Raw genomic sequence first — 57,671 nt, 5'->3', positions numbered from 1 at the left:
TTGACCAGAAGCTAAAATTGCAAGAGCGCCTTTTGGTCCAATGCCAGATACACCTAACAACTTTGTAAATAATAAACGCTCTTCACGTGTTTTAAACCCGTAAAGTGCCATAATATCTTCTCTCACATAATGATATGTAAAGACACGGATTTCTTGCTTACTTCTTTGAAATACATACGGATTCGGTGTAAAAATTTGATACCCAATTCCATTATGGTCAATTACGACATATTCCGGTCCTACATAGTCCACGTAACCTGTAACATATTCAAACAAAATACGATCTCTCCCTCTTAAATCATGTATTCCATTTTAACATATTTAATGATAGAAAAGCGAGACTACCCCAACAAATGTTCTCTATTAGAAACTTCTGTTATTTTCCATTGACAGAAAGCGCGAAGCACCTTAATATACAGAAGTCGATAATGATTATCAATATTAATTAAAGGGGTTACATCAGGATGAAACAGAAGTTATTTATTTTATTTACTATTATGCTAGTGGTTCTTTCTATCGTTGGCTGCTCTTCTCAAAAAGAAGAAGCAAAAACGAAAGAACAACCGAAAACAAAAGTTGTAAAACATGCTAAAGGGGAAGCTACAATTCCAGTAAATCCAAAGAGAATTGTTGATTTATCTGGATCAACAGAAGAATTATTACTTCTTGGACACAAACCTGTTGGTACAGCAAATACATATAAAGATAAAATACAAAATCATTTAACAGAGAAATTAGATGGCGTAAAAGCAGTAGGTTGGTACTGGGCACCTAAAGTTGATTTAGAAGCTGTTACTGCTTTAAAACCAGATTTAATTATTTTAAATAATCGTCAATTGAAGATTTATGACCAATTAGAAAAGGTTGCACCGACAGTTGTTTTAGAAACAAACTTAGAAGACTGGCGCGGTAAGTTTAAAGAAGTAGGTAAACTATTTGACGAAGAAAAGAAAGCAGACAAATGGATTGCAGACTACGATAAAAAAGCAGACTCTTTATCTAAAAAAATTAAAGAAAAAACAAAAGATGAGAACTTTATGTTCGTCGCAGTTACACCACAAAACTTCCGTGTATACGGTAGCTTCGGATACGGTGACATCATCTTTAACGACTTAAAACTTCCAGCAACAAAAGGTACAGATTTAAAACAAACGATGGCACAAGTATCGCTAGAAGGTCTTGTTGCATTCCAACCTGATCAAATGTTCATTGTAAACTTTGGCGGCGAAGCTGATAAAGTTTACGAAGACTACAAAAACAGTGCCGTTTGGAAAGACAACAAAGCAGTTAAAAATAATCACGTATACGAAGTATCGAATGAAGTCTTCAATACGAAAGCATTCAATCCAATCGGAAAAGACATGCTAATTGATGAAATCGCAAAACAAATTTTGGCGAAAAATAAATAAGAAAAAAAGCAGCTCACCATGAGCTGCTTTTTTTCTTGTTTTGCACTGCGTATTGCTTCATTTTTTCAATCGTCTTCACAAAACCTTCTTTTGATTTAATCCGAATACCACGCTTCAATTTCGCACGCTCATAACTCTCCAGCTTTTTCATATCAATTTGAAAGAAGGAATGAATCGCATTATCACTTTTCGGTACACCTTTGAAAATTTGTAATATCCCTTCCTCTGACACACCAAAATAACCGCTCGTCTTTAATAACGGAGAAATATCATCAACTTTCTTTTGTAATACGATCTGTACATCATCACGATCAACGAGCTGCCATTCTTTATACTGCTGTAAAAACTTTTCTAAATCCGCCACTTTTTCTGTAAAGATTTCCTCACTTACTTCTCCATCAACATACATTCGCTCTAATAAAATTGTAACTTCAGGCTCTTTTTCTGTTACTTCTGGTACTGGCCCTTCCGCCCTCGCACTCGTTTCATAAGCTAAGCAAAACATCATAACGAAAGCTTGCATCGCAATCAGTATCCATCTCATTTCCGTTCACCTCTTTTAGGCAAGATCAAACTTTCATTAGTAGTTTTTCCGGAAATGGAGGTTTTATCCCTAATTCATAGATTACTCTCATTAAGACTTATAGAGTGCAATGATTTCTACCTATTTCGAAACGTATTGATTACGTGAAAACTTTTTTATACCTTTATTTGATTGTACCGTTGCTATATAAACCCCAATTAATACGATTATCATCCCAACTATTTGTTGCCACGTAACAGCTGCTCCATACAATATAACTGATATACCAGTAGCCACAATAGGAGTTAGATTTAAATACATACTAGCTTTGCTTGCACCTAGTTCTTCTACCCCTTTATTAAACACGATATATCCAACTAACGTCCCGCATACGACCATATACAACATTTCTATCCATCCCTGTAAAGAAAACGTTGCAACCTTTCCCCACCCATCTTCATATAGAGAAAGGCCTGCTAAAAACACAGTACCCAATACCGTCATACTCATTGTTGTTAACAAAGGGGAGACACCACTCATAACTTTTTTTCCTGTTAAGCTATATAAAACCCCACAGGTTAAAGCAGCTATAAATAAAAGATCTCCCTTATTAAATGACAAAGACATAAGTATACGCATTGAACCACCCGTAATAACCACTATTACACCGACAAGGGAAAAAATTAAACTTATTCCGACTTTTATACTCCAAGACTCTTTAAAAAACAATATTGCTCCCAATGTTACAAAAACGGGCATTGTAGCAATAATAAGCGATCCATTCAGAGTGGAAGTATAGTTAAGTCCCATGAAGAAAAAAACATTGTAGCCAAAAATACCTGTTAACGATACAAATAACAGCCCTTTCCAATTCTTTAATAACAAACTCGTATTCCACTCAGACTTCATAAACACGATGCCTATTAAAATACAACCTGCTAAACCAAAACGAATTGTTGCCGCAGTAATCGGTGGAATTTCAGTAATAACATGCTCTGCTGTTGCAAAAGATCCACCCCAAAATAACGGAACAAGCAACATAATGATATACATACGATTTATTCTGTTCATTTTTATTCCCCCTTTCACGTAAACAGGTTTAAAAGTTTAAACTTGTTTACGTGTTAGTTAAAAAAAATTAATAATTTGATTCTATTGCTTGAAGTAAATCCTTCACCTGTTTTAAAAATTCCCCGGCTATTATAGAATAAAAAATTTCTTTTCCATTTCGATCCGCTACAATTAGTTCTGCCTGTCTTAAAATTTTCAAATGATGCGAAACAGCCGGTCTAGAAATCCCCATTTTATCTGTTATTTGCGTTACATTCATCTGTTTATTTTCTAATAACAGCATAATAATTTGCTGACGATTCTCATCTCCCAACGCCTGAAATATAGGGGTTACGACCTGAAATTTCTCTAATACAACTTCTGTATTTCTACATTCAAAGTTCTCCATATCCTATTCATCCCAACCTTTTATATCTAAAAAACATGTAATATATTACCGTTAAATAGTAACTCTTTCATATACACTTGTAAATAACTTTATTTTCCGACTTTTATTCCAATAAAAAAGGGAAGCTTGGATTTCTCCATTCTTCCCATTACATTCATATAAAATGAAAGACGCCTGCAAAGCAGGCGTCTTGATGCGTTTACGGCGAGAGACCAGGCGACCACATTCGCGTGTTTAGCACTTAAGCATATCTCTCGTCTTACGTAAATTAGCTCATCGCTTTGCTAATATAACATTAATAGCGTATAAGTGCAACATGTTTATAAAAATATTTTATTTCCTCTTTCATCCAAATGAATTGAATGTAAATTATAAATTGATAAATGTAATATATATGTTACAATTGATGTAACAGCGAAATTATAATAAACAGGAGATAGATATTATGAAAAAAATTAAGGATGAACGTCTTATTCTGCAAACATTAAAAAACGTACGCATCGCTTTTCTTTTTCAATCACTCGGTATAATTGGCATTTTAGGCTATATCGGATTAACTGAAGGAATGGATCAAATTACAAAATCTCCATTATGGCTATTATTTATACTTACGAGTATTGTGCTTTCTTATTTACAGTTAAGCGTTTCTATCGATGTAGAAGAAAGCGAAAAGGAAATAAAATTAACTCCTTATTACAAAATTGTTTTACGTTCTCTTATTGTAGGAATCGTTATGGCTATTATTTATATTATTTTCAGTCCAGAAAGACCTCTCTTTGAAGCTATTTTAACAGGTGGTATTCTCTTCATATGCTTTTTAGGTTCTTATTCCGTTAGTTATTTTATAAAAAAACGTCGTTTACAAGACGACGATGAATAAAGAGGAAGGGCTAGCCCTTCCTCTTTTGTTTTGTTATCGCATAGTACCTGTTAAACCGTAACGAATGTCTCGGAACATATTTGTTATGTCACGATTGAAATCGTTTGTAACTGTACCGTTACGCAGTCGTGTACTCATTGCATCGACACGAGTAAACATGTCATTTCTTACAGAAACATATACGTTTCTGTTTCCAACTTCATTTGCAACAGCTTGACGAACTTCATTTGCAAGCGCTGTTTCATTCGATACTGGATTACGTGGTTTCACTGCAATCGCTACATCGTTTCCATATACAACTGTAGACACACGGTCTACGTTATTCATACGTTTCACACGATTTGTTATTCTTTCTGCTGTTTTACCATCATTGTTAATGTATGAATTGTTCATTGTAATATTACGTGTTGGATGTGGATTAGCAATTTGACCGTTGTAATTTACATCGCGGTAATAATTGTTATATCCTGTATCGTTACGACCATTTCTATATGTTACATAATCTGTATAACGATCATTACGCGTTACATTATCACGATACTGGTGTGTATCATTATAAGATGTACGCTCGTAATTGTAGTTACGTCCATCCATTGCATTGTTATCTTTTGGTGTACCACATGCAGCTAATGCACTGGTAACTAACAAAGAAGCAGCAATCACTTTTACTTTCGTATTCAATACAAAAACCCCCTCTGTTAGAATAAGCTTCTCTTCCGAAAAGCTCCCTCTTATGATGAGTAACAGAGAAGGTTTTTACACTGTTAATATTTCACTGGGAATTTTCTAACATCTGGTGTAAATCTTCCTGTTTCAGAACGGCTCTACATACAAAAAAGGTGGGAATAATCCCACCTTTTTTAAACTTCTTCTTCATCCTCTTCTTCTAAAACTGGCTCCCCAAATACATTTGGTGGATCTGGTTGATAATACATCGTTCCTGGCTGTGGTGCATATGCCGATTGAGTTGGTTGATAATATAAAGGGTTCGCGTATTGTGGTCCTCCAGGTTGCGGACTATATAGCCTACTCTCACCTCCGCACCCACAATCTTCCTCTCCTTGCACGAGCGGTGGCATATTATTATCCATTGGCATCATATTTGGATTTGGCATAGACGTATATTGCGGTCCAAACGGTGCTCCTTGCTGATACGGCATCTGATATGGATTTGGTGGTTGATAATACGGATTCGGCGGCATCATAGGCTGTTGGTATGGTATTTGATATGGCATCATATTCGGTGGTTGATTATTATCCATGATTGGCATCATATTTGGCATTTGATTATTATCCATTATCGGCATCATATTTGGCATTTGATTATTATCCATTATCGGCATCATGTTTGGCATTTGATTGTTATCCATTATCGGCATCATATTTGGCATTTGGTTGTTATCCATTATCGGCATCATGTTTGGTATTGGGTTATTATCCATAATTGGCATGATGTTTGGTGGTTGATTGTTATCCATAATTGGCATGATATTTGGTGGTTGATTGTTATCCATGATTGGCATAATATTCGGTGGTTGATTGTTATCCATGATTGGCATCATATTCGGTGGTTGGATATTGTCCATGATTGGCATGATGTTTGGTATTTGAATATTTGGCGGTATAACTTGTGGAATCACTACATTTTCTTTCGATACATTTGGTGACACAATATTTCCTACATTTTCTTTCTTTACTTGTGGTGACACAATATTTCCTACATTCTCTTTCTTTATTTGCGGTGACACGATATTTCCTATATTTTCTTTCTTCACTTGTGGTGACACGATATTTCCTACGTTTTCTTTCTTTATTTCTTTACTTGATATGACATGATATTATCTTTTTTTGTTTGCGGAGAAATGATGTTATTAGGTTTCATTTTAGTAATTTGAGGAGCAATTAACTCGCTTCCTTTTTTAATTACATCTGAAATTTTATATTCTTTTTTTGCTTTTATTGGTGGTTGCGGTGGCTGTGGTAATACATTTACCGAGAACTTTGTGTTTTCTTTTTCTGCTGGTTTTTGTTTTTCTATAACCGGTGGTTTTTGAATAACAGACGGTTTTTCAACTGGTTTTTCAACTGGTTTTTCTATTTGAATTGGCTTTTCTTTTTGCACTTCTTTTTGTGGCTTTACCTGTACCTCTTTTTGCGGTTTCACTTGCATTTCCTTCTGTGGTTTTACCTGTACTTCTTTTTGTGGTTTTACTTGCACTTCTTTTTGTGTTTGTTGCATAGCAGGTTGCTGTGTAATTGGCGCTGATTGATACGTAACGTCTTCCTCATCTTCTATTCCAAGCGGAGTTGGCGTTGATGCAAACTCTTTTTGTTGCACTTCTTTTACGTATTGTTTTGGAGGTGCTGAACCTGCTCCAGCATGTTGTTTTACGTGAACGCTGTTTGATGGTACTTTAATTTTCATACCTGGCATGATTAAATCTGGATTACTAAGTTGTGTATTTGTATTTTTCAACGTATCAAAATCCACTCCGTACTTTTTCGCAATTTTCCAAAGGGTATCCCCTTTTTGCACGATATGAATTTTCAAATTTTCCCCCTCCTGTATAACTTATCTATAAGTAACAAATCTCATGAAGTAACATCTTCTAAATAACGTTAACTTCTTTTCACTTTTAACACTTCTTCTATTTTCAATATAGTTCGAAGTGGAATAAGTATAAAAAAATCGCAATGATTTCTTCACAACAATGTATGCCCATTTCATTCTCGTTATGATTATATGTACGAAAAAAAGCAACGGAAATCCCGCTGCTTTACACACGCTCTAACATACGATTTAATGCAAGAACCGCTTCTTCGGTCACTTGTTTATCTACGCTAATAACGTTAATTTCTTCTCCTTTTTCTACTGTTTCAAGCACCCATAATAAGTGCGGCAGATCAATTCGGTTCATCGTTAAACACGGACACATAAATGGATTAAGTGAAACAATTTCTTTATCTGGATGTTGCTGAATAATTCGGTTCACTAAATTCATCTCTGTACCAATTGCCCATTTACTTCCAAGGGGCGCTGCTTCAATCATATCAATAATATATTTCGTTGATCCTGCGTAATCCGAAGCCTCAACAACCTCATAACAACATTCTGGATGTACGATAATATTCATATCCGGATGATTTTTCCGTACATTCTCAATATTTTTCACTGTAAAGTTTTGATGAACCGAACAATGCCCTTTCCATAAAATCACTTGAATTTCTTCTATATCTCCATCGTACTCTAATGAATCTGTATGCGGGTCCCATACTGCCATTTTATCTAACGGGATACCTAAATCGTACGCTGTATTTCTTCCTAAATGTTGATCCGGTAAAAAGACAAGACGCTCTTTTTGTGTAAACGCCCAAGATACCATTTGTTTTGCATTAGAAGAAGTTACTGTTGCTCCGCCATTACGACCACAAAACGCTTTAATTGCAGCTGTAGAGTTAACATAAGTTAACGGAATCATCGTATCTCCAAATAATTTTGTGAGCTCTTTCCACGCTCTTTCTGTTTGTTCGATATCTGCCATATCTGCCATCGAACAGCCTGCACGCATATCTGGCAAAATAACGATTTGATCGTCTGTCGTTAACATATCTGCTGTTTCTGCCATAAAGTGCACACCACAAAATACAATATATTTTGCTTCTTTATTGCTCGCTGCAACTTGTGCAAGCTGAAGTGAATCTCCTGCTGCATCAGAAAATTGTACCACTTCATCTTTTTGGTAATGATGTCCTGGAATAAATAATGTTTTCCCCATTTTTTCTTTAATTTCACGAACACGCTTTTCCATATCTTCTGTTGTCATCGTGTAATAACGCTCTGGTAACATCGTTTCAATCGGTTGTACGTTTTCTAAAATACTCATATTCCTTTCTCCCCCTCTAAGCCACTTTCCTTACGCCTCAATATTGAAACTAATATCAAGTGCTTTCACTGAATGTGTTAACGCTCCAAGTGAAATATAATCGACACCTGTTTTTCCATATTCCGATAAATCTTCAATTATAATGCCTCCTGATGCTTCCGTAACGATGGCACTTGGTACAATCTTTGAAAACTCCTGAATCTCATCTGGCGTACGATTATCAAACATAATGATATCCGCACCAGCAGCTACAGCTTCTCTCACTTGTTCCTCTGTTTCTGTTTCCACTTCTACTTTCACCATATGTCCTAATTTTTCTTTCACCGATGTAACAGCTTTCGTAATAGAACCAGCAAAAGCAATATGATTGTCTTTAATCATGACACCGTCATATAAACCGAAACGGTGATTAAATCCGCCTCCGCACACGACTGCATACTTATCAAACATACGTAGCCCCGGCATTGTTTTTCGTGTATCACAAATACGTGTATGGCCGCTATCTAAAGCAAGCACAGCTTTATGTGTCATTGTAGCTATCCCGCTCATACGCTGGATAACGTTTAATATAACGCGCTCTGCCGTTAATAACGACGCAATTGGTCCTTGCGCAGTTGCTATTATTTCGCCCTTTTCTACAAGATCTCCATCTTTTTTATGAAGCTCCACTTCAATTCTTTCATCAATTAATTTAAATCCCTCTTCAATTACTAAACGCCCCGCAAAGACCCCTGTATCCTTCGCAAGAAACGTTCCTTTTGAAAGTAAATTGTCTGGAAAAATAAGCTGAGATGTTACATCTCGTTCTCCTATATCTTCTAGAAAAAATCGATTTAATGCTTCTTTCACTTTTATCGTGTTCATAAAGCCCCTCTTCCCTTCATCACACAAGTTGTAGTTTTCTTTTCACTCGAACGATCTCTTTTTTTACTCTATTTCTATCCGGATAATCACTTCGATAATGACCACCAATGCTTTCTTCTCTTTGCAAAGCTGATACAACTATAAGCTCACAGACTGTTAACATATTAATGAGCGTTATCTCTTCATTTGTAAGAGCATCATGTTGTAAGATCATATTTCGAACACCGTACTTACTAAGCCATCTCTTTGCGGAAGATAAACTTTGCTCTGTTCGCACAATCCCAACGTATTTCATCATGCATTCTTGTATTTCTTCCTTCGCCGGCAAATGATTCAAAACGATAAACTTCTTTTCCTTCTCAGCTAGGATGTTCAATCTGTCTTTTGCCGCTTTCGTTAAAATATGTTGTCCTATTCTTTTTCCAAACACAAGACCTTCTAATAATGAATTACTTGCTAACCTATTTGCACCGTGAACGCCATTACAAGCTACTTCACCGACCGCATATAAATTTGGAATGGACGTCTCTCCATCACAGTTCGTTTTCACGCCACCCATATGAAAATGAGCACCAGGTACGACCGGAATGTGTTTTTCATTTATATCGACACCATTCTTTTTACACAATGATGATACCGTCGGAAAACGTTCTTCGAAATTTTGGATAGACTCGATATTTACATACACTTTTTCACCCGCCAAAAGCTGCTCATGAATCGCTCTTGCTACTACATCGCGCGGCGCGAGATCGTGATTCGGGTGTATATCCATCATAAAACGCTGCCCTTTTCCATTTATAAGGACAGCTCCTTCACCACGGACAGCTTCAGAGACGAGGCCGCAGCATCTCCCGTTTACATATAACATTGTTGGATGAAATTGTACAAACTCTAAATCCACGAGCTCCCCGCCTGCGCGGTATACCATCGCAAGTCCATCACCCGTAATTGTCTTATCGTTAGAAGTAAAGGCGTATAAACCGCCAATCCCACCTGTTGCTAACACCGTATAATCTGCAACGTAACGCTTCAACTTCCCTTCACTAGTTCTCGTTAAAACTCCAACACATTTATCATTTTCTATAATAAAATCGAGCACCATTTCCTGTTCCACTACCGTAACGTGCGGAGATACTTCTTGAATGAAATGCTCTAATAAATTCTTTCCTGTTGCATCGCCACCTGCATGTAAAATACGACGCTTTCGATGTGCGCCTTCTTTTCCAAGATGAGGACCCGTTTCATCTCCATCAAATTTCATTCCATTTTCAATGAGATTATTCATTTCTTTCGGCCCTTCTTCGACTAAATAACGGACCACATCTTCATTGTTATAATGACATCCTGCTACTAACGTATCTTCAAAATGATCATTTGGATTGTCATATGTAGCAACTGCTGCTGCAATTCCACCTTGCGCTAAATATGTATTATTATTACGATTCGTTTCCTTTGTGATAATAATCACATTCTTTTCGTGACAAATCTCTTTCGCAACACGAAGTGCCGCAACGCCACTTCCAATAATTAAGACATCTGCACTTGGCATAATCGTTGCCTCCTACTTTACACTTTTCAACTGTCTTGACACCTATATTTACATAGTTTTAAAATAATGACAAGAGTTTTTTTATAATTCTTATTTTCACTACCATTTAAAAAATACAAGAAATGTAACTCTTACTAGGGAGAGGAACTTACATGATGATATATCTTGACTATGCAGCTACTACACCTATGAGTGAAGAGGCGTTACAAACATATATGAAAGCAGCATCGCAATACTTCGGAAATGAACAAAGTTTACATGATATTGGAGGAACAGCTTCTTCTTTACTACAAGTTTGCAGAAAAACATTTGCTGACATGATTGGTGGAAAGGAACAAGGGGTATTCTTCACGAGCGGCGGCTCGGAATCCAACTACCTTGCGATTCAATCCCTTTTAAAGGCTAGAAGCGAGAAACATATTATTACGACACCTATGGAGCATGCATCCATTCGAAGTTATTTTCAATCCTTACAATCAGAAGGGTATACAATTACTGAAATTCCTGTTGATGAAGGCGGGCTCATTCATTTAGATGATTTAGAAACAGCTATTACAGAAAATACCGTTCTAGCAAGCATACAGCACGGAAACTCTGAAATTGGAACCGTTCAAAACATCGCAGAAATCGGGGCACTTTTAAAGAAATATAACGTTTTATTTCATTCAGATTGTGTGCAAACATTTGGTAAACTTCCTATCAATGTTTTTGAGATGGGAATTGATAGTCTTTCTGTTTCAGCACATAAAATATACGGACCAAAGGGTGTCGGTGCTTGCTATATAAATCCACAAGTTCGCTGGGCACAAATATTTCCGGGAACTTCTCACGAAAAAGGGTTTCGCCCAGGTACAGTAAACGTTCCTGGCATCGCATCTTTTTTAACAGCTGCTGAGAATATATTAAAAAATCAACAGGAAGAAAGCTTACGTTTTAAAGAGTTACGATCCTACTTTTTAGAGCGATTACAAACACTTCCTCTAGAAATTCAAGTAGAAGGTCATTCTACTTCTTGTTTACCACATATTATTGGGGTTACAATAAAAGGAATAGAAGGTCAATATACAATGCTAGAATGTAATCGTCATGGTATTGCCATTTCCACCGGAAGTGCTTGCCAAGTCGGTAAACAAGAACCTTCGAAAACAATGCTTACAATTGGAAAAACGTATGAAGAGGCGAAACAATATGTCCGCTTCTCTTTCGGACAACAAACAACGAAAGATCAAATTGATACTACTATTCATGCACTACACACAATTGGAAATCAATTTTATAGAGGTGTTAAATCATAATGAAACAAAATGAACAAAAAAAGATTTTAGGCGAAGAAAGACGACAGCTTATCCTTCAGTGGCTTCTTGCTGCAAATGAACCGTTATCTGGGAATGAATTATCGAAAAAGACAAACGTAAGTCGACAAGTGATCGTGCAAGATATTTCCTTACTTAAAGCACGAAACGAACCGATTATTGCAACCGCTCAAGGATATTTATATTTAAAACCACAAGAGAAACAACAAGCTTTCGAACGCGTAATCGTATGCCAACATAAACCAGCGGAAGTACGTCAGGAACTTACAATGCTTGTTGACCACGGCATTACGATTAAAGATGTAAAAGTTGAGCATCCTGTATACGGTGACTTAACAGCATCCATCATGGTAAGTAATCGCTTTGATGTAGAGCAATATTTACAAAAAATCGAAAACACAAATGCTTCCTATCTTTCGCAACTAACAGATGGTATTCACTTACATACAATTGAGGCAGATTCAAAAGAAAAGTTAGACGCTGCTTGTGAGGCACTAGATAAAGCAGGATTTCTTGTTTATTAATTCATGTAAAGCACAGAGTTTTTATCCTTCTCTGTGCTTTTTTAATGCTATAATATTGTAATCAATCGTAAAGGAGATCAAATATGGGAATTGAACTCGTTCACTTTAGCATTGGCAAACCGAAACAAATGAAATATAGCGAAGATAAAGAAATGATAACAGGTATATGTAAAGAACTTGCAGAAGAAGCTTTCCTCTCAAAAGATGGATTTCGTGGGGATGATGTAGCGGATTTAAAACATCACGGGGGACCTGATCGCGCTGTTTGTGTATACCCACATGAGCATTACGCACTATGGGAAGAGGAATTTCAAACAACACTTCCAGCTTCCACATTTGGCGAAAACATTACCGTAACAAATATGTTAGAACGTGATGTTTGCATCGGAGATACATATCAACTAGGTGAAGCAATCATTCAAGTGACGCAAGCCCGCGTACCTTGTAGCACAATTTCAAAACGTCTTGGCATCCCTGGCATACTGCCGCGCATTGTAGCAACTGGATTTACTGGCTACTTATGCCGTGTTCTTCAAGAAGGTACTGTACGTAAAGATTCAAAAATCACATTACTAGAACGTCAACCGAGCAACGTTTCTGTTTTGTTCTCTAACGAAATTTATTTTCATAATAGAAAAGATAAAGATGGCATTAAAAAGATTCTTGCTGTTCCAGAACTAGCCGATATTTGGCGTGGTCAGTTAGAGGATCGTCTTGCGAAATTAAAATAAAGAATCCCACCATTTATAGGTGGGATTTTATTTATCTATCGCACATTATACTAGCGACTGAAATGATATCGACTTAACTACAAATACTCCCCTTTACAACCAATAAGAAGAATAACTCCCCAGCACAGTAACAGAAAAGCCGAGTGCTTCAAGTTCCATCGTTACGCCTGGCAATAATACATCATCGTATGCTTTATCGACATCGATTAAGAAAAAATAATTACCAAGACCTGTTTTCATCGGGCGAGATTCGATTTTTGATAGATTTAATTTTCTCCATGCGAAAGCTGATAACACTTGGTATAGTGCCCCTGCATAATCAGCAGGTAACGTTATCATAAGCGTCGTTTTCTCTCCGCGGTTTTCTCCATTATTTGAGAGTATTGCTTTCTTTTTCTTATGGAGCACTAGGAAACGTGTATGATTATTTTTATGTGTATGAATACTTCGTCTTACGATCGTTAATCCATATTTCTCTGCAGCTGCTTCATTCGCAATGGCAGCAATTTTTTCTTCAGGATGTTCTTTCACATATTGCGCAGCAGCACTTGTTGATGTCATATCTCGAGCAGTTATCCCTTTTAATTCTTCATTTAAAAACTTATGACATTGGGCAATAGCGTGTGGGTGAGAATGCACTGCATATACTTCTTCCCACACTTCTGCATACTGCGGATGTACAAGTAAATGTTGCTGAATGGGTACTGTAATTTCTCCTACAATAGAAAGCGGCTGCTCATGCACGAGATAATCGACTGTTATATTCACTGAACCTTCTATAGCGTTTTCTAGTGGTACCACTGCATAATCTACATTTCCATTTGCAGCTGCATCCATACAGTCTGGAATCGTTCGATACGGTACATGCTCTGCTTCCGGAAAAAAACGACTCACCGCCATATTTGTAAATGTTGCTTCTGGTCCTAAATATCCTACTCGAATCATCGTCTTTTCCCCTCTTTTTCGTTTTCTTACTGTTATACCATACTTTTTTATATTCTTCTATGTAAATTTCGAATATTTAAAAAAGACTAGCGTTCGCTAGTCTAAATGTTTCCTATATTCTCTTTGAGCGAAAAAGAAATACATGATGCATGCAGCGATATAATACAGAATAAACAAGCCTACTTTTCTTAATGAACCATCCATAAAGATCGTATTATGAAACGTATATAACGCAACCGCACTATGCATACTCCCCACTATAATTGGCGCAAAAAATAGCATACACAATTGCCAGCGAGAAATCTTCCATACTTCTTCCTTCGTCATTCCCAGTTTAGAGAGTGCCCCGTACTGCTTTCTATCCGATGAAATATTATGAAACCATTTAAAATATACGATACTACATGATGTAAGGAAAAATAATATACTAATGAATGAGCCTATAAATAGAGTAATATTGCCGAACTCTTTCATATTCACATATAACTCCATATTACTTCGAAATGCGTTATTATCATCTTGTTTCATATGTTTCCGTAAATCTTCATTTAATTTTTTCGTATTTTCGATATTTGGTAATGTGTATCCTCTATATATCATTTTTTCAGAATCCGGAACCTTATTTGCTATACTGTCAAAATCTTCATCATTCATGACGAAGAACAGACCATTAATGTACGAAAGGTGATAGTTAAATTGAACCCCTTCTTTCTGACCGTTAAATACGAATTGATATGGTTGGTTCATTACTTGCAATTGAATCTCTTTTTGATTATATACATTTGAATTATTGTATTTATTATAATACACGAGTGTCACTGTACCTTTTTTAGGACGATATGTTTTCTGTTTTTGTTTCCTCGCTTCTTGGTTATATTCACTTTCTTTTATAAGCGGTGCTATTGTTGTTTCTCCTTTATTAGACTGAAAGGATGCATACACTCCAACAAAACTCATAGATTGAAAATCATCATACCCATACTGATGTAGTAACTTTTCAACCGCATCCTCCTCAAAGACTTCATGGGTAGAAACACCTTTTTCTATATATGAAAATGAGTGCGCGCCCCCATCCCGCCACATATCTTGCATGCTAGAAAAATATAAGAACACCGTACCTGTTGCCGTAACTACAAACGTCGTTGCCATAGAAAGCATAAAGAAAAAGCGACCATTTTCTTTCATTCGATATGACAATTGATTCACTATAAATAAATACGGATATGTATACATAATCTTTTTATTTCGTTTAATCATTTCTAACAATTGGATTGTACCGTGTGTAAAAGAAAAGTACGTTCCGAAAAAGACAAGTATAGACACAGGGAAAAAATATAATCCTATCGTTTCCATCGTCACTCGTAGCGCTAACGCGTATCCTGTCCCTAAACAAACAAAGCCGCATGTACAAAGCCACATTGATGTTTTCTTCTCTTTTTTATCCGTTCGAAATTCTTTCAATAACCGAATGATTTTTATATTCCATATACGTAAAGCACTTATAAAAGATAACAAAATAAAAACAACCATATATGTAATGAACGTTACCCAAATCGCTCTCACGTCAAATATGACAGGGAGTTCTTTCGGAAGCCCCAGTAACATACTAAACACCATGAAGAAGAGCTTTAAAAAGATCATACCAAGCCCAATGCCGAAAATATTAGCAAATACCCCGATCAACATTTGCTCGGTCATAATCACTCCTATTACGTTAGATTTCGTTGCTCCCATTAACATATATAATCCTAATTCTTTCTTACGTGCCTCTATGAAAATAGAAGTAGAGTACAAAATAAATATGACGAAAAAAGAAATGATTATAACATTACATACGATAAGTCCCCAGCGTACGTTTTGATACCACATTGTCTCTTGCATATACGGATGTACAATGACAGACATGTATGCATAAGAAGCAAATATCGCAAAACAACTACTTAAGAAAAACACTTTATAATTACGCCAATTCCCTTTTATATTTTGCAGCGCTAGTTGCCGAATGTTCATCTATCGTCCTCCTGTAACTTACTACATAGGCAAAAAGCTAGAGATTCCCCTAGCTTTTTACGTGTTTTAAATATCCTCTTTGCGCAATCATAAAGTAAATGGCAGAAGCTAAAATATATGCTCCAATTACAATCGCACCTGATTTCCATAAATCGATATAAAGCATATTCCCTAACGTATAAAGAGCAAATCCACTATGAATTGCACCGATTATAATCGGGATAAAAAAGATAACGCCCATTTGTCGAATTGCAATTTTACGAATTTCTTTATCTGTCATACCGATTCTCTTTAACGATTTAAATTGAATACGATCTTGTTCTTTATCGTTAAACCACTTAAAGTATGTCATACTACAAGCGAAGAAGAAGAACAGTACAGCTACAAAGAAACCGATAAACATCGTAATTGCTCCTGATTCCCTTATATTTTTATAAGCGAGCACCGAGTTATTTAATTCCCCTTGCTTATCCGGCGCAACTTCCTTTTTCAAATCTAACACAAGGTCTTCCGTACTTTTCCAGTCTTCTATATAATAACCGTAATATTTCGTCTTTTCTTCATCTGGTACGAGCTTTGCGTATTTCTCAAAATCTTGATCATTCACAATAAGATATTCACTATCGTTAAAAACAGAATATGACGTTGTCTCATTTAATTGAACAGACTGCTTTTGTCCGTTAATTGTAAATTCATACGGTTTCGTACGATCTATTTTCATAAGTTCATTTGCTGCATCAACCATAACCATCGTCGCACTACCTGGTGCGTTATGAACCTCTGTAATTTGCTCTTTCTTTTGTTTACGCACTTCCGCGTTATATTCTTTTTCTGAAATAACCGCCATAGGTACTTCATGTTCACTGTTAAACAACATTATTTTCTTTGTTGCAGGTAGTTTTACGTAGGTTACTTTTCGTGCATCTTCAAACCCATGTTTTTTTACAATTTCTTGTTCTCTTTCTTCATTAATAAGGCTATGCGTATTTAATCCCTTTTCCTCATATGAAATAGCATGCGGCGTAAGCTCTACCGTTTTCGCACTCATATTTTCAAAATATACATAAAGCGTACCTACCGCTGAAGAAACAACCGCCGTAATGATAGAAATTACAAATAGAAAACGAGCATTATCTTTCATTTTATAAATAAGGTTGCTAAGTACAAACATATTTGGATATGTATAAAAAGATTTTTTTCGTTTTTGTAATGCCTTTAATACGACTGTACTACCTTGTGTAAATAGTAAATACGTTCCGCCAATGGTCAATCCTACAATCGGTAAGAAATACATAATAAAATTCATAATTGTTACTTGGAAGCAAAGGACATATGCACCAATGATACATCCTATACCGGCTACACATAACCATGTAAATGCAAAAGGCTCTACTTTTTGCTTTCTTGCTTCTCTTAATAAATCAATAATTTGCAAGCGCCCTACTGTCCAAACGCTAAACAATGATAGGAGTAAAAATAGAATAAAGTACACACCAGCTGTAATAAGAACTGCTTTGCTATTCCATACAAGCGGAAGTGTTTTATCAATTTTTAGTAATACACTCAGTGCTTGGAAAAACAATTTTGAACAAAGCATTCCAATTCCAATACCTGCTACAATGGCAATACTACCTAACATCAATTGTTCTAATATAATCATTCGGCCAAGTTGAGACTTCGTTCCGCCTATTAATGTTAATAGACCAAACTCTTTTTTCCTTGCTCGTAAAAATGTTGAATTTGCATATAAAATAAAGAGTGCTGAGAAGATGACTACAATATAATTCATCGATTCTAATCCTTTTGTAATCATCGTCTTCATACTAATATTACCGCTTACGACATCTGGATGATAAATAAAGGAAGCATACATGAAAAATACGACTATCGATAAGCAACTGCTTATAAGAAACGCTTTATAATTACGCCAATTTCCTTTTACGTTATTAAGCGCGAGCTGGCGAAAGTTCATGATATTCTCCTCCTAGCATCGCAAGTACGTCCAAAATTTCTTGGAAAAAGGCTTGTTTCGTTCTTCCTTTATGTATTTCTGAGAAAATTTCTCCGTCGCGAATGAATAGAATACGTTCGCAATAACTCGCAGCTACCGGATCATGCGTTACCATTGCAATTGTTACTTTCTTTTGTTCATGTAAGTCTTGCAACGCGCTCATTAATGATTTTGCTGACTTCGAATCTAAGTTTCCAGTTGGTTCATCCGCTAAAATTAACGTAGGCTCATGAATAATTGCTCTCGCTGCTGCTGCACGTTGTTGTTGTCCGCCTGATACTTCATATACTTTTTTATTTAAAATTTCTTCGATATTTAAAAACTTTGCAATCTCAAGCACTTTCGCATCGATTTCATTTACAGATTTCTTCGCCATGACAAGTGGTAAAATAATATTTTCTTTAATCGATAACGTGTCAAGCAAGTTAAAATCTTGGAAGATGAATCCTAAATGTGTACGGCGAAACTCCGCTAATTTTGCAGCACGCATTTGATTAATTTCTTCGCCATTTACAAGCACATGACCTGAAGTTTGCTTATCAATTGTTGCTAATAAATTTAAAAGCGTTGTTTTTCCGCTTCCTGAAGGACCCATAATCCCTACAAATTCGCCTTCTTCTATTTTAAAATTTATATCATTTAAAGCAGTCGTCGCTACTGAACCTTTTGATTGATACACCTTTGTTAATCCTTTTACTTCAAGAACACTCATTTCTAATCCCCCTATGTGTTTTCTTCTTACATTTACTATAAGAAAAATAAGAAAAAGAAACGAGTGATTTCCCTTACAAAACGTTTTGTTATCTTACAGTTTTGTCATTTTTCTCATTAATGTATGATATTCTTCATCTTTTGCAAATTGGAACGTGAATGTTGTCCCTTCCCCTTCAACCGATTGCACATAAATACCGTGATGTAAATTATCACAAATTTCCTTTGTAATATATAGACCCATCCCAGTCGCTTCTCTCGTTTTACGGCCATTTATTCCTGTAAAGAACGGATCAAATACTCGCTTTACATCTTGTTCTGGAATACCAATTCCATTGTCCTTAATATGTAGTAACACCTTTTGATCTTTCTCTTCAATTTGAAATTGAATTTCCTTTTTCTCTACTTCTGAAATTTTTGTATACTTAATTGCATTTACAACAATTTGCCCTATAGCAATACTGAGCCATTTTCTATCAGATGCAACCATACAAGTATCTTCATCAAACATTACTTTCGGAAATACAGACGATTGAATGAAAGACTTTCTATTTTCATTAATAATACCTCGAATAATATCTAGCACATTTACTACTTCTACTTTATAATCTTTCGCAAACTGCTCTAACCTTGCCATATGTAACGCTAAATCTAAACCATTTAGTATACGGTTATTTTCTTCACGAATACTTTCAACTGTTGCTCTTGCTTCACGATGGTCTTTACCAAACTTTTGTAATAGCAATTCTATAACCGATACTGGTGTTTTCATTTGATGAATCCACTGGTTCATAAATATCATTTGCTGTTGTTCTTTCGCATGTTGTTTATGAATTTCATTCATATATTGCTGCCTTAATAGCGTAAACGATTCAACGACCATCTCTTGCTCTGACGTATAAGAAGTATCAATAAGTAAAGAATCGTGTAATGTATTTCCGCTGGCAACATATTTTTCAATTCTTTTTAAAAACACACTTCGTTTTCGATAATCGTAAATGAGGTATACAGTAAATACAACTGTCCCTAATAAAAGCCCATATAACCACGTACTCCAATCAATGGATCGCTTTTCTAAAAGGCTTTGCAACTGCATTACAAGCCCAAATAAACAAAGGCTAACAATATAAGAAAGAAGTAAAGAAAAGCGATCCATGAGGTAATTTTTAACCTTCATGCCCTTCGCCCCACTCTGTAAGAAGCGCATAACCATATCCACGTTTCGTTACAATTGCATTTTGAATGCCTAGCTCCTCTAGTTTCTTCCTTACGCGTTTTACATTAACGGTTAATGTATTATCATCAACAAAAGCTACCTCATCCCACAGGGCTTCTAACAGTTCTTCGCGCGTTACATATTGATTTGCTTGTTTCATTAAACACTCTAATAAGTAAAATTCATTTTTTGTCAGCTCCGTTTGTTGTCCCTGCCACTCAACAACGTGTTGAGACGGGAATAACAACAGTCCATTTACACCTAAACAATCACTCTCAGCAACAGAGGCATACTCACCATAGCCACGGCGAAGTGCACTTTTCACCTTTGCCATTACGATATCTAAATGGAACGGCTTCGTAATGTAATCATCTCCGCCATTTTCAATTGCCATTACTTGATCCATTTCCCCTGTTCTTGCAGAAACAAAAATAATTGGTGCATTCGATACAGTACGTATTTGACGACACCAATAAAACCCATCAAAATATGGTAAATTAATATCCAGTAGTACGAGATGAGGATTTATTTTCACGAACTCATCTTTTATATGACGTAAATCACTTGCTCTAAATGATTGATAGCCATACCTTTCTAAATGCTCCTCTAATATTCCCGCTATTTTTTCATCGTCTTCTACAATTAATATTTTATACATATTCGTTTTCTCCCCATAAAAAATTCTTCCAACACCACTCCTTGTTCTATTATAAATTGAAAATTTAATTAGTGGGTATTTTTTCCTATACGAATCAGAAATTTACATAAAAAAAGACTGCCATATTTCGGCAGTCTTAGTCGATAAATTCAAATTCATATTCAAGAATTTTTACAATATCTCCATCTTTTGCACCACGTGCACGAAGCGCTTCATCAATACCCATTCCACGCATTTGGCGAGCGAAACGACGTATAGATTCATCACGTGAGAAGTCTGTCATTTTAAATGTCTTCTCAATATCGTAACCAGAAATAACAAATGTGCCGTCACTTTCACGTGTAATTTCAAATTTAAGACTTTCAGCATCAAATTTGTACATTACACTTGCTTCAGACTCTTCGACAACATCGTACATTGGGAATTCTGGTGTTGTTTCTAATAAGTTCGCTACTTCAAATAGTAAGTCACGAACACCTTGTTTTGTTACAGCTGAGATTGGGAAGATTTTTACTTCGTCTCCCACTTTCTCTTTAAATGCTTGTAAGTTTTCTTCTGCATCTGGCATATCCATTTTGTTTGCAACAACAACTTGTGGACGCTCTGTTAAACGCATATTGTATTCTTTTAATTCATTATTGATTGTTACATAATCTTCATATGGCTCACGGCCTTCTAAACCAGACATATCAATAACGTGTACGATTACACGTGTACGCTCAATATGACGTAAGAATTGGTGTCCAAGTCCGACGCCGGCATGTGCGCCTTCAATTAGTCCAGGAAGGTCAGCCATAACGAAGCTGCGGTTATCACCCGTTTCAACAACACCAAGATTTGGAACGATTGTTGTAAAGTGATACTCTGCAATTTTCGGACGCGCTGATGATACAACAGATAATAATGTAGATTTACCTACACTTGGGAATCCAACAAGTCCAACATCTGCTAGCACTTTAAGCTCTAGAATGACATCACGTTCTTGACCTGGTTCCCCGTTCTCAGCGATTTCTGGCGCTGGATTCGTTGCTGTTGCGAAACGTGAGTTACCACGGCCACCACGACCACCTCTTGCGATTACAGCTGTTTGCTCATGCGTTACTAAATCGGCAAGAATTTGTCCTGTTTTTTCATCTTTTACTATTGTTCCTGGTGGAACCTTTACGATTAAATCTTCAGATTTACGACCGTGCTGACCTTTACTCATTCCGTGCTGACCACGATCAGCTTTGAAATGACGTTGGTAGCGGAAGTCCATTAATGTACGTAAGCCTTCCTCAACAACAAAAACAACATCTGCACCTTTACCACCGTCGCCACCTGCTGGGCCACCTTTAGGTACATACTTCTCACGACGATACGCAACCATTCCGTTACCACCGTCGCCGCCTTTTACATATATCTTGACCTGATCTACAAACATTATTTCACCACACTTTTTTCGATTGGTTGTAATATAACTGAGACTTCTTCGTCTCGTACTGTATAAGAAATGGAATACCATTTATTGTTTTGGTTCGCAAGCCAATTCTGTAGTTCTTCTACACTCGTTAGCTTACCACGAAAATCAAAAAAGAAACGAGCATTCTCCGCGTCACATTCAATTGTGATACAAACATAATTTTCAACATATACGTCTAAACTATGCTGAAGCATTGAGAAAAATTGATTCGTCCATGTACATACAGTCTCATCTAAGTGAGATAAGTTATGTAATTTCCCTAATACTTCGTACTCCAATAAGCACGGCTGCTGTTTCCAATTATATGTTAAAATCCACTCTGAAAATAAAGGCATTGATAGCCCTATCAGATTGGATTCTTGTCTCGCTTCTTGGACAAAACGATCGATGAGACTATGAATTTCTTCCACTTTTCCAAGGGAAAGGTTTCCTTTCACCATCTGCATACGATTGAGCCAATCATGTCTTGAATGGCGCAATGCATCTATAATTGTCCATTTTTCATTCATTTAGATACCCCTTAATATAGAAAAACTCTAACCTGCACTCAGGTTAGAGTTTTCCGTGAGTTCTTATGCTTCTTGAGCAACAGGATATACGCTCACTTGTTTGCGGTCACGGCCAAGACGCTCAAAGCGTACTACGCCGTCAACTTTCGCGTATAAAGTGTCATCGCCACCACGACCAACGTTAACACCTGGATAAATTTTTGTACCGCGTTGACGGTAAAGAATTGAACCACCTGAAACCGTTTGACCATCTGCGCGTTTAGCACCAAGACGTTTTGACTGAGAGTCACGACCGTTCTTTGTACTACCTACACCTTTCTTAGATGCGAAAAACTGAAGATCTAATCTTAACATACGTTACACCTCCTGCACTTTTTCTATTAAACGGATATACTTTCCGTAATCAAGTTCGATCGTCTTAAGCGAAACAACCAATCCTTCTAAAAGTATCTGTGCTTTTTCTGCTGTATGAATGTCTAAATCATTAGGCAATTCATACGTTAAGAATCCACCATCACTTCCGAGTTCAATAGTTGCCTGCACATTACAAAGTTCTTCCACTGCATTTATAGAACCAAACACAACCGCTGTAGTTCCAGCACAGACAAGGTCTTGTCCATGTGGCGCATAATTGGCATGTCCAGTCATTTTAAATGATTGGATACTTCCTAATTTCGTGCGACTTATCGTAATTTTAATCATGTTAACCCGGATTAAGCGTTGATAGCTTCAACAACTAGCTTAGTGTAAGGTTGACGATGACCTTGTTTCTTACGATTGTTCTTTTTCGCTTTGTATTTGAAAACGATAATTTTCTTAGCGCGACCTTGTTTTTCAACTTTCGCAGTAACTGTTGCACCTTCTACAACTGGGCTACCAACTTTAACGTTTTCGCCACCAACGAAAAGAACTTTGTCAAAAGTAACAGTTTCACCAGCTTCAACATCTAATTTTTCAATGTAGATTGCTTGACCAGCTTCAACTTTAATTTGTTTTCCACCTGTTTCGATAATTGCGTACATACTTGCACCTCCTCTTAATTACTAAGACTCGCCAAAAACGAGGTAGACATAAATGTCTTTAGGGAACCTGTTTTGTGCGGTTGTAGCATATAGCCGTTTAGGTGCTATAAACTATAACATAAAGATGTTACCATAATTCATTGACTATTGTCAATGAAAGTTCTACTAACTATTTTTTCCGTTCTACAATTTCTTTTTTACTTCCAAAACGGATAATAGCGTACTTTTCGATCATATCATCTTTGAAATAAATTTCAAATGGAATATTTTTTTGTAATTCTTTTTGCAAAAATTGTTTTTGTAATTCTTTAGGTGCAGCAATTAATACTGCCTCATCCTCTATATCGCCATATGTAATTAGCTCTCTCTCTAACTCATACGCAATTGTTTCATATGACATTACATACCCCGTCGCTTTGCACGGTACACACTCTTCTAGTAATACGTCGCGTAAAGAATGTTTCTTACGTTTACGTGTCATCTCCAAAATCCCTAACTCTGTAAAACCGAGCACTCTTGTATATGTGCGATCATTTTTCATAGCAGCCAGGAGACATTCTCTTACCTTTTCTTTATCTTCTCTTCTTTTCATATTAATAAAATCAATTAATATCATACCACCGATATCACGTAGTCTTAATTGACGTGCAATCTCTTCAGCTGCCGCCTCATTTGTACGAAGGACTGTATCTTGTAAATTCTGTTTTCCAGTAAACTTGCCCGTATTCACATCAATTACAGTCATCGTCTCCATTTGTTCCACAATTAAATAAGCACCATTCGGGAGCCAAACAATTTTTTGAAGTGCTTTCTCAATCTCACGCTCTATTCCAAAATGGTTAAACATTGACGATTTTTCATTATAAAAAGCTACTTTTTCTTTTCCTACTTTTTCTTCTAATTCTTTCACTATACTTCTTGTATCTACAACTACTTTTTCAATCGTTTCAATTGGATTTTCTTGAAATACACGATCTAAAAAGGTGGCCGGTCGATGAAGTAGCAACGGTGCCTTTCCTTGACACTCTTTTCTTTTTAACTCTTCATATAACTGCTGTAACCTTTGCATTTCAGCTTGTATTTCTTCAATTTCTCCTTTTTCAGAAGCAGAACGGAAAATGTACCCTCCTGTTCCTTCTACCTCAATTTGGAGTAGCTGTTGCCTTCTTTTATTATTTTTTATTTTTCGAGAAACGGCACGCATTTCATCATATGGCATATAAACGACATATTTCCCGGTAAATTCTATGTTTGCTGTCAATTTCGGCCCTTTCGTATCAATTGCCTCTTTCACAACTTGTACAAGTACCGCTTGCCCTTCATGTATACGATATGAAGATGGTACATCATCATATGAAAGATACGCATGTTTTTCTAAACCGATGTTTACAAATGCTGCGTTCATTCCAGCTATTGTTCTTACGACACGTCCAACATAAATATGCCCCACAATCTCTTGTTCTTCATTTCGTTTCCATAAAAACTCAACAATTTTGTTCTTCTCTTCAATTGCAACGCGTTTTTCCGATCCTGCGTAGTTCATATATAACGTTTTCAAAATTCTTTCCTCACTTTATAATCTTCTTTGCTTTTACAATAATAAAAGGTTAGTGCTATCGTCAACACTAACCGATTAATTCTTCAACCGATGAAGTTGTTCGTTTTTCAGTAAAATACGCATAGAGTAATTCATTTTCATCCAATGTGTAATGTTCTTTATATTTTCCATGGACGATAATAGAGTGCTTATACCCTCTACGAAATTTTGTGAAGATCTTATATAAATGATCTTCTGATTGCACTTCAATAGGTGCAATCTTTTCAATTCCTCTTTTGTTCCCATAATAACGTTCTAATAAAAAACGCATAAAGGAATACTGTCTTTGTTTCCACTCTTGGTATAACGACACTGCTAAAAATATGAGTAGTACCCACATCATAATATTGTTACTATTCCAAAGTAACTGCCACACTAGTATTACACTAAAAAAAACACATGATAATTTCATCATCTTTTCATGTGCTTGTAAATAAGGAAAACGATATGATAATACGTTAAACAATACTTTCCCGCCATCAAGAGGCCAAATAGGTAGTAAATTAAACGCTAAAATAATTATATTATTCCATATAAAGAAATAATATAAGTCCGCACCTAGCCAACCAGCTTCAAACACTATATAACCTACCGCCATCATCCAAATATGTTGTATAGGTCCTGCAATTACGACAACGAGTTCCTCTTTCAATAACTTATTCCCATGTTCCTCAAGCTCAGCCACACCACCAAACGGTAAAAGTTGAATCTTTTTTATACGCCAATTGTAGTGTGCCGCCGCAAAGGCATGCCCAAGTTCATGGATAAGAACGATACAAAATAACAGTAGTAACTCTTTAAAACGTGCCGTAAAAATACCAATGACAATAATAACCCAAAACAACGGATGCACTGAAATCTTCGTTAAAACTTCTCTATATTTAATCAAATGAAATCACCTGAATCGGGTCAATAAATTTTTCATTCTTTTTTATCGCGAAATAAAACTTACCATTTTTATTATTTGCATCATTATTTACCGTTCCAATTTTTTGTTTCTTTGAAACGTAATCATATAATTTCACTGACATGTCATTTAAATTCGCATACCACGATTCCGTTCCATCTGCATGCTGAATTTGAACTGTATTACCAAGTTCCTCTTTCTTTCCTGCAAAAACAACTAACCCTTCATTCACTGACTCAACAGTCGCATTTGTAGCTGTTTGAACAAAGACACCTTGGCCATTTTTTTGAAACCCTTGCATTACCTTTCCTGAAGCAGGAATTGCATAATCTTTTTGCTGAGTGGTTCCTTCCTTTTTCTCAGTAGGTGAATAAAATACGAGCGGTTTTCCAAACTGCTTTTCGTACCATTTCGCTACAGTAGCAAACTGAAATTCTTCTTTCATTACTTTTTCTGTAACAGCTTTTGCACCGTCGAAAGAGGAGGGTGCATTCTTATATAAAATAGCGACAGAGAGAACTAATATTGCTGATAACAAAAATTTGAAGAAAAATACTTCTTTTCGAAATAAAGGATGAATTTCCTTTTCTCCATCTTCAATATATACTGTTTCACTATCGAAATTCCCTCCAGCAAAATACTGCTCTTCCTCCATCCTTTCTTGCTCTGCCTTCCTTTTCGCAATCCGTTTTTTAATTTCTTCTACACGTCTATTCTTCATACTGTCTCCTTTCTTTCGTTAAGCTAATTAAAATAGAAACAGTTGTATACAGTTTGTACATATGTATGAGTTAAGAAAGGAAGATATTCGTGTGGAAGAAAAAAGAAAGCACTTCGCATATGCGCGAAGTGCTTTTAACGGATTCCAAAGAAGTTTTTCATCTTTGTAAATACCGATACCTTTTCTTGTTCAAATGCTTGCAATGGTACATTCTCACCCAACAAGCGTCTTGCAATATTCCGATAAGCTAACGCTGCTTTCCCGCTCGGTTGCAACGCTACAGGTTCACCTGTATTTGTAGCACGAATAACTTCATCATCATCCTCGACAACACCAAGAAGCTCGATTGACAATGTACGTACGATTTCATCAACATCTAACATATCCTGCTCATGAAGCATATGACTACGCACACGATTAATAACAAGTTTCGGTGGTTCAATATCCTCTTTTTCTAAAAGCCCGATAATACGATCCGCATCGCGCATTGAGGATACTTCTGGCGTCGTAACAACGATTGCTTTATCCGCACCAGCTACCGCGTTTTTAAATCCCTGCTCAATCCCCGCAGGACAATCAATTAATATGTAATCATAATCTTGACGTAATACTTGTATTAATTCATCCATTTGTTCAGGTGTTACCGCTGATTTATCACTCGTTTGTGCTGCAGGTAATAAATAAAGATCATCAAAACGCTTATCTTTAATAAGCGCCTGAGGTAAACGGCAACGCCCTTCAACGACATCAACAAGATCAAATACAATACGATTTTCCAGCCCCATTACTACGTCTAAGTTTCGAAGACCGATATCTGTGTCAATTAAGCACACTTTCTTTCCAGATAACGCCAGGGCTGTACCAATGTTCGCAGACGTTGTAGTTTTACCTACTCCGCCTTTTCCAGATGTAATTACTATTGCCTCTCCCACAGCTATACAATTCCCCTTTCTAACTTTGTTAAATTAGGTCTAAGATGAGTGAGAAGTTGCAGTCGATCGACAACAATGTGATTGTTCTCATTAATATACGCACATTCTGCCGCCTCCGCTCCGTCTTCTTTCTCTTCCGGAGCCCGCATTGCCACATCACTAATTCGAAGTTGCATCGGGTTCATATCAGATGCAGCGATTACAGCATCCGAATCCCCATAATACCCAGCATGCGCAATTCCTCTTAATGATCCTACGACAAAAATATTCCCCCCAGCGATAACCGTTCCGCCTGGATTAACATCTCCAATTAACAATAAATTTCCTTTTACATGTAAAACTTGTCCAGAGCGAACAATTTTGGAAATAGGGACAATTTCTGTTTCTTCTTTCCAAGCTATTGCTTCTGCTTTAGTTATAACATCACTTTCAATTGAATCCACAACAAGATTCTTTTTATTACGAATTAACGTACGAATCTCTTCTTGTTGGACTTCTGTTAAATAACGATTTCCCACTTTCACATGCACTTCAATTAAAGAGCGCCCATCACCATCATAGTAATGTGTAGAAAGCTTTTCATCCAATTCCTCCAGTAATTCAGAGAATGAACAACAATCATCTAAATGAAGCGTTATACCGTCTTTTGTCCCTTTTATTGTTACATTTTGTTGCTTTTTTTCTTCCACTAAAGTTCACCCCACCGATTCAATTCGACATAAAATTAGAAAATCCTTTTTTCTTTTTCTTCCATCGCTTTTGAAAGACGCACTAAATATCGTCTCAGTGGGAAACAAACTATCAATAAGAAAATTGCATTTAGCAATAAAGTAGACAGGAGACGATCTGTGAAAAAGACATACGCTGACATATGAGTACGTCCTAACAAAGTTAAAAATCCATACACATAATACTCTAGTGCTACAATGCTAGCTAGTACGATAGAAGCAACAATAAATAAATTCAATTGTAGTATCTTCATCACACTATAAACTAAATAAGCTAAAATCGGATACGCAAAAATATATATACCGACAAGTTCTGTGTATACGGTATCAAATAAGAAACCAAATAATAGTCCGTAATAAATCCCTTGGACCGGACTATAGTACACAGTAATAAAACATAACGCAATTATAAAGAAATGAGGTGCTGCTATACTGTCTTTCCAAAAAACCTCTGTTGGAACAATAGTAGCAAACATATTTTCAAATAGAAAAACAAAAAGGAGCAAAAGAGGAAGAGCTGCTCTTTTTAGAATCTTCATCATCTCTTCTCTCCCTCCTATTCTAATGGCGCTGAAGGCATTGCACGTTTCGCAACCATAATATGCTCTACGTCATTTAAATCAGCGGCAGGTTTTACATAAGCTGTTTTTGTTAAACCGTATGGATCTGGCTGAACATCAACGATTGTTCCAATTACAAGACCTTTCGGGAAAATATCACCGAGTCCAGATGTTACTACTAGTTGGTCGGTTTTTACATCTGCATCAGAGCCAATCTTTGTGAAAAGAAGTAAGTGCTTTTCTTTGTCGTAACCTTCAATCAATCCAAAGATTTTTTCATCACCTTGTACGATAGCAGAAACACGATTCGTTCGGCTCATAGAGCTTAGCAATTCTACTGATGATGTAAACTGAGATACGCTTTTCACTCGTCCAACTAGACCTTGTGAAGTTACTACAGCCATATCTTTTTTAATTCCTTGCTGTGCCCCTTTATCAATTCCAACTAAATCGTACCATTTATCCGGGTTACGAGAAACGACAGTAGCTGGAATTTCAGTATAATCACTAGGCAACTCTTTTTTACCCGTTAACTCTTGTAACTTCTTTTTATCATCTTCTAATTGCTTTACGTCACCTGATAACTTTGCATAGTTATCTAATTTTGCTTTTAATTCTTTATTCTCTTCATACGTGCGCTTTACATCCTCTACATTTTCGAAGAATCCAGCTACGTATTTCGCTGGCTTTTGGAATACACGTTCTACAACACCGACAGTGTCTTTAACAAACTGCTCTGGCCATGTTAAACTGTTCCGTTCTTTCAATGAGATTCCAATCAATGCCACGAGAAGAATAATACTAACTAACAAAACAATTAATCTTTTGTTTAAGAAAAACTGTGGCACGTTCACACCCTCTTAATTTCATTGATTTTTATTTTGCAATATTATCGAGCAGCAGTTTTGAAAAGATCGATATTGTCTAATGCTTTCCCCGTTCCAATTGCTACGCAATCTAGTGGGTCTTCTGCAACAAGAACTGGCATATTTGTTTCTTCACTAATCACTTTATCTAAGTTACGTAGTAATGCTCCGCCACCTGTTAATACGATACCACGGTCCATAATGTCTGCCGCTAATTCAGGTGGAGTTTTCTCTAACGTATTTTTAACAGATTCTACAATTGCATCTACTGTATCTTTTAATGCATCTGCAATTTCTTCTGGCTGAATTAGTACTGTTTTTGGTAAACCACTTACTAAATCACGACCGCGAATTTCCATAGGTTCGATACCTTCTGGCTCGCCTGCAGAACCGATTTCTAATTTCAATGCTTCAGCTGTTCTTTCACCAATCATTAAGTTGTAGCTTTTCTTAATGTACTGAATGATTGAATCATCCATATCATCACCAGCAACACGAACTGATTGACTTGTTACAATACCACCTAAAGAAATGATTGCAACTTCTGTTGTACCACCACCGATATCAACAACCATGCTACCAGTTGGTTCCCAAACAGGTAAGTTTGCACCAATTGCTGCTGCAAATGGTTCTTCAATTGGATAAGCATCACGAGCACCCGCTTGACGAGTCGCATCGATTACTGCACGTCTTTCTACAGCTGTAATACCAGACGGTACACATACCATTACGTATGGTTTACGTGAGAAGAATCCATTTGATTTTTGAGCTTGTTGAATGTAGTATTTCATCATTGTTGCTGTCGTTTCGTAATCAGCAATTACACCGTCTTTCATCGGGCGAAGTGCCACAACGTTTCCTGGTGTACGACCAATCATTTGTTTTGCATCGCTACCTACAGCAACGATTTGTTTCGTATCAGTTTGTAACGCTACTACTGAAGGTTCACGTAAAACTACACCTTTTCCTTTTACATATACAAGCGTGTTCGCAGTTCCTAAATCTATTCCAAGATCGCGAGTAAAGCCACCAAATCCAAACATATTATTTATCTTCCTTTCTTGTTTTCACGGACTCATTTTTTCTTACTTTATATTATAAAAACAGTACGTTTTTTATATCTTTATCCTTCTTGTAGATAAATTTCTACAAAAAACTCATAAATCACATTATAAAACAAAATAAGTAAAAAGCATAGTCTTAAATATGACCTTTTTCCTTTAAACTCACGAATTTATGGTCACCTATTATAATATGATCAAGCACATATCCCAACAAAAAAGAGCGAGTTATAGAACCCTATCATTTCTTTAAAGAATCCCTTCTAGAGGCAATCTGTATAGTGGATTCTTTTTACGCCCCTTTTGTAAGAATTGTGCTAAAATTAATGCAACGTACTCTTAAAATTAAATCATCCTTAGAATAGGGGCAAATTCTTTTAAAACATTTAACTATATAATAGGATGTGGTGAACATATGGATTTATGGTCTAATGGAGACACAATAAAATTCGTTAAAAGGGAAGTGCCCATATACCGAAAGAAAGGCAATGAATACATTTCAGATAGTCGATATATAATTGGCCTTCTGATAGAAGAAGAGATTGTAGTCCCTCACCCAGTCACAGACTTCCTTGATAAAAAGTACTATAATGAATCAGGTTCAATAAACAGCGAAAAAGCCGTTGCAGATACCTTGGTACAATTTCTTAACTATATACTCCATCAAAAGAGGAGCGGTCATTCAATATTTAAAGAAATTAGAGGTATTGCTGATTTACAATTATGCCATATGGAATCTTTTCTCGAGTATTGTGGAGAAAAAGGAAATCTAAGAGATACTGTTAAACGAAAAGAACATTACCTTCTACATTTTTATTACTTTTTTGGAATCCAAAAAAAAGTTTTAAAGAATACACCTCCAATAAATAAACCAAACCATTCCAACAGTTTAAGTCATAACAAATCATACAGAAAAACAAGTACCTTCAATGTAAATCTCTATTATAAGAAACCCAAACAACAAGACTATGACCTTGAAGTAATTAAGAAAAAAGATTTCCTAACCCAAAAGTGGACAACACCACAAGAAAAACAAGCCATACGTTTAAAAATAATAAGAGAATTTTTAATGATAGCGAAAATAGAGTTTCCTCATATAGCATTTGCAGTTTGCTTACAGATATTCGGTGGTTTACGTGCAGCCGAATGTATGAACCTTGATATAAATTCTGTATTATCTCAAAATAACTCACAATATGGGGAGAAAGGATTAATTTTAAATATTAGAGATAGACAACCAAATCTATTTCCTTTATATTCTCCTCAAAGTAACAACCAAGTGAAACGTCCACGGGATCAAGCTGTTTTACTAGATCCACTTGTTCCTTACTTATACAAAAAACATTTAGATTGGTTGAATAAAAAGCATCATTCAATGAAAAGGAAAAGTAAGTTTAAAAGTAATTTAGCTTTATTTGTTAATAGCCGTGGGGAAGCAATGCAGACTCATACTTACCGAAATATATTCAATAATTTGAAACGTTTTTACTTAGGAATGTTAAAAAATACAAATGGGAGATATGAAGATTTTAAAGAGTTTCGTGAAACAAAATGGAGTACACACATCGGACGTGGTGCCTTTACTAACCTTTGCTTAGATGCTGGTTATAGTGCTGTACAAACTGCTATCTTAAGAGGAGATAGATCACCTCAAGCAATGTTAGACTACACCGATATTTTAACTGCAACAAGTAGCATTATACATGCAATTGATACTATATCTCCTAAATCTATTTATTCATCCTATGAATTTGAAGAAATCGAATTAAATAAAACATGGAAGGATGTCATGCACTTTGCTAATACAGATAACAGATACACAGGACTTACAGATTAAAGAAGCTTTAATTAGCAGTGAACAATTTGCAGAAAGAATTGGCTTAAACCCATCCGCACCTTTTTTTTCAAAATACCTGTATACACAAACACTAAGACATTTAGCCACTGCAAATATTCTAGATGTTTGGGAGACAAATGATACAAAACTTTTTCTGAATCAACATGAAGACTCTGCCTACCTAGCGAAACACATGTCTGGTAAACAAATAATGGATAACTGTAATATTTCTCCTCAAACATTAAGAAAACTATGTAAAACACATAATATTCCTCTACATAAATTCAACACAATATACAAAGATATTTTTATTCCACTAGAATTCATTGAAAAGTATATAACCGACGATAAATACATTACTGGATATGATTTATTAAGAATAAGCTCTATAGATAAAAAATCAAAAAAAAACTTTCCACGCCGGGCATTACTAAGTGTGATTAACAACATTCAAAAACACAATTTGAATAGCTTATTGGGTTACAAGGAACTTACAATACCTTTATATTTCAAAAATACACCTCAGCCTCAACACCATGTTTTTCTTCGTGAGAAAGTCATTAATTTTTTTGAGCAACATGTGAGTATCAACAAAGTATTAAATGAATTATCTATGAGGCGAAGCAACTTAGTCACCCTCTTGCCTAACATTAATATAGAAATATATACGCTTTATGGCAGTAGCCACGATGGCAAATTTATTTCAAAAAACGATTACCAATACTTACAGACATATAGAAAAGGAATTACCAGCGGAGGAAATGGCAGTTACGCTCAGCGCAATGACAAATATATTGAGTATAGGGAAAAGTATTATACAAAGAAGCAAGTAATGGATTACCTTTCACTCAGCGGTGATTACATAAATATTGTATTAGATAGCTATGACATTAAACCCGTAGAAATATTAGAATACAAATTCAATACAGATAAAATAAGTTTTATTTACTTCTTTTCAAAAGATGAAATCCATAACTTAATCGAAAAACAAACGCTTCTAAAACGTCAATATAAGCAAGAATATTACACAATCCAGGAGATTAAATTACTTATGGACAAAGATGGTTCTACTACAAATTTTTTGTATTCCTATATACCCAGAAACAATATTCAACCTACTGAATGTCCCTCTTTATTAATGGGTGTATTAAAAAGATACAATGGCAGTAAGAATTTATTTCGAAAAGAAGATGTTCACCAATATTTATTAGATCGTAAAAACTGCAAAAACCTAATTAGTATCGAAATGGACGACCCTTTTAAAGAGTTCATTTACAAAACAGAAACACTTTTACAAATTTCTTTTTCAAAAAAGTTAATACGAACTAAAGATCTGTGGCTTCAATATGTTCGAAAACAATTACACGCTACCAGAAGTTCAAATATTAGCATTTACATTAACCAACTCTCAAAAACAAGTTTCCATTTAGCAGATTTATTAACTAAAGAAATCTATAGTTATTCTGCGTCATCCTTAAACAAATTATTTTTTGAAGAAAACTCAAACATACCTCGTACTTACCAGCGCATCCTATATCATTTTTGCCGAGAAGTTTATGCTTCTATTTATGAGGTTACACAAAAACCACCTTACACACTGGACAAACTTACTAATCCTAACCATTTTTTAAATCAACGTGATGTAGATTTATCTAGATATACCTATGAGGAGTACAAAGATTTATATCGATTTGTCAATGACTTATCAATACACAAACTTACTGCAATTCAAAATGTCGAATCTTTTCTTAAGGGAAACAAATACTGTAATTATGACAGTTATTGGTTATACATATTAATACAACTTACAAATAATTGGCGCCATGCAACAGTCATAACTCAAATTCCAGAAGTAGACTTATCGAATACTTCGATTACAGACCTAGATTGGTTAAAACAAAATAACCCTTCAATAGATGATGCTAACTCTATAATCTTCCAGGTAGGTCGTTATGTAAAAAAGATCCACAAAACTGGCGCAGACAGCATTTTTCGGATTGCTGATCCTTTAAAAATCGCTTTTGCAACCGCCATAAGTATTTGTCAATTACGCGCAAATGCTTATCATATCGTTACTCCAAGTTCAAATCAAAAAAACACTGTACCTAAAGATGTAGGTGCTTTAATATGGCTTAAAACTCGTCATATAGTTCAACCAAGACATACAGCGCATAAAGTCTTTTTTAAACATTTCAAACATGAATTTAAATTTTCTAACCGAAAAATGAATCGTACGCTTACTACTTTGATTTGGTCAGTATTAAGATCTTTAAACGCCGCTAGGGTCTCAAGGTCTCACTTTAATGAAAATTCAACGATGCACTACATTAAATTAGATGAAAAGCAACTTACTCATTTAATAGAGCAAATCTTTGAAAGGAATTCCTTCGGCTATATAACTCAGCTATTAACCAACAAATTATTTGATGGATTAAATATTGAAAAAAATGTAGAAACACAAAAAATGCTAGAGTTAACAAAGAGGTTTGGTGATGTTCAAAAAATAGAGGTTTCTTCTGGTCTTATAGATCGTCTAGCAACTGAACAATGGGAAGTTATAGATTTAATAAACAGCTTAAAAAAAGAGGAAATTCAACATCTACTTTCTCAAGCAACGGCCAATACATTATATTCTAAACAAGAATATTACCAATGTGTCTTTTCCCGCTGTAAATATGACGATATAACCAGTAATAGAGACTGCACCTGTTGTCCATTTTCTATTGTTAATGTATATGCCTTATCAAATTTAATGGACACGTATCTAAAAGGAATTCATCATATAATTTCTCATTTTAATAGTGCTAAAGAAGGAGAAAAGAAAAAAATGGCCAATCATTTCTACTTACTCTGGCTACAAGTTCAATCAGCTAAACTACAGTTTGGTGATTTAATATATGATTTTGTTGAAGGTGGCAAAGAGAAATTCTCGCTCCTTTCTCAACAATTACCAAAGACTAAAGAATATTTGACAGACGGTGTCTATTAAATACAATTGCATAGCGGAGGAGGATTTGCTTGTTAAAAATTAATCATAAAGTTTTAGAAGACCTTTCAACCCTTGATAATGCATTTGATATTAATAAAAATATTATAGAGGCTCAACAATTATTTAACGAGTATTTCGATATAAAATCTTTTAACCAAACAAAAGATTTCGAAAGTAACATCTGGTCATTCGCTGAATTAGTCAATGGTCAAACTTATTATTTCAACTTTGAATCTTTTCAACCATTGCTTAAGTTCAATAGTAATTTAGTAATTAGTGAATGTATACTAGCTTTAAAATGTTGGATTATTTTACATTTAAATTCTAAGTCCCCCTCAGTAACATATAAACTTTTTAGCAATCTATATTCTATTTGTCGACTAACAAAAGGGTTTCAAACGAACTACGAAAAGTTAATCCAATTAATTAACTCTGGTAAAGTCTATAGTAGAAAAAACTCTAAAAGCAATGACTATGTAACCAAAACTGTCGCTCCAGAAACCATACTACGGTTTATAAATAGTTTTCTTAGCTTTTCAAAATTTTATACAGATCTCCCTATAGATCCGCATTACATTCAGATACTAGAAGATGAAAGAGCTAAAATAAAATCATCTAACAGCAATCGTGATTTGCCTCCACCAAAAGATATCTTAGTCTTTAAAGACTGTATAGAATATTTTTTTATAACCCACCAAGACAAGATAACAGACAAATTAAAATTCAATAAACTGACTAAATTCTTTCCAGTCATCCTATGGTGGGATATAACATCCATTATACCAATGCGCCCTAGTGAATTTTGTTTAATTAAGAGAGATTGTCTCTCTCTTACAGAGAATACCCTAACCTTCCCTCGTCTTAAACAAAAACGAAATATAAAAAACAGAACTGAACTAACATACGACACATTACCAATTCCAAAAGAATTACATGGTAAAATTATACAATATTTACAACTAACATCAGAATATGAATCTTCCGAATACCTAATATCTTTCGCAGCCTTTAAGGAATTAACATTAAAGAACATAAAGAGCTCTATAAACTATGAACAAAAAATATTTACTCGAGAATATTTACAAAAATTAATTGAATGTTTTTATATGGAGGTTATTAAAGAGGAATATAACTTAGAGATTAGCAATCAACTTAAACCCGGTGACTTAAGACATATAGCCATCATATCACTAATGATGCAAGGATATGACCGAGTCGAGATTGAGAGGCTGGCAGGCCACTTTGACCTTAACACACAATATTCTTATGGAAACCATATGAAATTTTGGATCGACACAGATATACAAAGATTAACAAACCAATTTATATTACAAAATACAGAAAACTTCGTGTCACCACAAGGTGTTCAAGAATATGAAAAACTACTCGATGAAATTGCTTATAGTGAATTTAACACCTACAGTCATGATGCATCTAGTAATTTTATCGAATTAAACCTGGGTTATTGTAAAGATACAACAATGCCCTGTCCCTCATTCAATTGGAACTTTACAGGGTGTTATTTCTGCAAACATTGGGGTATATCACTACATGATTTGCAAGAAAAACGAGAATTGATTATTAAAGAAATTAGTGTAATTTATAACAATCTCCAAAAAAAGATTAATTACTTAGTAGGACTATATAATTTACACCATTTAGATGAATTCGGAAAAATTAATCCTGAATTAAAAACTGAGCTAAGGACAACATTTGACAAAATAGAATACGACAAAACTTCTCTCGCAAGATTACAATACCTATTAGGAGTGGAGATTGATGAACTCAAATAAAGGACCTGGCAGACCAAAAAAATATGAAATCAATGAAAAGCTTAAGCAAGAGATATTATATTTACTTAGAATTTATAACCAAAACCACAATCCTTACCCTCAAATAAAATATAAACATATTTGGGAATATGCCACTAATCTTTATCAACAAGGGGAATTCTCTATCAAAACGAGCTATGACTTTTGGAAAAAGAAAGATCGTATCGGCCGTCAGCTAGTCGATACAGTTAATACTATACAGTCACAAAAAGTTTCTATTTCTCAATCGATAGAACTAGACTTAATTGATATTAAAGAATTAATTGATAAGTATGGTGGAAAAAACAAAGAGTTACTGTGGGAATATTTAGAGCCTTATGATAAACACCTGTACAATATTGCTTCAAAAATTAAACAATTGGAAGATAAAAATAATAAATTACAAAATAAATTAAATAAACAAGAATCGGTCATTCAGACTCTGAAACAAAAAAATTATAGAATTCAAAAATCATTATTAGCCATGTTTACTTATAGTAACAAAGAAAACGAACTCGTAAATATGCTAAATACAGGTAACTCTAAATCACAAATCATAAACTTAGCATTACAAGACACCTTTGAAAATCCAACATCATTTATACAAGAATTAGAAAAGCATTTAGATTATCAAGCTATAAAACATTTAAATCCTTCTAAAGTAATTCCTTTACATTCAAACAACAAAAATCCAGACAATCCCCCAGAGTATGATCTATGAAATAGATATAATAAATTTGTTATATCTCACTGTTTGTAGTTTTTAAAGATTATTTTATAAAAGTGATAAACACAAATAACACCACCGGCATTCACGAAAAGTGTTATTTGTGTTTATAGTCTTCTAATCAAACAACGCTATTGCCTCTGCAAATTAGACTCTTCTTTATGAATAATATAATCATTGTCCCAAACGTTTGCTTCCCCCTTGAGATTGCCCATATCTTAACCAATCATATAAATGAGAGCTTCATTTCAAAATAATGTCCATAAAATAAAAAAGTCCCAAAAACATATGTTTTTGAGACTTAGACAAATTATACATACAAACGTTTCAATACTTGCTTCATTTCTGGTTTGATATTAATGATTGAACGTATTTCTTTTGCTTTTTCTTCCGCTTCCTCTACGTTAGATGCATGCCCTAATTCTACTAATAATCCGGTTGCAACCGTACCTGTACGATTGCGTCCACCAGAGCAATGGAAAAATACTGTCTTATCTTGTTCAATAGCTTCTTTGACCGCTGCAATTGCATTTTTAACAGATTCATCTTCGCCTTCTACACCTTCTACAATTGGATAAGCATGTCGCTTAGCTTCAACTGGAAATCCTTCTGGTTCTTGTCCTCCAGAACGTAAGTCAAATACTTCTGTAACTCCATGCTTTTTTACTGCGTCTTGTATAGCGTCTACTCCACCAATATATACTTTTCCTTTTACTGTTTGATTAAAAAAATGTTTTAGACTCCATGCCATTGGTGTGATAGCTTTTTATTGCCTGAAATTCGTTAATCTACACAACAATAGTTGTAGACTAATCAAGGTGATACTCACCTTTATCTATAAAGAAAATAAAAGAAAGTATTAGACTAGCAATAAAATTCTTTTTCATTGCAAAATATTCCTTTAATAAATACCTTACAATAAAAAACAAGCACCTTAATAAGTGCTTGTTTTTTTATTAACTAACCAAAATTTAATTCTTTTAATACATAGTACTCCCGTAACTATATATTTATTTTAATTTTCCTCTCAGGATCTAATTCTTCAGCATATTCATATGAAATATAAGAATACATATCCGTATCCTTCCATGCTTTTTCTTCATGTGAAAATTCACTTATGTCCCTCGAGCGCACACCTCCAAATTTTTCATTTACAAAGTATAATGTATTAAATTCCTCAGATGTAAAATGAAAGGTTTCGTTAGTATCAATATATTTTAGAATTCTTCCTTTTTCAGAGAAAGGTGATTTCTCAATTTGTACATTCGGCACACTTTCAAATAATGTTTGATGTCGATCAGGGCAAGGACCATAATCCATACAAACATATTTAGCGCCACTTATAGATCGTCCAAACTTTTTGAAGTGATAAAAATCACTATAAAACATCAATTTACACATAGATGTAAAATGGGGAGATTGTTCTTTAGCAAAAAACGCAACCATTTGCTTGAATTTACTCCAATTGAATGATAAAAATCCATTTTCCTCATCTGGTTCTTGGCTAATCATTTCCATGATCGGCTCTATCAAATCTTCTTCTATTTCTTTTTCTAATTGTAGCCCTTTTAACAAGGCTTCTCTAGTACTTGAGTTAATAGAATTCCCATTAGTTTCAATGAATTTTTTCATTAATATTGGATTAGCAGCTTGTCTAATTAACAAACTATTTTCAGCACTAGGTAAAGTCCCGCGCTCATAGCGGGCAATAGTATTCTCTCCAATCCCTAATAATAATGAAAATTCATGTTGAGCTAGGCCATATTTTTCACGTGTCTCAATGATTTCATTAACAAATACTAGACAGTGTTTTTTTCGATACTCATCAAACGCCTTAGCTTGATTGGATTTTTCTAAATTAAAATGAAAGGTTTCATGGTTACATACAGCACATTTAGCTTGATGACCACTAATTACAAAACTTTCATTTTTCACATGATACTCCATATGCCCTTCTTCTACATAGTATTCACGACTTGTATTACAATTTTCACAGAATACTAAATTGTTCATATGGGTTCCTCCTATTCTAAATTCCTCACATCTTACATTGCATCTTTTATGTTGTACGATAAGGATAAGTAATTGGATACTGAGCTTCATGGAAAGACATACACATCATATTATCAACATGTAAGAGCTCCTTAATCTTTACATACACTTCCATCGATAAATCACAGAAATCTTCAGGAATTCCAAATTCCCAATAATCCCCCGGAGGGAAACGATTATCTTTCTCATCTGACGGTCCCCTGTAGTACTCTTCATAAGTTAATTGTTCAACATGCCATAAAGCATCCTCAATACTAATACCATTTGAATTAATAAAGTCCATATTTTTTTTTCGCGGTTCAAAATGTATTTTTTCTTCTTTAATATGATTGAAAGTTTTTTGTAATACACTTTCAATATCTTGTATACTTGCAACAGTTGACATTAAGGGGCCCCCTTCTATTTATATAAAAAAATCCCCTAATAATAAGTATCCGGGAAATGTTTAGAGACTTGTATCCAATTTTAATAAATGTAAACAATTAATAATTTATATTCACATTATATACCATAATATACCACCAGTAAACTAAGAAAACTCGACATTTTAATACTCTAATGCTTACTATCCTTAGTTTCAATCTTCTACTACCTTTTCCTTCTTTACTAACTACCCCCTCTAATTATGTATTACTTAAAAGGCGTAAGGAGAATAATCCCTTACGCCTTTTGTAATTCTTTATTGTATTGCTAAAATATTTGATACAAAACCGAGTGAAGTAAATATTCTTTCTCTTGCTTAAATACGTTTATATTATTTTCTAACTCATCACATAAAGTCATGAGTTGGTCTATCCTTTTTACAATACGTTTTTGTTCATTTAATGGTGGTAATGGAATTAATGTATTTTTTAACTTTGTACCATTAAAGTTAGCTTGACCATTTTGTTGAACAATTCCTGGCTCAATTTGAGATATTCGATACCAGTTTGAATTTATTACATAATTTATATAACCATTATCTACATATTTCTCCATTAATCGGAGCCTAATTAGATATGAAGCGAAAGTAAATTCATCATCTATTCCTTTAAAAACTCCTGTTTTACCAACTAATTCATAGCTATTTGTTCGATTAAATAACAAGTCCCCATACCGTAGATATAATCTAGGTAAATCTTTTGAATTTTTATCTAAATATTTTAGATTAGATAAAACTACTTTTCCATTTTTAATATTATTCATTCTTAGGACAGGTACACCAATATTTTCTGTGGAAGCTTTTACTGATGTCCCTAATTCAATCAATGTACATAATTCCCCTAATCGTACCCACTCCCATCCTTTCGGAAGCTTGTATGGTTTATTCTCTTCACTTATAGGCAAAAAAGCCTTTTCCTTTTTTATTTTTTTTTCTTGAATTAATTGTTCTTTTTCTTGCTTTATTTTATCTAAAAATACTCTCGCTGGTTCATCATCCGAATCTTGTAAAACCAATATCCCTTTTACAGCAAGGGATACAATTGCATTTCGTAGTTGCTGAACCTGTTTTCTATCTGTACAAAGGGACGGCAAATTAGTTAAAACGAATTGTAAACTTCCCTTTAATTCCTCAACCGTTAATGATTGCTCTAAAGAAGAGAACGCAGATACATTGAGTCTCTCTTCTCGCTTTTGTTTCTTTTCCAATCGATTCTTTAGTTCCTCACAGAAACTCATTAACTGATCTACTTTCTTTACAATACGCTTTTGTTCATCTAAAGGCGGTAAAGCTAAAGATAAGTTTGAAACTATCTTACCCGATACTTCTTTAAAGGTAGTCCCTGATGCTTTTTCATCTACTTTTTTAGCAATGTGTTTTAAATAGTAATACAAATATTCATTTAGTTCTAAGATATAGGGAACACATGATTTAAACCCCTGATTAGTACTCAAGTCATTTGATGCTATAGCAACATATCCTATTGGTGCCCTACTAGAAAAAAGTACGCTTCCCTTTGGAAGTAATTGTGCACTACTTTTTTCTAACCCTAATTTAGAAATATATCGCCTTCCAGATCCAATATATTTACCTTTTAAACCATTTAAATCTGCTGGTGTTAACCATGCAACCTCATTTTCACTAAAATACTCAGCTACTTTTGTACTAGGAGTCCCTCCCCCAACAATTTGACCAATCTGCCCTAACTTAACCCAGCTCCATCCTATTGGAAGCTCATAATCTTTGTCTTCTTCTGCCACTGAAGAAAGTTGTTTTTCTTTTTTAATCTTTTTTTCTTTAATTAAACTCTCTTTTTCTACTTTTATCTTTTCTAACAACACACTTGCTGGTTCATCAGTCGGATCTTGTGGGACAAGTTTTCCTTTTACAGCCATATCTAAAATAAGCTCTTTTAGTTTATCTACAGATTCTGGAGTATCAAAAATGGTATCAAATTGTTCTAACAACATACTCATTTTATTCCCTCCAAGATAGATGATAACTCTTGTCTTAGATTTTCTTTTACTTCTTGAACTTGCTGTAAAGAACGATTATATTTTTCTAATGCTTCTGCCGGTGAAAGCAATTCTTCCTCTTCACTATACGGATTTTTAAAATCTAAATTATAATTTTTTGATTTAATTTCATCAATTGTTACTTTCCAAGCATGCTCATTTTCTTCACGATTGTTCCACCATTTTTTTTCAACTTCAAATTCTTCATAACGAATTGGTTTTGTTTTTGCATAGTTTTTATATCCTTCTGGAAGTGGATGCTCAAAGAACCAAATTTCTTCTGTTGTTTTTCCTTTTTCAAAGAACAGTAAGTTTGTATTAATTCCTGTATATGGAGCAAATACACCATTTGGCAAACGTACAATTGTATGCAGATTAAACTCTTTTAATAATGTCTTTTTAATCTCTGTTTTTACCCCTTCACCAAATAAGAAGCCATCAGGAAGTACAATACCTACGCGTCCATTATCTTTTAGCATGTACATCATTAATACCATAAATAAGTCTGCTGTTTCAGATGTTTGATATTTTGTTGGAAAGTTCAGTTTAATCCCATCTTCTTCAATACCGCCAAACGGAGGATTCGCAACGATCACATCCACTTTTTCATTTTCTTTGTAATCTTTAACATTACGTGCTAATGAATTATCGTGACGAATTTGGGGTGCATCAATATCATGTAAAATAAGGTTTGTCACAGCCAACATATGAGGAAGCTGTTTCTTTTCAATTCCCAAAATTGTATCTTGCAGAACTTTTTCATCTTCTACACTTTTTACTTGTTTCTTTATATGCTCAATTGCACTTGTTAGATAACCACCTGTACCACATGCAAAGTCCATCACTTTTTCACCAAGTTGAGGATTTACCATATCCACAACAAATTGTGTAACGGGACGTGGTGTATAATATTCACCTGAATTCCCAGCACTTTGTAAATCACGAAGAATACTTTCATAAATATCATTAAACGTATGACGATCCTCTTGATTTGAAAAGTCTATCTCATTTAATTTATTTACGACCTGGCGCATAATCGTCCCTGATTTCATGTAGTTATACGAATCTTCAAATACGGACTTTACAATTGCTACTTTTGCATCTGTATATTCATCTACCTCTATAGCTTTTAATTCAACAAAAAGTTTGTCATTTACAAAGTCTAATAATTCATCCCCTGTCATTCCTTCATCATCGCTTGCCCAATCGCGCCAACGTAGCCCCTCTGGGATTACAGGTTGATAATCCTCCAGTACAAACTCCCATTCCTCTTCCTTTGCATCATATACTTTTAAGAAAACCATCCAGACGAGCTGAGCAATACGTTGTGCATCGCCATCTACCCCTGGATCTTTTCGCATAATATCTTGTACAGATTTAATAACCGTTGAAATTGACATTTATATTTCTCCTTTCTAAGCTGTATAAATCTCTTGCTGTAATTCTTTCATAGCCAATACAAATTTATTTGTCCCACCAAACTCCCTTGCAATTTGAATTGGTGTACCAAATTCACGAAAATCAGGTATGCGCAGTACTTCTTTATCCAAATTATTAATCCCCTCATCAGCATATTTATCAAGAATCACATCTAACACCGCACGAGCTGTTTCACTATATTTTGCAAAGTAATTACGCTTTTTCACATTGCTAGCTCTTTCTTTTCTGGTAAGAGGTGACATATCAAATGCTACATGGCAAATTAAATCAAAAGGATCGAAATCTTTCCCAACCTCTTCTTGAAGTTCTTCAAACAGAATTCCCTGCTCTTCTAATGCTTCAATTACAGCTTTCTTCTTTTCCGCTGCATTCCACTCTTCTAGAAATTCACCTAATGTATGATAATGAGATCGAACACTTTTTCTTGTGTAATCTCTCAGAGATTCTGTGATTAACTTACCATCTTTTCCATAATACATGACACGCTCATGAATTACTCTCACTTCTACATCATTTATATAATATTTTTTCGGTTTGTCACCTTCGTCAGGATCTGGCCAATCTACACTTCCACCATCACTACCCGAATTAGGAAAATCATCTGTATTATCGCCTGAATCTGATTGTTCACCTTCATCATCTGTAGGGACTTTTCCATCTGTGGTTTTTATAACAACTGGATCACCATCAAAGGTTGGGTCAGCAAAATGTGCAGTGACATTTCTAAAATCCAGGATAGTAAAGAATTGTTTACCGTAATCCTCACGAATACGAGTGCCCCGACCAATAATTTGTTTAAACTCAATCATACTTGATATATTCGTATCCAGTACAATAAGTTGGCATGTTTGGCAGTCGACTCCTGTTGTTAAAAGTTTACTTGTAGTAACAAGTGTTGGATATTTACATGCCGGATCAATAAAACTATCTAATTCTTTTTTACCTTCTTCATTATCACCAGTAATACGCATAACGTACTTAGAATTCATTGCAACCAAGTCACTATTCTCATTTACAAGTGCTTGTCTCATACGCTCCGCATGATCAATATCTGTGCAAAAGAAAATCGTTTTTGCAAAGCGATTTCCATTCTCTTTAAGATAATCCGATACTTTTTTAGCAATCATTTTTGTTCGTTTTTCAAGAACTAACTTTTTATCAAAATCTTTTACGTTATACTCACGATCTTCAATTTCATAACCGTACTTATCACGCTTTCCTTTTGTTGGGCGATACCCTAAGTCTTTATCTAAAGCAACACGAATTACTTTGTAAGGAGCTAAAAATCCATCTTCAATCCCTTGTTTTAAAGAATATGTATAAATCGGTTCCCCAAAGTATTCAATATTAGATACATCTTTTGTTTCTTTTGGCGTTGCAGTTAGACCAACTTGTGCTGCTGGACTAAAATAATCTAATATTTCTCTCCAAGCTGAGTCTTCTTTCGCACTTCCACGATGACACTCATCGATGACAATTAAATCAAAGAAATCTGGTGAAAACTCTTTATATACATTTTGAAATTCTTCTTTCCCAGAAATCCCTTGATATAAAGCTAAGTATACTTCATGAGCCTTATCTACTGTTCGATTCGTAATTTTTGTCATCTTGTCCCCAAAATGACGAAAGTCATTTGACATTGTTTGATCTACAAGAATATTACGATCAGCTAGAAATAAAATTCTTTTCTTTGTTCGCGCCTTCCATAAACGGTGAATGATTTGAAATGCGGTATACGTTTTTCCTGTTCCTGTCGCCATTACTAACAAAACACGATCTTGACCTTTCGCAATTGCTTCTACTGTACGATTAATTGCTACACGTTGATAGTAACGAGGACTCTTCCCGCCATGTTCAAAATGAAAATCTTGTGTAATCGTTTGTTCAGCTTCTTCTGTAATACCTTTCGCCTCTTTATATCGTTTCCATAATGATTCAGGAGAAGGAAAATCATTTAAAGCTATGTCTTTTTCTTTTACACCTTCTGTTACAGTACGATCATGCTCTATAAAAGCATCGCCATTTGAAGAATAAATAAATGGTATATCCAAAATTTCACCGTACTCTAACGCTTGCTGCATACCTGTACCTACAGAATGTTTATTATCTTTTGCTTCAATAATTGCAATAGGAATATTAGGTTTATAGTAAAGAATATAATCCGCACGTTTTTTTTTGCCACGTGTTACCTTTTTTTTACGCACAAAGATTCGACCATCTGTAAATGTAACTTCCTCACGAATTTGTTTCTGCAAATCCCAGCCAGCGTTTACAACAGCTGGTGTGATAAATTTAGAACATATATCTCTTTCCGATAAACTTTTCTTGTTCATTTCCTTCTCCCTCCACCCATTATTACAATTATCATTTTATATATATATCTAAGTAAGATTATACCATTTAAGCTCTCTTAAACATTACATTCTCATCTCCTCCTGTACTAAAAGAATTATACAGAAGGAGATATTCTTTTCTTACTCGGCCATTAAACTTACCGCTTTCCCTACTCCCATCTTTTCATAAATGTTTATATAGCCTTCTTTATATAACTTTTCGGCTTTCTCTAATAACATTTTATACTCTTGCTCAGTCACATTTATCTCTTTAACAAGAAGATTCTGTTCTTGTATATCTTTTTTAGGTAATTCAATAACTTCTACATCTTTCGCAGTAACAACTCTCATTACACTACCTTTTTGATAAGCTTCTAAGAAATATAATCCAATAGGACTTTCTAAAAATGCCTTAATATAATGCGGATTATGTTCTTCTTTATTTAATAAGCGAATACCAATAAACATATTAGATAAAACCGCTTCCTCTACATTATCAGGAACTACAGCAATCTTTAATGCTGTACCACGGCTAGAAATAATAATGTCTCCAGATTGCACAATATATCTTTCAATATTTTGGACCGGTAATCTATCTAGCTTATTAAATTGAATTTTTCCATCTTCCACATCCTTAAGCTGAATCACTTTGTGACCTTTTCCTTCATTTGCCTTAATAGCGCTTTTTGAAGGCAAGTTTACTCCACGGAATACTTTTGCAATATCTCCAAGTTTTATTTTATCTTCCGTGCTGTTCTCATACTCATTTTTATTAACCATAACTTTTCCAATACGTGTAGATAACTCATATTGAGGAAAGTAAACTTTAGGATTTAACACATAATTTTCTTCTTTAATTTCGTTCATATTAACAATTCTGCTATCAACTTCATTATTTTGAAACTCTTCATATAAATAGATAATGTTATTGATGTCTTCTGTACGTAAATACTTCTGAGTTCTTGTACTTCCATAATTATCCTCGGCAAGGATAAATTGTACTTTCCCTCGTTTTTGTTCGTCTTTATTCTTATTTAATAATAGAATAGCGACTGGAATACCTGTGCCTAAGAAAAGATTAGAAGGCAATGTAATAACCGCCTCAATTAAATCTTCATGAATTAAAGCTTCTCGAATTTCTTGATCTGCCGCCCCACGGAACAATACGCCATGTGGAACAACCATTGCAGCCTTACCATTTTCTTTTAGAGAAGCTACTGCATGTAATACAAATGCCATATCTCCATGAGACTTACTTGGAATTCCATATCTAGTAAACCTTCCATAAATATCCCTTTCAGCTTTTTCACGTTCCCAAGTTCCACCAAAAGGAGCATTCATAGCAATGTAATCAAATTGTATTAAGCCATTTTCATTTATAAATTTAGGATCAGAAAGAGTATCTCCTAATGCAAAATGCCCTTTCTCCTTTTTGACCCCGTGAACCATACTATTTATTTGAAGTAAACCGTATATGCCTAACACAATTTCTTGCCCATATACCGAAATTTCTTTATTATATTGAAATGCTTTCATCGTTGTTTGACCTATACCAGCTGCACCATCATGGAAAGTTCCATTTTTAGGAGATAACACACGAATCATCAATTCATTTAATCCTTCAGGAGTGAAATATTCTCCTCCTACTTTCCCCTCACGTAAAGCTAGTTCACCAAAGATTGCGTCTATATATTCCCCAGTTGCATCTGTATCATTAAATTGCTCTTTACTTAAAGAATATTTATTGATAATATTAATGACCTCATATAAAGTCACATTATCTACTTTAGAAAAATCAAATGAAGTAAATACAGCTTCTAACCGAGTATTAAAGGATTCAACATTGACAGAAAAATCATTCAACCTATCGCTTAAATTTGTAGGAGAATTAATTAAAGACTGCCATGTTATATTTTCTGGAAGGTTATATCCATGCCCCTTATTAAGTAAAAGAAATTCTATACCAACTATCCTTGCAATCACATGCTTATATTCATTAAAAACTAGAATACCTCTTAATTTCTCTCCCACATTACTAACAATATCTCTTGCCAATGACTTAATATTTTCCATAAATATTCATCCCTTCTCTTTATAAGAATTAACTTTTTATTAATAAGGTATTTAAAATTCCTTTTATTTTTTCTTTAATTAAAAGCCACCTTATCGTGGATTTTTCGAATCGTACTATTTACCCCTTTGGTTTTATGATAAATAATTGGTATATCAAATTTCTTTGCTACTTCACGTACCTCATACATCGTTTTATGAGAAACCGCATTTAATATAAGTATAACACAGTTAACTTCTTTTATGAGCTTTTCATAAAATTCCTTCGAGCCTTTTCTTTTTATCCTTCCATCATGAAATAATAGTTCTAACTTCTTTTCTTTGCATTTCTTTAAGTATCCCTGTTTATTATCACCACCAATAATTGCTACTTTCTTCATAATAACCCTCCTATAATTTTAATAAAAACAATATCTTTATAAGGTATTGTTAATTCTCTTTTGGAGTGGCACTTAACTGCCTTTCAATAACTCTTGATATAGTTATAACATAAAAAGATATTTTTTGTAAAGGTATTATCAATTCTTTTTTTAATATTTGTTTTTACCCTTAAATTTTTTCTTTCACAATAGCGTGGGAGAGGTACGTAATATCTTAGTATATTCATGATACCCCTCCTACATGCAATTTTATTTTCACCCTTGTATTTTCATATATATTCTCTTCGCCCATAAACCTGATATTGTCTTTGTATGTTTCATAAAAGAAAAGTTGTATATTCTGTCTTGATTAAGTTGCTCCCTATTCCACGATCCACGGTTTTCAATTAACGATTGGATAACTCTCCAAACTAGCCTTTTATGTACTGATCCAAACACTTCATTATACTTAGGTACAACAACTAAAGTAGAAATTGATTTATAATCTGGTCGCCCCATCTCAATTAATAAAAATTCCCTTTCATCATCTATTTTTAATAGTACATACATAAACTTTCTTCTCACATGCTCCGTAACAAAGCTAATTCCCGAATCTCCTGGTAAATCAGCAACCTGAACATCTAGTACTTTTACATCATTATTCATAATCAGGTGTCTTACGGCATTCATAAAATCTTCGAGGCCGCTATCCTTTGCTTCAAACTCTACCTCTAGGGATTCAAACTCTAGAGGTTTTACTTTTCCACCTCTAGATGATTGAACTGTTGTGACAATGTTGGAAGCAATTTTCTCAACATTATCTGCATCTGTTCCTACTCGCTTTGTAGCCACTTTATCACTATCTAATATTTCAACATTTGGCTTTGTTCTAAATTTTAATTTTGTAGTTTGTACTTTAACATGTGAAGTAATTTTTTCATTTAATGAGGGTGAAAGTGAGTCATCTAAGACTCCTTCTTTCTTATCAGTTGAGGTCTTGGTGTTTTTTGTAGCTTGTTCATCTTTTTCGTATAACTTTATTACTTTTTTTCCACCATGTTCTACAGTTACCTTTTTAAACGGGTGGTAAAGCCCTGAGGCTTCTATAATTTCTAATACTAATATTACGTTGTCTACTTCTCTACATCTTACTTTTAAAGAACACGTTCCGGATAAAGGCATATTAACCTGTACCTTACTATTTCCCCGCTGAAGGGACTCTTCTGGATTATAAAGAGATTTATAAAAATGATGCCAAGTATCATTTGCCTTTTCGTTATACATTAACCAGATGAAATGGTTAATTAAATTTTTAGTAACATATGATTTTGGAATGCTGTCATTTAGCTTTAATGTTAATTCTCTTCCATGCTCTTCAACTTCATCAATTAAATACTGTAATCCAACAGGATCTATAAGAGCATTTGCCAAAAAACGTGAAGGTGCTAACAAAGCTCTTGCTATTTCAATACAAGGAATCACTACCAACTTATCCCTATAAGTAACACTCCAACAATTTTCATCGTAATTCTTTGGGTACTGCAATAAGTATAAATTTTTCGGAATACATTGCACCGCAGGTTTTATATTACCTTCATCAACATTTAACATTTGAATATTTTTTATGTATCCGTCCGATTCACGTAATGGTTTTCCATCTACTATGTATTGTCCTAGACGTAACCATGGTAATGATCCAAAAGGTATTGTTGCCTTTTTCTTAATACTTCGGTCTTCTTGTTGCAAAATAACATCTAATACCCATTCCTTATTTTCAACTCGATATGGTGATCGAAACCAATGTACCTTTATTCGCTCATTTTCTTGAAATGGCCACTTTTTAAACTGTAAGCTCTCCATTGTACATTTCCCCCATTCCCCGATAAAACATTTAAGAAGAAATCCCTTTCATAATTTCATTGTACACTAGAGAGCTGTAGTTTTTCCTTAATCCTGCTAAACGCTCAATTTCCCATTTTCTTAACACCTTATTTTGCAGCTTTAGTTGTTTAATAACCCACCTTACTCGCCTTACTTGAAACTCTTCCATTGTTTCTTTATACATATTTAAATTCTCCATCGTTAACGGTAATTTATTTTTATAATGTTGAAACCACGCCTCTTTTCCTAGTATCTTCCCAATTCTTGTTGGTGTAATTTGTACAGGCTTCTCATCTTGATTATGCAATATTCTCTGACATTCTTGCTCCACTAACTTGCTTAAAACTAAATCCCTTTCCTCCCAATCAACTCTTACAGCGCATGATCCTTTTCTCTTTTTAGTTATTCTTTTCGGTTCATTAGCACTTCCTGTTCTTTGTAACCTTACATATAAATTCTTTTCTTTCTCAACCTGATCTTGTAGTCTTTCAGTTTCAATCAACTTTAAATATTTAATTACTGTACTAACATCAACATTTAACGCTCTCGCTGTTGCTCGGTATGATATATTTTGTTGAGATATCTCCTTTAACTTTTCATACCATTGACTGCCAAAAGCCTTTATTCTTCCTATCTTACATGCATCTGTTTCAGATTGATCTGGGCCTGTCCGGGAATAAATAAAACCACAAGAACAACAGAACGTTCCAACAGGCCGCTTAGTATTGTAGCATCTTGAAATATAAACCCGATTTATAACCATTTCACCAAAATGTTCTACTGCCTTGTTTAAACAAGGCCATGGTCCATGGCCAAATGGATTTAAATACGTATCCTCCAACTTAAAATCTTGAACTGTTCCGAATAAAAATCTCATCATTAATACGTGACGTAAAGGATGAATTGCTTTTTTTGCTTTTCTCACAATAAACGTTAACCAATTGTGTTGCCCTTCAATCGAGCATTCTAGTAAATCTAATAATTCTTTCCCATAAAACAATTGAAATTGCTCATGTAAAAGTTCTTGTTTAATCCTTTTTCCTACTGTAACAAACCCTTGTCTTGTTAACTGGCTCAAATACATTGTTTTTGCTTCATATAAATTCTCACCTATCCCATGTTCTAGTAGAAATTCAATATCTTTTGCTATTTGAAATAACAAGTTTCTTGTCTTCTTTGATATACTTATTTCTTCATACTTTAAAGAATCGGTCACAGTCAAAGGAAGCGCTATAAACTCATGTTTGTTGAAGGAATCCTTTTTCTTAAAAGGTTGTAACCACACGTTATGTTTGGAACACACAAATACCCCTGGTACTTGATGTATTCTATGAAAGTATGGTTCACCATATTGTTTTAAATCCTCGGTCAAACAATTTGAACAGTAATATAAAGAATGCTTTGTACATATTGCACCTGCAATAATCCCCGTCATCATGTGAATGGACTGTCCATTATCAGCTATCATCATTTCTTTAAGTTGTTGCGCTCTATTGGCCGGTAAAAAAGGAGAATAAAAAGGATATAAAGTATGTTTTTCTAGTAGCTTTTCTGGAGTAATAGAAGAATGTGTTGGAGATATTCTGTTACATAAACTGTAAAGGTGACTAGGTAAATCAATTGTTGACATTACAGTCTTTTTACCGAACAAATCATCTAATGTATCTTTAATAGAACTGTTAGCGCTTCTCATATGATATCTCGCAAAAGTACTATATAATATTTCATCAGGATAAGGAGTTGGAAAAAATGTTAGCATATTCTATCCACCCTGCTCTGTTAAAAATTCATCAGGTTGCTTTATAAAACCAGCTACTTTTAAAGCATCATAATTTAAAATTTTCTTTTCTTTCGCTTTTGAATAAATCAACCTTAAATCATCAGCTTTTTTATATGTAGCTTTTAACTTCTTTATTTTTGTTTTACTTTTTGCTGTACCATCCCTCAACTTTGAAAGAGCATGTTTAAGCGCTAATTGTTTTAAATCTACTTTTGTTAATTTATCTAGGTTTTCACTTACTACATCTTTTGCGCATTGAGAAGCTACTACTTCTTCTACACCACCCTCAATTAACCATTTTCCCACTTCTTGAATCAATGGTTCATAGGTATTGTAATCCATTTCTTGCTTCAGCAACTCTAACCGATCTTTTTGCTTAAGCTTCTCTTCTATTTCATTTAATAGATCTACTGTTTCCATCTTCGAGAAGATATCACCTAACTTTTCGATATCATCTTTTATTCCTGTTCGTAACGCTTTTAAAGCTGGCTGAAGTAATTGTAATCGGTCCCTTGCTACAGATTTAACAATCGAAGGTGTAATATGTGATTTGTTAGTATCAATGCATCTCCATTGAGCTAACATAAATAGTTTTACTGCGATATCACTAATTCCTTGTGATTCATAATACATAACCTCTCTAAAATGTTCGTCGTATTCTACAAATTTACTTGTCCATTGATAACACCATAACCCCTTTAAAAAGTAGTCCCATTCATCATCATTTTGCATTCGGCTCCAAATTAGATCGCCTTGCCCTGACACTCGTCTTGCATTTCTAAATTCACCATCTAAAATAGATGATGCCTTATACGTACCAATTAATATTACCGGCACACCAATTGTATTAACGAGTTGTACAAAGAAATTCAACATCTTTGCACTTCCCCCACTTTTCGCTTCGTTTAAATTTTGAATTTCATCAATTACTAAAACACCTAAGCAATGTACAGCTGCAATTTGAGAAATAATAGGAAGCAATTCATCAACCGTCTTCCGTCCACCACCATGTTTCTTATAATAGTTTCCTCCTAAAATTTCATCCATAGCACTTAAAAAATTCAAACATAGACCTTTAATAGAACCATCATGTGGACAATCCATCTTTAACCAAACAACTTGATACAAATGTAACGGCTGTTCTTGATAGCTTGTATGTATGACGACTTGTGGATACATATTTAACACTTTTTCTAATGTTGATGACTTCCCAATTCCAGATATCCCGACAATGGCAAATCCTGATGAACTAGCATTCAAAACCTTACTTCCAGCATCTCTACTATTTGTAATTAAATGATAAGCGTCCTTCCGTACTTTATAAGCATAGTTAGGTGTTAATGCACTTCTTCCTAAATATCCATCACGAATAATTCTAGATATCCTCTGTTCTATTTCTAAATGAATAGATAATGGTTGAAAAAAATCTCTATAAACCCTTTGCACCATATGCATCCTTAAATGTGAAGGATACGTTTTCTCTTCTTCTTTATATAAAGGCCGATTCGCTAATTTTTTAATTACTTCTGTTTCACTATAGATTTCAGGAAGAGCCTCTATTAATGGATTTCCTTGATAGTCTTCAATTTGCTGACTTTTATAATCCGCAGCCATTACAGCACCTTTTAACAAGAACTTTTTGATACTCATGCATGTTCACCATCCAACTCAGCTAAAATAGACTTTAATTTATCGATCTTTTCAGCAGGTGCCACATACTCTATAGGTTCCCCCTGAACTGATTGCGAGACAGATTCTTTATTCTGTTCCTGCTCATTTTCCCCTAACACAAATGCTTCCGTCTTACGATTTTCTTCTTTTTGCATTTTTCGGTTTTTGTTAATGTCTTTTAAACGTTTATTTTTACTTAAATCACTATTCTCGATAGCCGTTTGAGTCTCTTTCATCGCCTTTTCTGTAATTGCTTCTACCTTTGTATCCAGTTCAATTTGGGATACTAAATTGTTATATGCTCCCTCTTTACCAAGTTGTTTTTCTAAAACATGTAATTCTTCTATTTCTTCAAAACGTTTATTGTAATACCTCTCTGCTTTGTTAGATAAATGGCATTTCTCAAAACTTCTACCGTTGTTTAATAATAAATAAATTTCGTTAGCATTTCGCACATCATACACAACAGGAACTTTCCAACTCCCTCTATATCCAGCTGTTGTATACCATTGTTCACGTATAGCTAAATTACAAGAATAAGACATCCCCTTAAAAATAATTCCAGAGCGAGTAACAGTTGCTGTTCCTCTTGGCATAAGAGCCAACTTTACAATATCTTCTGCTTCTGTTTTCAGCCGACCATTTCGATACTCAACTCCCCACTTCCATAAAACTGTTGGAATAGGTAGTACATCATTAGCCACCATAAATTGATTTCGATCATAAGCCTTCATATAATGAGAGTTATTATGGTATAGAATTGAATGAATAATAACTTGTGTGAACTCATTTAGTGTTAATGTTGCATCTAAACGATAATCTCGTTCACCTCGTTCACGTTTTCGAGCTTCAACAGCACCTGGTATCCACTTAATTGACCTCAAATTTAGCAATCGAAATTGTTGCTCTACAACTCCCTTCCAATCTGCTCGGTAAGGTGCAGCCAATTCAATATCGACCCCTAAAGAGTCTCTTAATCCATTAGGCTTAAGTCCTTCAAACTCTCCTCTATCTGCAAGAAGTATTTCAGGTAAATGATGAATTGGCCAGTCTTCATAATTAATATCCAATCCATAAGCTGCACAAAGCTTAACTTTATCCATTGACGTACTAAGCAAAGCCATCATAGCCCCAATCCAACTTGGCCCTTCTAAACCTACATAAAATCCAGTAACTATACGACTAAAGACATCCATAACTATGTAAATGATTGGCCTTCCAATAATCCACTCGCGATTAAATTCATTCACTAAGTATATATCCGCAACAGTGGCATCAATTTGAAATCTTGAACCAGGGCCAAAAGACTCTGTTGTTGAACTCCCCAAAATTGGCCGATGTTTCAGGTTAAAAGCATGTTTTCCTATCCTAGCTTGCAAAGACTTTTCTAAATCTTGCTTCTTTCGGAACCAATAATAAAACTGCTCGTAAGTAGGTAATTGTTCTCTAGGAGGTAGTATAGGAATCCGTTCTTCTCCTTCTACTTTAAAACCGATATTAAAAAATTTAGCCATCGTCTTTTTATATGCCCTTTTAATATTAGGTTGATTTTTCGTATTGTAAAATAAAGAAATACCAGCTTGAAAGCTATGCTTTATTCCTTCTGTTATATTGATTCCACCGAGTTCTTCTACTACCTTAGTTGGTCTTCCCCTTTTCACTTCACTACTACTTTTTTCTTTTCCATATCCCCCGGAGTTTTTATAATGCGGTATTAAAGAATCTATCACTTTTCCTGATTGCCAGTATCTTCTTAAATACCGATATATCGTGCTTTTATGTACAGAAATCCTCTCCTGTAACTCACGAATCATAACCCCACGTAATCTCGGATCATAGATACTAGGCTCATCTTTGACTAAATGTTTTATAATCTCCCACGCTTCATCCCTCTTCTCTAAATAAGTTTTTGGTAATGCATCACGCTCTTCTAAAGGGAGATTAAATTGATCGATCCACTCAATTATCTTAAATTGCTTCCCTGAATGATTTTCCACATATTCTTCACTATTCTTTAACGTAGGTAACGCCTTAGCATCATTAAGGGCTATAACAACAAGTTGTTCACCTATTGCATCAATCCAGAGCACTCTTTCTACTTGAACAACATCAGAATTATTACTATCAATCCATTGAATAACTGTATTCACTGCCAATTGATGTCTCATTGATATCCCTCTGCTTTCTTATAATTACTGTTTGTAGAAATTAAAACTCCTTTTAGCGGAAGAGATGGAATAATCTTTTCATTCATATTAACAATCCATCTTTTTCTTGCAATAAAATGCCTTATCATAGCTAGTGAAGTTCCTGGTTCTAACCCTAAACGATCGTCTGTTTGTGAAGTGGCAATAGATAAGGGAGTTGTTTCATCTTGGATAAGCTGATAAACAATTTTTTCTATACTATCTACAATAAAAGAACCTAACTTCGAGACATCTGAATTGTGATACTCTTTACGAACCCATTTCACATTCTCACACAATATTTTTGGTATCTCTTTATCGGTCACAATACCCCAATCTATATTTCTCCGCTGCCAATATTCCCTTTCAATTTCTAACTTCTCTATTGTACGAGCATCCTCTAAATCACCCGCATATTTTAATGTTCTTACAAATTCTTTCGAACCAACATTTATGACAAAATCAGTAGTCATCACTACAATTTCTTTCGTTTTATTATCATTAGGATGTTTAATCCCTAATCCTTCAGCTATAGATACTGTTTCTTCAATAGGTAGTAAAGGAAACTGCTCTCTAATGTCCGTTACTGTACTAGACCACTCTAACAAATAGAAATAATCACTTTCTAAATCAGATAAAAGGTGGTGATCACGTCCAGTCTTCCAACCTTCTCGCTGACCATCTCTTCCAATAGAAGGAACATCTTGTGCTAAGAACCAAGGTTTATAATTTTTTCCTTCCTTTTGTCCACGTCCTTGCTTAATATACCTTTCAATTTTCTTTGCATCCCATTCATACTTTCGCTTTGCCACAATGAATCCCTCATTTGACTGTTTAATGGTAAATAAAAAAGGCTACCCATTTATGCAATAGGTAACCTTTTTGTTCATATTATAAATTTGTTGTCTCTAATCCATAGTACCTACTACTTTAGATACCATTATGGCCAACCAAATTGAGTCTAATACTTTTTTTTAATAGTCTACAACTATTTTTTAACAGTCTAATACTTTTTTCTATAGTCTAAAACATTTTTTTAATGGAACA

At 34.6% G+C, this 57,671-nt stretch carries 50 protein-coding genes, 2 pseudogenes and 1 other annotated feature (1 of these 53 running past the window's edge); of the genes and pseudogenes, 9 read left to right on the top strand and 43 right to left on the bottom strand.

Annotation, left to right across the window (positions count from 1 at the left end; genetic code table 11):
- Positions 1–276 carry the 5' portion of a Holliday junction DNA helicase RuvA gene (gene ruvA / locus K5S59_RS02790; protein ID WP_000464502.1) on the bottom strand. It extends 342 nt beyond the left edge of the window, so 276 of the gene's 618 nt are visible here — the first part of the coding sequence; the start codon lies at positions 274–276; its stop codon lies beyond the left edge, outside the window.
- 188 nt (positions 277–464) lie between these two features.
- On the opposite strand from ruvA, the gene K5S59_RS02785 reads away from it, so the two are divergent.
- Positions 465–1,409 carry an iron-hydroxamate ABC transporter substrate-binding protein gene (locus K5S59_RS02785; protein ID WP_120450895.1) on the top strand — a complete coding sequence of 315 codons (945 nt, stop codon included), beginning with the start codon at positions 465–467 and terminating at the stop codon, positions 1,407–1,409.
- A gap of 13 nt (positions 1,410–1,422) precedes the next feature.
- Here the strand turns inward: K5S59_RS02785 and K5S59_RS02780 are convergent, their stop codons facing one another.
- The 3 genes from K5S59_RS02780 to K5S59_RS02770 form a co-directional block, all read right to left on the bottom strand.
- Complete coding sequence (locus K5S59_RS02780) at positions 1,423–1,953, bottom strand: BofC C-terminal domain-containing protein (protein ID WP_097844018.1); 531 nt, start codon at positions 1,951–1,953, stop codon at positions 1,423–1,425.
- Positions 1,954–2,073: 120 nt separating this feature from the next.
- Positions 2,074–3,003, bottom strand: coding sequence for a DMT family transporter (locus K5S59_RS02775; RefSeq protein ID WP_001079926.1), 930 nt, complete (start codon positions 3,001–3,003; stop codon positions 2,074–2,076).
- A gap of 67 nt (positions 3,004–3,070) precedes the next feature.
- On the bottom strand, positions 3,071–3,391 hold the full coding sequence (locus K5S59_RS02770) for an ArsR/SmtB family transcription factor (RefSeq protein WP_000426921.1): 321 nt from the start codon (positions 3,389–3,391) through the stop codon (positions 3,071–3,073).
- A gap of 445 nt (positions 3,392–3,836) precedes the next feature.
- Between K5S59_RS02770 and K5S59_RS02765 the strand changes: the two genes are divergently transcribed.
- Positions 3,837–4,271 carry a hypothetical protein gene (locus tag K5S59_RS02765; RefSeq protein WP_000721247.1) on the top strand — a complete coding sequence of 145 codons (435 nt, stop codon included), beginning with the start codon at positions 3,837–3,839 and terminating at the stop codon, positions 4,269–4,271.
- A 33-nt stretch (positions 4,272–4,304) separates the two neighbouring features.
- Here K5S59_RS02765 and K5S59_RS02760 read toward each other — a convergent pair whose 3' ends face one another.
- The 6 genes and pseudogenes from K5S59_RS02760 to nadB all read right to left on the bottom strand — a co-directional run bounded on the left by K5S59_RS02760 (position 4,305) and on the right by nadB (position 10,568).
- Complete coding sequence (locus K5S59_RS02760; protein WP_001093531.1) at positions 4,305–4,952, bottom strand: YhcN/YlaJ family sporulation lipoprotein; 648 nt, start codon at positions 4,950–4,952, stop codon at positions 4,305–4,307.
- 179 nt (positions 4,953–5,131) lie between these two features.
- Entirely contained in the window at positions 5,132–6,058 is a 927-nt protein-coding gene (locus tag K5S59_RS30640) for a hypothetical protein (RefSeq protein ID WP_483298342.1), read from the bottom strand.
- Between the two features lie 607 nt (positions 6,059–6,665).
- Positions 6,666–6,822, bottom strand: a pseudogene (gene safA / locus K5S59_RS30635) (SafA/ExsA family spore coat assembly protein); the annotation flags it as partial.
- Positions 6,823–7,048: 226 nt separating this feature from the next.
- Positions 7,049–8,155, bottom strand: a complete 1,107-nt coding sequence (nadA, locus tag K5S59_RS02750) for a quinolinate synthase NadA (RefSeq protein ID WP_000025331.1) — start codon at positions 8,153–8,155, stop codon at positions 7,049–7,051.
- A gap of 30 nt (positions 8,156–8,185) precedes the next feature.
- Positions 8,186–9,019, bottom strand: coding sequence for a carboxylating nicotinate-nucleotide diphosphorylase (gene nadC, locus K5S59_RS02745; RefSeq protein WP_001092212.1), 834 nt, complete (start codon positions 9,017–9,019; stop codon positions 8,186–8,188).
- Between the two features lie 19 nt (positions 9,020–9,038).
- The gene (gene nadB, locus K5S59_RS02740) at positions 9,039–10,568 is read right to left on the bottom strand and encodes an L-aspartate oxidase (protein ID WP_120450897.1); all 1,530 of its coding nucleotides are present in this window, start codon (positions 10,566–10,568) and stop codon (positions 9,039–9,041) included.
- Between the two features lie 152 nt (positions 10,569–10,720).
- Between nadB and K5S59_RS02735 the strand changes: the two genes are divergently transcribed.
- From K5S59_RS02735 to K5S59_RS02725, 3 genes are all read left to right on the top strand, one after another.
- Positions 10,721–11,863, top strand: a complete 1,143-nt coding sequence (locus tag K5S59_RS02735; protein WP_000973764.1) for an IscS subfamily cysteine desulfurase — start codon at positions 10,721–10,723, stop codon at positions 11,861–11,863.
- Positions 11,863–12,405: a transcription repressor NadR gene (locus K5S59_RS02730; protein ID WP_000812271.1), complete on the top strand. Its 543-nt coding sequence runs from the start codon at positions 11,863–11,865 to the stop codon at positions 12,403–12,405. Before K5S59_RS02735 ends, K5S59_RS02730 begins: the two co-directional genes overlap by 1 nt.
- Positions 12,406–12,488: 83 nt before the next feature.
- Positions 12,489–13,136, top strand: coding sequence for an MOSC domain-containing protein (locus K5S59_RS02725; protein WP_098258096.1), 648 nt, complete (start codon positions 12,489–12,491; stop codon positions 13,134–13,136).
- Between the two features lie 93 nt (positions 13,137–13,229).
- Here K5S59_RS02725 and pheA read toward each other — a convergent pair whose 3' ends face one another.
- The 20 genes and pseudogenes from pheA to K5S59_RS30630 all read right to left on the bottom strand — a co-directional run.
- Positions 13,230–14,081 (bottom strand): prephenate dehydratase, encoded by an 852-nt coding sequence (pheA, locus tag K5S59_RS02720; RefSeq protein WP_000621725.1) that lies wholly within the window; start codon positions 14,079–14,081, stop codon positions 13,230–13,232.
- A 96-nt stretch (positions 14,082–14,177) separates the two neighbouring features.
- Complete coding sequence (locus tag K5S59_RS02715; protein ID WP_001026370.1) at positions 14,178–16,091, bottom strand: ABC transporter permease; 1,914 nt, start codon at positions 16,089–16,091, stop codon at positions 14,178–14,180.
- A gap of 49 nt (positions 16,092–16,140) precedes the next feature.
- Complete coding sequence (locus K5S59_RS02710; RefSeq protein WP_001011389.1) at positions 16,141–18,063, bottom strand: ABC transporter permease; 1,923 nt, start codon at positions 18,061–18,063, stop codon at positions 16,141–16,143.
- On the bottom strand, positions 18,038–18,814 hold the full coding sequence (locus tag K5S59_RS02705; RefSeq protein ID WP_000114530.1) for an ABC transporter ATP-binding protein: 777 nt from the start codon (positions 18,812–18,814) through the stop codon (positions 18,038–18,040). Before K5S59_RS02705 ends, K5S59_RS02710 begins: the two co-directional genes overlap by 26 nt.
- Positions 18,815–18,907: 93 nt before the next feature.
- Positions 18,908–19,990 (bottom strand): HAMP domain-containing histidine kinase, encoded by a 1,083-nt coding sequence (locus tag K5S59_RS02700; protein WP_000865414.1) that lies wholly within the window; start codon positions 19,988–19,990, stop codon positions 18,908–18,910.
- Positions 19,980–20,687, bottom strand: coding sequence for a response regulator transcription factor (locus K5S59_RS02695; protein ID WP_000276711.1), 708 nt, complete (start codon positions 20,685–20,687; stop codon positions 19,980–19,982). Before K5S59_RS02695 ends, K5S59_RS02700 begins: the two co-directional genes overlap by 11 nt.
- A gap of 136 nt (positions 20,688–20,823) precedes the next feature.
- Entirely contained in the window at positions 20,824–22,110 is a 1,287-nt protein-coding gene (gene obgE, locus K5S59_RS02690) for a GTPase ObgE (RefSeq protein WP_000497121.1), read from the bottom strand.
- A complete protein-coding gene (locus K5S59_RS02685) occupies positions 22,110–22,658 on the bottom strand; it encodes a sporulation initiation phosphotransferase B (RefSeq protein WP_001003579.1) in 549 nt (182 codons plus the stop codon). Before K5S59_RS02685 ends, obgE begins: the two co-directional genes overlap by 1 nt.
- 63 nt (positions 22,659–22,721) lie before the next feature.
- Positions 22,722–23,012: a 50S ribosomal protein L27 gene (gene rpmA, locus K5S59_RS02680; RefSeq protein WP_000944957.1), complete on the bottom strand. Its 291-nt coding sequence runs from the start codon at positions 23,010–23,012 to the stop codon at positions 22,722–22,724.
- Positions 23,013–23,015: 3 nt separating this feature from the next.
- Positions 23,016–23,360, bottom strand: coding sequence for a ribosomal-processing cysteine protease Prp (locus tag K5S59_RS02675; protein WP_033656211.1), 345 nt, complete (start codon positions 23,358–23,360; stop codon positions 23,016–23,018).
- Between the two features lie 11 nt (positions 23,361–23,371).
- A complete protein-coding gene (rplU, locus tag K5S59_RS02670; protein ID WP_000270907.1) occupies positions 23,372–23,680 on the bottom strand; it encodes a 50S ribosomal protein L21 in 309 nt (102 codons plus the stop codon).
- Between the two features lie 14 nt (positions 23,681–23,694).
- Positions 23,695–23,772: a sequence feature (ribosomal protein L21 leader region), on the bottom strand.
- A 77-nt stretch (positions 23,773–23,849) separates the two neighbouring features.
- The gene (locus tag K5S59_RS02665) at positions 23,850–25,238 is read right to left on the bottom strand and encodes an Rne/Rng family ribonuclease (protein WP_120450898.1); all 1,389 of its coding nucleotides are present in this window, start codon (positions 25,236–25,238) and stop codon (positions 23,850–23,852) included.
- A gap of 67 nt (positions 25,239–25,305) precedes the next feature.
- Positions 25,306–26,166, bottom strand: coding sequence for a stage IV sporulation intramembrane metalloprotease SpoIVFB (spoIVFB, locus tag K5S59_RS02660; protein ID WP_220784038.1), 861 nt, complete (start codon positions 26,164–26,166; stop codon positions 25,306–25,308).
- Positions 26,159–26,905, bottom strand: a complete 747-nt coding sequence (gene spoIVFA, locus K5S59_RS02655) for a stage IV sporulation protein SpoIVFA (protein WP_098258098.1) — start codon at positions 26,903–26,905, stop codon at positions 26,159–26,161. The genes spoIVFB and spoIVFA overlap by 8 nt, the downstream gene beginning before the upstream one ends.
- A gap of 134 nt (positions 26,906–27,039) precedes the next feature.
- Positions 27,040–27,837 carry a septum site-determining protein MinD gene (gene minD, locus K5S59_RS02650; RefSeq protein WP_000503310.1) on the bottom strand — a complete coding sequence of 266 codons (798 nt, stop codon included), beginning with the start codon at positions 27,835–27,837 and terminating at the stop codon, positions 27,040–27,042.
- A 2-nt stretch (positions 27,838–27,839) separates the two neighbouring features.
- A complete protein-coding gene (minC, locus tag K5S59_RS02645; protein ID WP_000391511.1) occupies positions 27,840–28,526 on the bottom strand; it encodes a septum site-determining protein MinC in 687 nt (228 codons plus the stop codon).
- A 35-nt stretch (positions 28,527–28,561) separates the two neighbouring features.
- Positions 28,562–29,107, bottom strand: coding sequence for a rod shape-determining protein MreD (gene mreD, locus K5S59_RS02640; protein WP_000975756.1), 546 nt, complete (start codon positions 29,105–29,107; stop codon positions 28,562–28,564).
- 14 nt (positions 29,108–29,121) lie between these two features.
- Positions 29,122–29,973 (bottom strand): rod shape-determining protein MreC, encoded by an 852-nt coding sequence (gene mreC / locus K5S59_RS02635; protein ID WP_098872234.1) that lies wholly within the window; start codon positions 29,971–29,973, stop codon positions 29,122–29,124.
- 41 nt (positions 29,974–30,014) lie between these two features.
- Positions 30,015–31,034: a cell shape-determining protein MreB gene (mreB, locus tag K5S59_RS02630; protein ID WP_000466737.1), complete on the bottom strand. Its 1,020-nt coding sequence runs from the start codon at positions 31,032–31,034 to the stop codon at positions 30,015–30,017.
- 157 nt (positions 31,035–31,191) lie between these two features.
- Positions 31,192–31,257: pseudogene (locus K5S59_RS30630) on the bottom strand (JAB domain-containing protein); the annotation flags it as partial.
- Between the two features lie 210 nt (positions 31,258–31,467).
- On the opposite strand from K5S59_RS30630, the gene K5S59_RS02625 reads away from it, so the two are divergent.
- From K5S59_RS02625 to K5S59_RS02610, 4 genes are read left to right on the top strand one after another with little or no spacing between them, the layout of a single operon-like run.
- Entirely contained in the window at positions 31,468–32,889 is a 1,422-nt protein-coding gene (locus tag K5S59_RS02625) for a hypothetical protein (protein ID WP_202293834.1), read from the top strand.
- A complete protein-coding gene (locus K5S59_RS02620) occupies positions 32,849–35,878 on the top strand; it encodes a hypothetical protein (RefSeq protein ID WP_202293837.1) in 3,030 nt (1,009 codons plus the stop codon). Before K5S59_RS02625 ends, K5S59_RS02620 begins: the two co-directional genes overlap by 41 nt.
- A gap of 29 nt (positions 35,879–35,907) precedes the next feature.
- Complete coding sequence (locus K5S59_RS02615) at positions 35,908–37,671, top strand: site-specific integrase (protein ID WP_151633512.1); 1,764 nt, start codon at positions 35,908–35,910, stop codon at positions 37,669–37,671.
- Positions 37,658–38,410: a hypothetical protein gene (locus K5S59_RS02610; protein ID WP_202293840.1), complete on the top strand. Its 753-nt coding sequence runs from the start codon at positions 37,658–37,660 to the stop codon at positions 38,408–38,410. The genes K5S59_RS02615 and K5S59_RS02610 overlap by 14 nt, the downstream gene beginning before the upstream one ends.
- Before the next feature lie 316 nt (positions 38,411–38,726).
- On the opposite strand, the gene K5S59_RS02605 is transcribed toward K5S59_RS02610, so the two are convergent.
- The 13 genes from K5S59_RS02605 to K5S59_RS02545 all read right to left on the bottom strand — a co-directional run bounded on the left by K5S59_RS02605 (position 38,727) and on the right by K5S59_RS02545 (position 57,436).
- Entirely contained in the window at positions 38,727–39,167 is a 441-nt protein-coding gene (locus tag K5S59_RS02605) for a protein-tyrosine phosphatase family protein (RefSeq protein WP_220784037.1), read from the bottom strand.
- Positions 39,168–39,418: 251 nt separating this feature from the next.
- Positions 39,419–40,429 carry a type II TA system antitoxin MqsA family protein gene (locus tag K5S59_RS02600; RefSeq protein WP_076873725.1) on the bottom strand — a complete coding sequence of 337 codons (1,011 nt, stop codon included), beginning with the start codon at positions 40,427–40,429 and terminating at the stop codon, positions 39,419–39,421.
- Between the two features lie 46 nt (positions 40,430–40,475).
- Positions 40,476–40,853, bottom strand: coding sequence for a hypothetical protein (locus K5S59_RS02595; RefSeq protein ID WP_076873724.1), 378 nt, complete (start codon positions 40,851–40,853; stop codon positions 40,476–40,478).
- A gap of 305 nt (positions 40,854–41,158) precedes the next feature.
- Entirely contained in the window at positions 41,159–42,865 is a 1,707-nt protein-coding gene (locus K5S59_RS02590; RefSeq protein WP_076873723.1) for a restriction endonuclease subunit S, read from the bottom strand.
- Positions 42,862–44,304 (bottom strand): class I SAM-dependent DNA methyltransferase, encoded by a 1,443-nt coding sequence (locus tag K5S59_RS02585; RefSeq protein ID WP_076873722.1) that lies wholly within the window; start codon positions 44,302–44,304, stop codon positions 42,862–42,864. Before K5S59_RS02585 ends, K5S59_RS02590 begins: the two co-directional genes overlap by 4 nt.
- Before the next feature lie 15 nt (positions 44,305–44,319).
- A complete protein-coding gene (hsdR, locus tag K5S59_RS02580; protein WP_076873721.1) occupies positions 44,320–46,677 on the bottom strand; it encodes an EcoAI/FtnUII family type I restriction enzme subunit R in 2,358 nt (785 codons plus the stop codon).
- A gap of 141 nt (positions 46,678–46,818) precedes the next feature.
- Positions 46,819–48,750 carry an N-6 DNA methylase gene (locus K5S59_RS02575; protein WP_076873720.1) on the bottom strand — a complete coding sequence of 644 codons (1,932 nt, stop codon included), beginning with the start codon at positions 48,748–48,750 and terminating at the stop codon, positions 46,819–46,821.
- A 74-nt stretch (positions 48,751–48,824) separates the two neighbouring features.
- Positions 48,825–49,127, bottom strand: coding sequence for a DUF2325 domain-containing protein (locus K5S59_RS02570; protein WP_076873719.1), 303 nt, complete (start codon positions 49,125–49,127; stop codon positions 48,825–48,827).
- Between the two features lie 255 nt (positions 49,128–49,382).
- Positions 49,383–50,966, bottom strand: coding sequence for a hypothetical protein (locus tag K5S59_RS02565; RefSeq protein ID WP_076873718.1), 1,584 nt, complete (start codon positions 50,964–50,966; stop codon positions 49,383–49,385).
- A gap of 31 nt (positions 50,967–50,997) precedes the next feature.
- On the bottom strand, positions 50,998–52,746 hold the full coding sequence (locus K5S59_RS02560; RefSeq protein ID WP_076873717.1) for a TnsD family Tn7-like transposition protein: 1,749 nt from the start codon (positions 52,744–52,746) through the stop codon (positions 50,998–51,000).
- Between the two features lie 3 nt (positions 52,747–52,749).
- Positions 52,750–54,417 (bottom strand): ATP-binding protein, encoded by a 1,668-nt coding sequence (locus K5S59_RS02555; protein WP_076873716.1) that lies wholly within the window; start codon positions 54,415–54,417, stop codon positions 52,750–52,752.
- Entirely contained in the window at positions 54,414–56,606 is a 2,193-nt protein-coding gene (locus tag K5S59_RS02550) for a Mu transposase C-terminal domain-containing protein (protein ID WP_076873715.1), read from the bottom strand. Before K5S59_RS02550 ends, K5S59_RS02555 begins: the two co-directional genes overlap by 4 nt.
- Entirely contained in the window at positions 56,603–57,436 is an 834-nt protein-coding gene (locus K5S59_RS02545; RefSeq protein WP_076873714.1) for a TnsA endonuclease N-terminal domain-containing protein, read from the bottom strand. The genes K5S59_RS02550 and K5S59_RS02545 overlap by 4 nt, the downstream gene beginning before the upstream one ends.
- Positions 57,437–57,671 lie beyond the last annotated feature (235 nt).

Origin of the sequence: Bacillus sp. BML-BC051 (assembly GCF_019656175.1) — a bacterium.
In the GTDB taxonomy this organism is placed as follows: domain Bacteria; phylum Bacillota; class Bacilli; order Bacillales; family Bacillaceae_G; genus Bacillus_A; species Bacillus_A mobilis.
Note: the sequence above shows the minus strand (reverse complement) of the source record. Positions and strands in the feature narration are given on the sequence as shown.

Bases quoted from the DNA above. Each gene is read 5' to 3' on its own strand.
- K5S59_RS02785 (WP_120450895.1), top strand. From the start codon at position 465: ATGAAACAGAAGTTATTTATTTTATTTACTATTATGCTAGTGGTTCTT.
- K5S59_RS02780 (WP_097844018.1), bottom strand. From the start codon at position 1,953: ATGAGATGGATACTGATTGCGATGCAAGCTTTCGTTATGATGTTTTGC.
- K5S59_RS02775 (WP_001079926.1), bottom strand. From the start codon at position 3,003: ATGAACAGAATAAATCGTATGTATATCATTATGTTGCTTGTTCCGTTA.
- K5S59_RS02770 (WP_000426921.1), bottom strand. From the start codon at position 3,391: ATGGAGAACTTTGAATGTAGAAATACAGAAGTTGTATTAGAGAAATTT.
- K5S59_RS02765 (WP_000721247.1), top strand. From the start codon at position 3,837: ATGAAAAAAATTAAGGATGAACGTCTTATTCTGCAAACATTAAAAAAC.
- nadA (WP_000025331.1), bottom strand. From the start codon at position 8,155: ATGAGTATTTTAGAAAACGTACAACCGATTGAAACGATGTTACCAGAG.
- nadC (WP_001092212.1), bottom strand. From the start codon at position 9,019: ATGAACACGATAAAAGTGAAAGAAGCATTAAATCGATTTTTTCTAGAA.
- nadB (WP_120450897.1), bottom strand. From the start codon at position 10,568: ATGCCAAGTGCAGATGTCTTAATTATTGGAAGTGGCGTTGCGGCACTT.
- K5S59_RS02735 (WP_000973764.1), top strand. From the start codon at position 10,721: ATGATGATATATCTTGACTATGCAGCTACTACACCTATGAGTGAAGAG.
- K5S59_RS02730 (WP_000812271.1), top strand. From the start codon at position 11,863: ATGAAACAAAATGAACAAAAAAAGATTTTAGGCGAAGAAAGACGACAG.
- K5S59_RS02725 (WP_098258096.1), top strand. From the start codon at position 12,489: ATGGGAATTGAACTCGTTCACTTTAGCATTGGCAAACCGAAACAAATG.
- pheA (WP_000621725.1), bottom strand. From the start codon at position 14,081: ATGATTCGAGTAGGATATTTAGGACCAGAAGCAACATTTACAAATATG.
- K5S59_RS02715 (WP_001026370.1), bottom strand. From the start codon at position 16,091: ATGAACATTCGGCAACTAGCGCTGCAAAATATAAAAGGGAATTGGCGT.
- K5S59_RS02710 (WP_001011389.1), bottom strand. From the start codon at position 18,063: ATGAACTTTCGCCAGCTCGCGCTTAATAACGTAAAAGGAAATTGGCGT.
- K5S59_RS02705 (WP_000114530.1), bottom strand. From the start codon at position 18,814: ATGAGTGTTCTTGAAGTAAAAGGATTAACAAAGGTGTATCAATCAAAA.
- K5S59_RS02700 (WP_000865414.1), bottom strand. From the start codon at position 19,990: ATGAAGGTTAAAAATTACCTCATGGATCGCTTTTCTTTACTTCTTTCT.
- K5S59_RS02695 (WP_000276711.1), bottom strand. From the start codon at position 20,687: ATGTATAAAATATTAATTGTAGAAGACGATGAAAAAATAGCGGGAATA.
- obgE (WP_000497121.1), bottom strand. From the start codon at position 22,110: ATGTTTGTAGATCAGGTCAAGATATATGTAAAAGGCGGCGACGGTGGT.
- K5S59_RS02685 (WP_001003579.1), bottom strand. From the start codon at position 22,658: ATGAATGAAAAATGGACAATTATAGATGCATTGCGCCATTCAAGACAT.
- rpmA (WP_000944957.1), bottom strand. From the start codon at position 23,012: ATGTTAAGATTAGATCTTCAGTTTTTCGCATCTAAGAAAGGTGTAGGT.
- K5S59_RS02675 (WP_033656211.1), bottom strand. From the start codon at position 23,360: ATGATTAAAATTACGATAAGTCGCACGAAATTAGGAAGTATCCAATCA.
- rplU (WP_000270907.1), bottom strand. From the start codon at position 23,680: ATGTACGCAATTATCGAAACAGGTGGAAAACAAATTAAAGTTGAAGCT.
- spoIVFA (WP_098258098.1), bottom strand. From the start codon at position 26,905: ATGAAGAATAGACGTGTAGAAGAAATTAAAAAACGGATTGCGAAAAGG.
- mreD (WP_000975756.1), bottom strand. From the start codon at position 29,107: ATGATGAAGATTCTAAAAAGAGCAGCTCTTCCTCTTTTGCTCCTTTTT.
- mreB (WP_000466737.1), bottom strand. From the start codon at position 31,034: ATGTTTGGATTTGGTGGCTTTACTCGCGATCTTGGAATAGATTTAGGA.
- K5S59_RS02625 (WP_202293834.1), top strand. From the start codon at position 31,468: ATGGATTTATGGTCTAATGGAGACACAATAAAATTCGTTAAAAGGGAA.
- K5S59_RS02610 (WP_202293840.1), top strand. From the start codon at position 37,658: ATGAACTCAAATAAAGGACCTGGCAGACCAAAAAAATATGAAATCAAT.
- K5S59_RS02605 (WP_220784037.1), bottom strand. From the start codon at position 39,167: ATGGCATGGAGTCTAAAACATTTTTTTAATCAAACAGTAAAAGGAAAA.
- K5S59_RS02600 (WP_076873725.1), bottom strand. From the start codon at position 40,429: ATGAACAATTTAGTATTCTGTGAAAATTGTAATACAAGTCGTGAATAC.
- K5S59_RS02595 (WP_076873724.1), bottom strand. From the start codon at position 40,853: ATGTCAACTGTTGCAAGTATACAAGATATTGAAAGTGTATTACAAAAA.
- K5S59_RS02590 (WP_076873723.1), bottom strand. From the start codon at position 42,865: ATGAGTATGTTGTTAGAACAATTTGATACCATTTTTGATACTCCAGAA.
- K5S59_RS02585 (WP_076873722.1), bottom strand. From the start codon at position 44,304: ATGTCAATTTCAACGGTTATTAAATCTGTACAAGATATTATGCGAAAA.
- hsdR (WP_076873721.1), bottom strand. From the start codon at position 46,677: ATGAACAAGAAAAGTTTATCGGAAAGAGATATATGTTCTAAATTTATC.
- K5S59_RS02575 (WP_076873720.1), bottom strand. From the start codon at position 48,750: ATGGAAAATATTAAGTCATTGGCAAGAGATATTGTTAGTAATGTGGGA.
- K5S59_RS02570 (WP_076873719.1), bottom strand. From the start codon at position 49,127: ATGAAGAAAGTAGCAATTATTGGTGGTGATAATAAACAGGGATACTTA.
- K5S59_RS02565 (WP_076873718.1), bottom strand. From the start codon at position 50,966: ATGGAGAGCTTACAGTTTAAAAAGTGGCCATTTCAAGAAAATGAGCGA.
- K5S59_RS02560 (WP_076873717.1), bottom strand. From the start codon at position 52,746: ATGCTAACATTTTTTCCAACTCCTTATCCTGATGAAATATTATATAGT.
- K5S59_RS02555 (WP_076873716.1), bottom strand. From the start codon at position 54,417: ATGAGTATCAAAAAGTTCTTGTTAAAAGGTGCTGTAATGGCTGCGGAT.
- K5S59_RS02550 (WP_076873715.1), bottom strand. From the start codon at position 56,606: ATGAGACATCAATTGGCAGTGAATACAGTTATTCAATGGATTGATAGT.